The organism is Candidatus Glassbacteria bacterium (genome assembly GCA_019456185.1).
Lineage (GTDB): Bacteria > Gemmatimonadota > Glassbacteria > GWA2-58-10 > GWA2-58-10 > JAJRTS01.
The window spans coordinates 1-44,125 of record VRUH01000032.1; the positions used below are offsets into that span (position 1 = coordinate 1).

35 protein-coding genes and 1 pseudogene are annotated in these 44,125 nt (G+C 60.1%); 10 read left to right on the forward strand and 26 right to left on the reverse strand.

Annotation, left to right across the window (positions count from 1 at the left end; genetic code table 11):
• The 6 genes from mutS to FVQ81_11820 all read right to left on the reverse strand — a co-directional run.
• Positions 1 to 2,472, reverse strand: a 2,472-nt coding sequence (gene mutS / locus FVQ81_11795; protein ID MBW7997228.1) for a DNA mismatch repair protein MutS, incomplete at its 3' end; no start/stop codon positions are given.
• Between the two features lie 8 nt (positions 2,473 to 2,480).
• On the reverse strand, positions 2,481 to 3,635 hold the full coding sequence (locus FVQ81_11800) for a hypothetical protein (protein ID MBW7997229.1): 1,155 nt from the start codon (positions 3,633 to 3,635) through the stop codon (positions 2,481 to 2,483).
• The gene (gene holA, locus FVQ81_11805; GenBank protein ID MBW7997230.1) at positions 3,632 to 4,666 is read right to left on the reverse strand and encodes a DNA polymerase III subunit delta; all 1,035 of its coding nucleotides are present in this window, start codon (positions 4,664 to 4,666) and stop codon (positions 3,632 to 3,634) included. Before holA ends, FVQ81_11800 begins: the two co-directional genes overlap by 4 nt.
• Positions 4,667 to 4,869: 203 nt before the next feature.
• On the reverse strand, positions 4,870 to 5,424 hold the full coding sequence (locus FVQ81_11810; GenBank protein ID MBW7997231.1) for a hypothetical protein: 555 nt from the start codon (positions 5,422 to 5,424) through the stop codon (positions 4,870 to 4,872).
• Between the two features lie 141 nt (positions 5,425 to 5,565).
• Entirely contained in the window at positions 5,566 to 6,402 is an 837-nt protein-coding gene (locus FVQ81_11815) for a hypothetical protein (GenBank protein ID MBW7997232.1), read from the reverse strand.
• A 57-nt stretch (positions 6,403 to 6,459) separates the two neighbouring features.
• Complete coding sequence (locus tag FVQ81_11820) at positions 6,460 to 7,869, reverse strand: restriction endonuclease (GenBank protein MBW7997233.1); 1,410 nt, start codon at positions 7,867 to 7,869, stop codon at positions 6,460 to 6,462.
• 580 nt (positions 7,870 to 8,449) lie between these two features.
• Here FVQ81_11820 and FVQ81_11825 point away from each other — a divergent pair.
• The 8 genes from FVQ81_11825 (at position 8,450) to FVQ81_11860 (ending at position 16,874) form a co-directional block, all read left to right on the forward strand.
• Positions 8,450 to 9,700 (forward strand): transcription termination factor Rho, encoded by a 1,251-nt coding sequence (locus tag FVQ81_11825; GenBank protein MBW7997234.1) that lies wholly within the window; start codon positions 8,450 to 8,452, stop codon positions 9,698 to 9,700.
• A 194-nt stretch (positions 9,701 to 9,894) separates the two neighbouring features.
• On the forward strand, positions 9,895 to 10,365 hold the full coding sequence (gene ruvX / locus FVQ81_11830) for a Holliday junction resolvase RuvX (protein MBW7997235.1): 471 nt from the start codon (positions 9,895 to 9,897) through the stop codon (positions 10,363 to 10,365).
• Between the two features lie 27 nt (positions 10,366 to 10,392).
• Complete coding sequence (mltG, locus tag FVQ81_11835; protein ID MBW7997236.1) at positions 10,393 to 11,418, forward strand: endolytic transglycosylase MltG; 1,026 nt, start codon at positions 10,393 to 10,395, stop codon at positions 11,416 to 11,418.
• A gap of 189 nt (positions 11,419 to 11,607) precedes the next feature.
• Positions 11,608 to 13,050: a glucose-6-phosphate isomerase gene (locus FVQ81_11840; GenBank protein MBW7997237.1), complete on the forward strand. Its 1,443-nt coding sequence runs from the start codon at positions 11,608 to 11,610 to the stop codon at positions 13,048 to 13,050.
• Positions 13,051 to 13,082: 32 nt separating this feature from the next.
• On the forward strand, positions 13,083 to 13,481 hold the full coding sequence (gene hisI / locus FVQ81_11845; GenBank protein MBW7997238.1) for a phosphoribosyl-AMP cyclohydrolase: 399 nt from the start codon (positions 13,083 to 13,085) through the stop codon (positions 13,479 to 13,481).
• Entirely contained in the window at positions 13,462 to 14,592 is a 1,131-nt protein-coding gene (locus FVQ81_11850) for a prephenate dehydrogenase (GenBank protein MBW7997239.1), read from the forward strand. Before hisI ends, FVQ81_11850 begins: the two co-directional genes overlap by 20 nt.
• Before the next feature lies 1 nt (position 14,593).
• Complete coding sequence (gene aroA / locus FVQ81_11855) at positions 14,594 to 15,943, forward strand: 3-phosphoshikimate 1-carboxyvinyltransferase (protein MBW7997240.1); 1,350 nt, start codon at positions 14,594 to 14,596, stop codon at positions 15,941 to 15,943.
• A 31-nt stretch (positions 15,944 to 15,974) separates the two neighbouring features.
• Positions 15,975 to 16,874, forward strand: coding sequence for a shikimate dehydrogenase (locus FVQ81_11860; protein ID MBW7997241.1), 900 nt, complete (start codon positions 15,975 to 15,977; stop codon positions 16,872 to 16,874).
• A gap of 62 nt (positions 16,875 to 16,936) precedes the next feature.
• Here the strand turns inward: FVQ81_11860 and FVQ81_11865 are convergent.
• The 6 genes and pseudogenes from FVQ81_11865 to FVQ81_11890 form a co-directional block, all read right to left on the reverse strand.
• Positions 16,937 to 17,026 (reverse strand): annotated as a pseudogene (locus FVQ81_11865) (peptidylprolyl isomerase).
• Positions 17,027 to 17,171: 145 nt separating this feature from the next.
• Positions 17,172 to 17,894, reverse strand: coding sequence for a hypothetical protein (locus FVQ81_11870; GenBank protein ID MBW7997242.1), 723 nt, complete (start codon positions 17,892 to 17,894; stop codon positions 17,172 to 17,174).
• A 162-nt stretch (positions 17,895 to 18,056) separates the two neighbouring features.
• On the reverse strand, positions 18,057 to 18,572 hold the full coding sequence (locus FVQ81_11875; GenBank protein ID MBW7997243.1) for a cupin domain-containing protein: 516 nt from the start codon (positions 18,570 to 18,572) through the stop codon (positions 18,057 to 18,059).
• A gap of 4 nt (positions 18,573 to 18,576) precedes the next feature.
• Entirely contained in the window at positions 18,577 to 19,755 is a 1,179-nt protein-coding gene (locus FVQ81_11880) for an MFS transporter (GenBank protein ID MBW7997244.1), read from the reverse strand.
• Positions 19,756 to 19,906: 151 nt separating this feature from the next.
• Positions 19,907 to 20,992: a glycosyltransferase family 9 protein gene (locus FVQ81_11885; protein MBW7997245.1), complete on the reverse strand. Its 1,086-nt coding sequence runs from the start codon at positions 20,990 to 20,992 to the stop codon at positions 19,907 to 19,909.
• A 34-nt stretch (positions 20,993 to 21,026) separates the two neighbouring features.
• Positions 21,027 to 22,673 (reverse strand): bifunctional response regulator/alkaline phosphatase family protein, encoded by a 1,647-nt coding sequence (locus FVQ81_11890; protein MBW7997246.1) that lies wholly within the window; start codon positions 22,671 to 22,673, stop codon positions 21,027 to 21,029.
• Between the two features lie 49 nt (positions 22,674 to 22,722).
• Between FVQ81_11890 and FVQ81_11895 the strand changes: the two genes are divergently transcribed.
• Positions 22,723 to 23,796: a glycosyltransferase family 9 protein gene (locus tag FVQ81_11895; GenBank protein MBW7997247.1), complete on the forward strand. Its 1,074-nt coding sequence runs from the start codon at positions 22,723 to 22,725 to the stop codon at positions 23,794 to 23,796.
• 15 nt (positions 23,797 to 23,811) lie between these two features.
• Here the strand turns inward: FVQ81_11895 and FVQ81_11900 are convergent, their stop codons facing one another.
• The 14 genes from FVQ81_11900 to FVQ81_11965 form a co-directional block, all read right to left on the reverse strand.
• A complete protein-coding gene (locus tag FVQ81_11900; protein ID MBW7997248.1) occupies positions 23,812 to 24,570 on the reverse strand; it encodes a hypothetical protein in 759 nt (252 codons plus the stop codon).
• Positions 24,571 to 24,597: 27 nt separating this feature from the next.
• On the reverse strand, positions 24,598 to 25,557 hold the full coding sequence (locus FVQ81_11905) for an alpha/beta hydrolase (GenBank protein ID MBW7997249.1): 960 nt from the start codon (positions 25,555 to 25,557) through the stop codon (positions 24,598 to 24,600).
• A 151-nt stretch (positions 25,558 to 25,708) separates the two neighbouring features.
• Positions 25,709 to 26,779 (reverse strand): mannose-6-phosphate isomerase, encoded by a 1,071-nt coding sequence (locus FVQ81_11910; GenBank protein MBW7997250.1) that lies wholly within the window; start codon positions 26,777 to 26,779, stop codon positions 25,709 to 25,711.
• A gap of 57 nt (positions 26,780 to 26,836) precedes the next feature.
• Positions 26,837 to 27,460 (reverse strand): YihA family ribosome biogenesis GTP-binding protein, encoded by a 624-nt coding sequence (locus FVQ81_11915; protein ID MBW7997251.1) that lies wholly within the window; start codon positions 27,458 to 27,460, stop codon positions 26,837 to 26,839.
• 55 nt (positions 27,461 to 27,515) lie between these two features.
• Complete coding sequence (lon, locus tag FVQ81_11920; protein MBW7997252.1) at positions 27,516 to 29,957, reverse strand: endopeptidase La; 2,442 nt, start codon at positions 29,955 to 29,957, stop codon at positions 27,516 to 27,518.
• 139 nt (positions 29,958 to 30,096) lie between these two features.
• The gene (locus FVQ81_11925; GenBank protein ID MBW7997253.1) at positions 30,097 to 31,005 is read right to left on the reverse strand and encodes an MCE family protein; all 909 of its coding nucleotides are present in this window, start codon (positions 31,003 to 31,005) and stop codon (positions 30,097 to 30,099) included.
• A gap of 31 nt (positions 31,006 to 31,036) precedes the next feature.
• The gene (locus tag FVQ81_11930; GenBank protein MBW7997254.1) at positions 31,037 to 31,843 is read right to left on the reverse strand and encodes an ABC transporter ATP-binding protein; all 807 of its coding nucleotides are present in this window, start codon (positions 31,841 to 31,843) and stop codon (positions 31,037 to 31,039) included.
• A gap of 9 nt (positions 31,844 to 31,852) precedes the next feature.
• On the reverse strand, positions 31,853 to 32,680 hold the full coding sequence (locus FVQ81_11935; GenBank protein MBW7997255.1) for an ABC transporter permease: 828 nt from the start codon (positions 32,678 to 32,680) through the stop codon (positions 31,853 to 31,855).
• Between the two features lie 60 nt (positions 32,681 to 32,740).
• Positions 32,741 to 33,073: an STAS domain-containing protein gene (locus tag FVQ81_11940; GenBank protein ID MBW7997256.1), complete on the reverse strand. Its 333-nt coding sequence runs from the start codon at positions 33,071 to 33,073 to the stop codon at positions 32,741 to 32,743.
• A complete protein-coding gene (locus tag FVQ81_11945; protein ID MBW7997257.1) occupies positions 33,057 to 33,524 on the reverse strand; it encodes an ATP-binding protein in 468 nt (155 codons plus the stop codon). Before FVQ81_11945 ends, FVQ81_11940 begins: the two co-directional genes overlap by 17 nt.
• A gap of 3 nt (positions 33,525 to 33,527) precedes the next feature.
• On the reverse strand, positions 33,528 to 34,859 hold the full coding sequence (locus FVQ81_11950; protein ID MBW7997258.1) for a SpoIIE family protein phosphatase: 1,332 nt from the start codon (positions 34,857 to 34,859) through the stop codon (positions 33,528 to 33,530).
• Positions 34,860 to 34,983: 124 nt separating this feature from the next.
• Positions 34,984 to 36,357, reverse strand: a complete 1,374-nt coding sequence (locus FVQ81_11955) for a sigma-54-dependent Fis family transcriptional regulator (protein ID MBW7997259.1) — start codon at positions 36,355 to 36,357, stop codon at positions 34,984 to 34,986.
• The gene (locus FVQ81_11960) at positions 36,354 to 36,767 is read right to left on the reverse strand and encodes a helix-hairpin-helix domain-containing protein (GenBank protein ID MBW7997260.1); all 414 of its coding nucleotides are present in this window, start codon (positions 36,765 to 36,767) and stop codon (positions 36,354 to 36,356) included. Before FVQ81_11960 ends, FVQ81_11955 begins: the two co-directional genes overlap by 4 nt.
• Positions 36,768 to 36,844: 77 nt before the next feature.
• Positions 36,845 to 43,162, reverse strand: coding sequence for a hypothetical protein (locus FVQ81_11965; protein MBW7997261.1), 6,318 nt, complete (start codon positions 43,160 to 43,162; stop codon positions 36,845 to 36,847).
• Positions 43,163 to 43,743: 581 nt separating this feature from the next.
• On the opposite strand from FVQ81_11965, the gene FVQ81_11970 reads away from it, so the two are divergent.
• A partial coding sequence (locus FVQ81_11970; GenBank protein MBW7997262.1) for an LptF/LptG family permease occupies positions 43,744 to 44,125 on the forward strand: 382 nt, incomplete at its 3' end.

The following is a 44,125-nucleotide window of genomic DNA, read 5'->3' on the forward strand; positions in this document are numbered from 1 at the left end:
GGGGAGGTTCTCGGCGGTGAACTCTCCGCTCTCCAGGTTGGCCAGCACCTCGCGGGCGCGGGTGATCACCTCGCGGGGAATCCCGGCCAGACGGGCCACCTGGATCCCGTAGCTGCGGTCACTGCTGCCCCGCTCGATTTTGTGCAGGAAAATGATCCGCTCGCCGTGCTCCTTGACCAGCACGTTGTAGTTACGCACGCGCGGCAGCAGCATTTCCAGTTCGGTGAGTTCGTGGTAATGGGTGGCGAACACGGTCTTGGCCCGGCAGCGCTCGTGCTCGTGAAGGAACTCGGTGACCGCCCAGGCGATCGAGAGCCCGTCGAACGTGCTGGTGCCCCGCCCGATCTCATCGAGCAGAACCAGGCTGCGCGGCGTTGCGTTGTTGAGGATATTGGCGGTCTCGTTCATCTCCACCATGAACGTGCTCTGGCCTCTAGCCAGGTTGTCGCTGGCGCCCACGCGGGTGAATATCCGGTCGGTCAGGCAGATTTCCGCTTCGGCAGCCGGAACGAAACCGCCCATGTGGGCCATCAGGACAATCAGTCCCACCTGGCGAAGGACCGTGCTCTTGCCGGCCATATTGGGGCCGGTGAGCACTACGATCTGCTCGTCCTCGTTGTCCAGTACGATATCGTTGGGCACGAAACTTTTCTCCAGCACCATCCGCTCCACCACCGGGTGACGGCCGTCGCGGATACCGATCCGGTGGCCGTCGGTCATCACCGGGCGCACATAGTTGTGCTCCACCGCTGTCTCGGCCAGGTCGGCCAGAGCGTCCAGCTCTCCCAGTGCCGCGGCCGCCTCGATCAGCGGCGCGCCGAAACCGGCCAGGTGCTCGCGGAGGGCGCAGAACAGCTCGTACTCCAGCGACTCGATTTTTTCCTCGGCCCCCAGCACCTTGTCTTCGTACTCTTTCAGCTCTCCGGTGATATAGCGCTCGCCGGTGCTGATAGTCTGCTTGCGGGTGTAGTCCTCGGGCACCAGGTGAAGGTTGCTTTTGGTGACCTCGATAAAATAACCGAACACTTTGTTGAACTTGACTTTCAGGTTGCCGATCCCGCTGCGTCCGCGCTCCGAGGTCTCGTAGCGTGCGATCCAGTCCTTGCCCTGGGCGACCAGGCCGCGAAGCTCATCGAGTTCGGCGTTGTACCCCCCGGCGATCACCCCGCCCACGGAGAGCTGGGCCGGCGGCTCGTCCGCCAGGGCCTCGCCGATCAACTTCACCAGGTCCGGGAACTCGGCGATACCCTCGCCCAGTCGCACCAGCACCTCGCTGTCCGAGCCGGCCAGCAGTGCCTTGATCGTGGGAATCGCGGCCAGGGAGCGGCCCAGCGCGGCCACGTCACGGGGGTTGGCCCGCTGGCTGGAAGTGCGCGAGGTCAGCCGCTGGATATCAGAGACATCTTCGAGCTGCTCGCGCACGGCCCGGCGAAGTTTGCCGTCCTCGGTCAGAGCCTGGACAATGTCGTGCCGCCCGGCGATCCGCTCCAGGTCCAGCAGGGGTTCCAGGAGCCACCGCCTCATGGTGCGCGCGCCCATGGCGGTGCGGGTGGAGTCCAGTACCTCTAGCAGGGTGCCCGTGCTGCCGCCGCTGAAATTATAGATCAGTTCCAGGTTGTCGGCGGTGGTCCGGTCGATCACCATCACGCTCTCGGCAACATAAGGTGTGAGCTTGCGCATGTGGGCAACTCCGGCCGGCTGCATGCGGGCCACGTAGTCCAAGATCGCACCGGCGGGAGTGAGCGACTGGTGCCTGTCGTCGATCCCGAAGCCGTTGAAACTGGCGACCTCGAAATGTTTAAGCAGGCTCTTGCGGCAGCTGACGCGGTCGAACCGCCAGTCGTCGAGGAAAGTGAGGTGGTAAGTTTTATCGGGCGACGGCCCCAGGGCGTCGTAGAGCGGAAGGTCGCCGGGCCGGCGGGGTTTCTCGGCCAGCCCGCCCGCTCCGGCCAGCAGGATTTCACGGGGGCTGATCCTGCACAGTTCGTCTTCCAGGTAATCCAGGCTGGTGCCGCCGAGATAAAACTCGCCGGTGGAGAGATCGAGCCAGGAAAGCGCCACTTGTTCCTTACCAGCCGGGTGGATCGCGGCGAGATAGTTATTCTGGCGCGATTCGAGCAGGTTCTCGCTGAGCACTGTTCCGGGGGTAAGCACCTCGGTGACCGCACGCTTGACAATCGTTTTCGCCTTCTTGGGGTCTTCCACCTGCTCGCAGACAGCCACCTTGTAACCGGCGCGGACCAGCTTGGCGATATAGCCGTCCACCGCCTTGACCGGCACTCCGGCCAGCGGGACCCGTCCTGCGGCTCCGTTGTTGCGGCTGGTAAGGGTCAGGCCCAGCACCTGCGCGCCGATCCTGGCGTCCTCGCAGAACATCTCGTAGAAATCCCCCATGCGGAACAGGAGGATTTCATCCTCGTGTTCGGCCTTGATCCGGTGATACTGTTCCATCAGGGGCGTTTCGCCGGACATCGTCTTCCTCAGTTCCCGGGTTTTATTACGTGGTAATCCAGCCTGTTTTTCTTCAGCAGAGCGGTGATCCGTTTCATTTCGCTTTCGGAAGGGATCCCCTCGATCCTGACCCGGTAGAGCTTATCGCCGGCGGGCGGCTCGATTACCGGGCTCAGGCCCAGACGGCGCACCCGGGCGGCGTGGTCAGCGGCGCGTTGACGGCTGCTGAACGCACCGAGCTGGACTGTCCAGCCTGAACCGGCCGCTGAGGCCGGGAGGTAGCGGCTTTCGAACACGGTGCCGGAACTGGCGTTGCGCCAGCGGGTGCGCCAGTCTTCGGCGTTCCTGCCACCTGCCGAGCCGTAGAACTCGTGCAGGCGATGGAGCGCGGCCAGGCCCAGACGGTTGCCGGGGGCGGTGTAGGCGGCCAGGTAGGCCTCGGCGGCCTTGCGGATTTTGCCCTGACCTTCCAGCGTCATGCCCTGCCAGAACCTGGCCTCGCCGGTCAGGGGAGTTTCTTCGCCGTCCAGAGCCGATTCAAGCAGGGCCAGCGCCTGTTTGGCGCGTCCACGCGCTCCCTCGGCGCGGGCCGATTTGATCAGCACCCGCTGGCGGTCGGAACGGTCAGCCAGATTGCGCAGGGTGAACTCCCACCATTCCACCGCGTGTTCGGCTCGTCCGGCTGCGAACAGCAGATCGCCCATCCGTTCCCCGGCCAGGGCTTTGTTCGCACCGCCACCTTCCCCGCGGGCCAGATGTTCCAGCAGGGGAGCGGCGGAGTCGGCGGGAGCGGCCAGCACGGCGGTCATCAGGCTGGCCAGTTCAGAACCGGAGCCCAGTTCGGCGCTCACAATCCGGCGGGCGTCATCGGTGTGCCCGGCCTGCAGGAGACGGCGGGCCACATCCAGCGGCTGCTGGGCGTGGAGACCCACGGGAAGCATAAGCGCTCCCAAAAACAGCAGGAGTTTTAATCGAAAAGACTTTCTCGCAGCTTGCTGCGAGAAATGCAGTTGTAGAGACAGGAGGCAAGCGGAAATCCCCCCTGGCCCCCCTTTGCAAAAGGGGGGAATGCGAAGTGCATCCCGACGTCTCCCTTTGAAAAAGGGAGATTTAGGGAGATTTGATTCAGATACCTCGCGGCCTGCCGCAGGGCAGTTCACAAAAATGTTGTTTGCACCGGTCATGGGTTATCCCCGGTCAGGCTGAATGCCAGCGATTCCAGGATCAGGCGGTTGGGAAGGCTGCTGCTTTTGAGGCGGAGATCGGTTTCCAGCAGGAGGCTGAACACCCGTTCCAACTGCTCGTCGTTAAAGCGCCGGGCCTGGTTGAACAGATCCCGGACGGCCTCATCGCGCCACCAGCTCAGCCCCAACTCCTTTTTGACCTGGGCATCCGGTACTCCCTGGGCGATCAGCGCCCTGATCCTGGCGACCCGGCCGAAATGCGCGCTGGCCGCGGCCAGCGCACCCACCGCAGATTCGCCCCGGCTGGCGAGCTGGCCGGTGATATAAGCGCCCAGCAGCGGCTTGCCGGCGGCCAGCGAGTCCACCCAGTCGAACACGCTGGCGCCCTTGTCCACCCCGGTCATCGCGCGGACATCCTCCGGTGAGATTTCCTCGCGCTCGCCGATAAAGAAGGTCAGTTTGTCCAGTTCCCCGGCGATCCGCGCCAGGTCGTCGCCCAGGCGCGCGTACAGATCCAGCGCCGCCTGTCTGCCGATTTTTTTTCCAGCCAGCCCGGCTGTCGAGACAATCCAGCTCAGCAGTTCGTTTTCACGAAGAGGCCAGAAACAGGCGCTGGCCGCGGCGTCCTCGAGCTTGGCGGCCCACTTGGGAGTGCCGCGGCGCTTGTCGATCTTGATCCGGCTCGACGAGGCCAGGATCAGCACCGTGCTGTCGCTGGGTTTTTCCGCGTAATCGGCCAGCAGTTCGCGGACTTTCAGTTGCGCTTTGTCCAGTTCCTGGACCAGCACCACCCTGCGCGCGGCCATCATCGGCGGGGTAGCGACCGAGGTCAGCACCCGCTCGATGTTCATATCCGGCCCGTGGAACCGTTCGTAGTTGAAATCGGCCGAAGCGGAATCCACCGCATGAGCGGTCAGGGTTTCCACAGCCCGGCGGGTGAGATAGCTCTCATCGCCGTGGAGAAAGTATACCGGCTGGAACTCGCCCGAGGAGCATTCGCGGTTGATCCGGTTGATATCGGTGCGTGGCATTGTTTCTTCCGGAGAAATATTATCCTTCGCCGGAGATTGGACACCCGGCGGAAGGAAACAATCCAGTATCTAAATATAATCCGGTGGACTGTGCGCTCAAGGAGAAAACTGACCGTGGAGAAAAAAAACGGGCCGGCATCGGCTGCCGGCCCGTCAAATCCTGAAAAAACCTGATCGATCTCGAAACGGCTCTGGAGCCCAAGTTATTCTCCCGTGGCCGTAACGCCGCTTTCTACGATCACCGGGTGGTTACTGACGCCGTAGCTGAACAACGGCTCGTCATCGTAGTGGTAGGAAGCCAGGTAAGCTTTTTGCACCGGGCGTTTGAGTTTGCCGGCTTCAGGCGCCGGGTGAAGCTGGATTTCGTCGGCATTAACGACATCGACCGTAGAATCCACGGCCGGAGTCCATGAGACATCGACCCGGTCGCCGCCGGTAAAGAACAGAGAACCAGCCAGGGCGATCAACACCACCGCGGCCGCGGCCAGCACTATTCTGCGACCGGAACTGCGCAGGGGGACAACTTTCGCCGCCTGCGCGCCGCTGTTCACCTCGGCCATCACTCTCTCGAACATATCGGCCGGCGGCTCGATTTCAACCGACCGCTTAAGGGAAGAAACGCCGGAGCGGTATGCCTGAAGCATGCCGGAGCAACCGGCGCATTTTTCGAGATGGGCTTCGATTTCGGCGAAAGCATCGCCGCTGAGTTCGCCATCGAGATAGGCGGAAAATTGGATTTTGAAACTGCTACAATTCATCTTGCTGAATCCTCACAAATTATTGATTAAGAGCACTTCCTCCAGGCTGCTGTTGGCAACTGCCGCGCAGTAACACCAGTAAATACATTTCAATTGAAAAAAAGTTCCCGAAAAACGACAAAATTACTTGTTCAATTCAGGTCAGGCCGTTTCCTCGTCGCCATCCGCGTTTTTTTCTTCTACGCCGGTAGGCTCGCCGTCATTCGCTTTTTTTTCTTCAACGCCGTTAAGCTCGCCGTCATCCGCTTTTTTTTCTTCAACGCCGGTAGGCTCGCCGTCATCTGCTTTTTTTTCTTCAACGCCGGTAGGCTCGCCGTCATCTGCTTTTTTTTCTTCAACGCCGGTAAGCTCGCCGTCATCCGCGTTTTTCTCTTCAACGCCGGTAGGCTCGCCGTCATCCGCTTTTTTTTCTTCAACGCCGTTAAGCTCATCGTCATCCGCTTGTTTTTCTTCAACGCCGGTAGGCTCATCGTCATCCGCGTTTTCCTCTTTAAGGCCGGTAAGCTCGCCGTCATCTGCAACCGCTTCGCCGTCATCCGCCACAGCCTCCGGCGGGACATCCCCGGCCGCGGGCTGTTCCGGCAACTTTTCGGTTACGTCCTCCTGCGGTTCCTCCGGCTGTTGCGGCTGAGTGTCCGGGTGGTTTTCCGGCGGGAGATCGTCTTCCTCGCGGGTGAACTCCAGTTCGATTTCCTCGCCGCAGCGGCAGGTGATTTTCAGGCTGGTCAGCTCGCCGTCTTCGCTGTAGAACCGCTCCAGCTGAACGTCCTGCTCATCCTGTGAATCGTCGGAGGTGGTGTCTCCCGAGTAATCCGGTTCGGGAAGGTGAGCCTCGTCTTCCATCGCCACGGGCTGCTCATCCAGCGGAACGTTTTTGTAAACTTTGTCGCCGAACTTGCGGATACCGTACTCGACCCTCTCCACGGTCGAACCGGAGGCCTCGAGGTCCCTGGCCTTGATTATCTTTTTCTCCGCCATGCGTACTCCCTGTACTTTGTCCTAGCCGCCTGTTGGCGAATAAGTTTCAATATAATATCATCTGACCACCAGATAAACAAAAGCGAGAAACGCCGAAACGCTGAGCGCGGCGAACAGCAGCAGCCCCCCGGTATCGAGATTCAGGTACGCGTGCCGGTGGGTAAGCTGGAGTCCGGGTGGAGCGGCCAGTTCGGCTTCAACCGGCTGCGGCACAGCTGGGGGTTGCCGGGTTTGCGCTGTCGTTTCGGCTTGATCGGCTGCAGGAAGCCCGGCGCCGCAGACCGGGCAGTCACGCAATTCTTCGGCCGCCGCTGCTGAGTCCTCGGTCTCATGCCCAACTTCGCCGCCGTCGCCGGCCAGGCGTTCTGCTGACTGGGCCTGGGCTCTGAGTCCCAGCACATGGCCCACGTCGATTATCCATTTTTCCTCGCACGGACACTCCATCAGCCCGTCGGCGTCGGCCGGCACCTTGATCAGTTTATCGCAGCGGGGACAGATTATTTCGGCCAGGTTTTCGCTGTAGCGCTTATCCAGCCCTCCTTTGAGCGTCAGCAGTTCGTTGTCGACATTTATGATCCACGAACAGTCATCGTAGGGACACTCCACCAGGCCATGCATATTGGTGTCGAGCCGGACCGGCCGCCCGCACTCGTAACAGTCAATCGTGAAACTGGTGAAATCCTCCGGACCTTTCTGCTTTTTCTGTTCTTCCTCGAGCTCTTCCCGTGAGTAGGTTTTTCCGCAGTCCGGGTTCATGCATATCATCAGGCCGGTAATTTCCTCGCTCGGTTCGAGTTTCGCGCCACAGGTAAAGCAGTTCACCGATTCGCCCGCGGCCGCGGCATGGATCTCGTCTTCGGCCTGGCTGATCATTTCCATCAGCTCGTCGGTATCCTTGGTGAGGATATTTTTCCTGCGAGCGTAGTCCAGGGCCGCAGGCGTGAAACTGGTGGTGGCCATGCAGATACCCTTTGGTATTTCTTTGCCCGCCATGCGGCTGTCCAGCTCCTCCAGGTCTTTTTCGTCGACTTGACGGTTCATCGGCCACTCGTGAAACTGCACCAGGACGGGAATTCCGTGCCGGTCGCGCAGTTCGGCCCGGCCGATCAGCCGGTCGTCGTCGATATCCGGCAGGGTTATGATATCATAGCCGCGGGGCAGGAACAGCGAGTGCAGGATATTCTCGATCTTCACGCTGATCCGCCTGCGCGTGTCGGGATCGGCCTTGACCACCTTGAAATTGACCCAGGTCCAGTATGCGCCGCCCGCCAGCATGGCGGCGGCGAACAGCGCCACGCTCAGCAGGGGGTTATCCCGGATCTGAGACCAGAGCAATGCGTGCAGCACCGCCAGCAGGCCGACCAGCGCCAGCAGGAGCAGTTCCTGTTTTTTTAAAATCGAGCTGTCAGCTAAAGTCATTGCCCGGTTTCCCCGGTTTTTCGCGTGGCTGAACAGCAGAGTATGCATTTGACTTGCAAGAACGATACCGTTTCATTATACAAGATAACCCCTCTGCTGGGCAACTGTACAGATCCAGGGGCAATTATTTCCCAATCAATTATCGCATGGTAAAATACTTGACATTGATTATCAGGCTTCTTATCTTTAAATGTAGTCAGTGTCCTCACTATCAGAGCACACCGCACCGCGATTACCTCATCGACTCCCGAGTTTATTTTTTATTCGGCACGATAGTTGCCGCTGGAATGGTTTAGCAGGCTGATGCTCTTAGCGAATCCCCTTTAGGCAGCAGATGATTCAAACCGATAAATAACTGGGTTGGGTTCGATTAACGATATTCTTGCTTCAGGCACTTCCTTCCGGAGCAGTTTCGTTTTCTAATTAGGTATACCAAGATAAAGTTTTCAGCTAAATCCGGCCCTGCCGTCCATGTAATACGTTCAGGGTTCGATGGGAAGGGATTAGCCGGGGGAAACGCTGGCGGGCGGGAGAGGCGGAAGTATATCAGGATAATTCAGCTCGGGAAAAATTTAAGTTTGTAGTCTCACTTTCAGATCAAGGAGATACAGAAGTGGTGGAGGATGTTATTGAAATCAAGGAAATGAAGGCCAAATCGATAACCGATTTGCACGAAATGGCCGAGGAGATGGGACTGGACAATTACGCCGGTCTCCGTAAGCAGGACCTGATCTTTATGATCGAGCAGAACCTGCTGGAGAAAAACGTGGTGCTCAAGGGTGAGGGCGTGCTGGAAATCCTGCCGGAGGGTTACGGTTTCCTGCGTTCCCAGGATTGGAATTATTTCTACGGTCCCGACGACATCTATGTCTCACCCAGCCAGATCAAACGGTTCGACCTTCGCACGGGCGATACGATCCACGGCCGCGTACGCCCGCCCAAGGAGGGGGAGCGCTACCTGGCCCTGCTCAAGGTGGAGGAAGTCAATTTCGACGATCCGGAGCAGGCCAAGCACAAAGTGCTCTTCGACAACCTGACCCCGCTGTTCCCCGACGAACACCTGAAGCTCGAAAACAAGGCCCGCGACATTTCGATGAGGATCATCGACCTGGTGGCGCCGATCGGCAAGGGGCAGCGCGGACTGATTGTCTCCCCGCCGCGCACGGGTAAGACCGTGCTGCTGCAGAAAATTGCCAATTCTATCACCGAAAACCACCCCGAGGTGCACCAGATCATCCTGCTGATCGACGAGCGGCCCGAGGAAGTGACCGACATGGAGCGCTCGACCAAGAACACCGAGGTGATCAGCAGTACGTTCGACGAGCCGGCCGACAGGCATGTCCAGGTAGCCGACATGGTGATCGAAAAAGCCCGCCGCCTGGTGGAGCACAAGAAGGACGTGGTGATCCTGCTCGACTCGATCACCCGCCTGGCCCGCGCCCATAACGTGGTCGTGCCCCACAGCGGCAAGATTCTCTCCGGCGGCGTGGACGCCCATGCGCTCGATAAGCCCAAGCGCTTTTTCGGCGCGGCGCGCAATATCGAGGAGGGCGGCAGCCTGACAATTATCGCTACGGCGCTGATCGAAACAGGCAGCCGGATGGACGACGTGATTTTCGAGGAGTTCAAGGGCACGGGCAACATGGAGCTGGTGCTCGACCGCACCCTGGCCAACCGCCGCACGTTCCCGGCGATCGAGCTCAACAAGAGCGGCACCCGCCGCGAGGACCTGCTGATACCCCAGGACGTGCTCAACAGGGTCTGGATCCTGCGCAAGTACCTCAACGACATGTCCAGCACCGAGTCGATGGACTTCCTGATCTCCAAGATCATGGACACCAAGACCAACCGCGACTTTATCGACTCGATGAACGCCTGAGCGCGGGCTGAGGCTGAAACCGGAATCAATTGAGTGCAGATTGCATTTTATTAGGTTTTATTCCAGGGTCGGAGTTTTTCCTTTCCGGCCCTGTTTTTTTTTCTTAGCTTGTATACCGCTGCCCGCGGCATGTGGAAACTGTTATCCGGGGCCGGGGTAATTAAACCGGAAAGCTATGGGGGAGCGCCAGCGCGATGGGCCGGATCATGGGTGTCGACTACGGAGAACGCAGGCTCGGCCTGGCTGTCAGCGATCCGAGCGGGCGGCTGGCCGCCAACGCCCTGCCCACTCTGGACCGCCGTAAGCTGAAAGGCGGCCCGGAGGAGGCGGTCGCCCGGCTGGCCGAGGAGTGGGAAGTGGAGGAAATCGTCGTGGGCCTGCCGGTCAACATGGACGGCTCCCAGGGCCCGGCGGCCCGGAAAGTGGAGGAGTTCGCCGCACGGCTGGCCGGGCTTAGCGGACTGCCGGTAAGCACCTGGGACGAGCGGCTGACCACGGTCGTGGCCCAGCGGGTGCAGGCCGATTTGAACCTTCCCCGCGCCAAACGCCGCGAGAAAGGCCGTCTCGACCGGACGGCGGCCCTGCTGCTGCTGCAGAATTATCTCGATTTCCGCAACCGGCATCAGCGGGATAGCCGGGCTGGCGGGCAGGGAAGCGCGGTTTAATCGCAACAGAAGTCAGAGAAAGACTTTATGCTTAAATCATCCGGAAAATCCAGCCTGTCGTTGCCGCTGTGGGTTGTGTTCCTGCTGTTTTTTGCCACCAACGGCGCCCTGCTGACGGCTTTCTACCTCACCCTCTCGCCGGTCCGCGACTCCGACGTCAAAGTCCACGTGCCCAGCGGGGCCACGCTGAGCGGAATCGCCGGGATTCTCGAGGACAACCGCGTGATCCGCAGTCCGCTGGCGTTTCAGCTGCTGACCCGCATCCGCGGTCTCGAAAGCGGCCTGCGGGCCGGGGATTACGTGATCCCGCCGGGCAAAAGCCTGTGGGAAACCATTTCGCTGATGACCACCGGCCGCGGCGACATGGCCCGCTTCACGATCCCCGAGGGACTGACCGACAAGCAGGTTGTCGAACGGCTCAGCGGTGCGCTGAAGGGTATCGACAGGGACAGGATGCTGGCGCTGGTGGAGGGCGATTCGCTGGCCCGGGCGATGGGGCTGGAGGTCCCGCGGCTGCTCGGCTACCTGTTCCCCGACACGTATTTCGTTCCGCCGTCAATCGGCGAGGAGGAGTTGGTGCGGCTGATGGTCGAGCGCTTCCGGAGCGTGTTCGATGAATTGACCTCCCAGGGCGGGACAGCCAACGGGATGAGCAGCCACGAAACCGTGATCCTGGCTTCGATAATCGAAAAAGAGGCGGTGCTCGAGCGCGAGCGGCCGATTATCAGCTCGGTCTTCCTCAACCGCCTGGAACGCAAACGTCCCCTCGAATCATGCGCCACGGTGCTGTTCGTGCTGGGCAAGCACAAGAGCCGCCTGCTCTACCGCGACCTGGAAGTGAAATCTCCTTATAACACTTACCTTCACCGCGGCCTGCCGCCGGGTCCGATCTGCAACCCGGGGCGCGGAAGTCTCAAGGCCGCGCTCCAGCCAGCCGACACGAACTATCTGTATTTCGTGGCCCGCGGCGACGGGAGACACGCGTTTACCCGCTCCCTGGTCGATCACAACCGGGCCAAGCGGCGGTTCCAGAGTTCCGGCCCCGGCGGATGATCCTTTCTTCGGCGGCCGGGGTCTTCCAATCGCCCGCATGGCGCGTCCTTGACAGTCTACACGGCGTTTGAGTAAGTTTAAGTTCGCCGTTCACCCCCGCTTGATGGGGCACTACAATTTTGCATCTTCCCGCGGCGGCTTGCCGGTGCCCCGCGCTTACTTCTGATAATCTGGTTACGGAGGAATCCCATGTCCAGGTGGCGTTCCAGAAAATGGCAGCGCCGGATGAGCTTGAAACTCGACTTCAACTACATGATGAGCGAGTTTCTCGGAGAGGCCAACGGGATCAGTGAGGACGACCTGAGAGGAATGCGCGAGGTGGCTGTGAAGCTGCATAACGAGCTCTCCGAGGGCCGTGCCGCCGGCAGGATCGGATTCTACGACCTGCCCTATGACGAAGATACCGTGGAGTCTGTCGAAAAGTTCGCCCGCAAGGCGATCAGACGCTATGAAAACGTGGTCCTGCTCGGTATCGGCGGTTCGAGCCTGGGGCCCCGGGCGCTGCATTCTGCCCTGGCCGGCGGCCAGTGGGCCAATCTGGCCGACCACAAGGGCCGCGGTAAAATCCCGCGCTTCTTTTTCGCCGACAATATCGACCCGGAAACGTTCGGACGGATTCTTGAGTTCGCCGAGCTGAAAAAAACCCTGTTCCTGGTGGTGACCAAGAGCGGAACGACAGCCGAAACCATGAGCCAGTTCCTGATCGTCCACGACATGCTGGAGCGCAAGCTCGGCAGGGGCAGGGTGGCCGATCACCTGGTTGCGGTCACCGACGCCCAGAATGGCCGCCTGCGCAACGTAGCCGACCGCGAGGGCCTGACCGATTTTATCATCCCGGACAACGTGGGCGGACGGTTCAGTATTTTCACGCCTGTCGGCCTGCTGCCCGCCGCGCTGATGGGGATCGATATCCGTCAGCTGCTGGCCGGGGCCGCGGCGATGGACGAGCGCACGAAAAAGGCGGACCTGCATGCCAACCCGGCCTATGTGGCCGCTGTGCTGCTGTTCCTGGCCGAAAGGACCCACGGGCGCAATATCGACGTCATGTTCAGCTACAGCGACGCCCTGTTCGATGTGGCCGACTGGTTCCGTCAACTCTGGGCCGAAAGCCTGGGCAAGAAACACTCGCTGGGCGGCAAGGAAGTCTACTGCGGCCTGACCCCTGTCAGGGCGCTGGGAGTCACCGACCAGCATTCCCAGACCCAGCTTTACATGGAAGGCCCGTTCGACAAGGTGACGATCTTCCTGGCCGTGGACCAATTCGACAAGAGTATGCCGATTCCCACGCTCTACGAGGACCTGCCGGACCTCCATTACCTCGGCGGACACTCGCTGGAGGAGCTGTTCCAGGCCGAGCGCGCCGCCACCGAGTACGCCATGCTCCAGGCCGGCCGGCCGAGCATGACGATCACCGTGCCGCAAGTCAACGCTTTCACCCTGGGGCAGCTGTTCTATATGCTCGAGGTCCAGACTGCGTTCGCCGGCGGGCTGTACAATATCGACCCCTTCGACCAGCCGGGAGTCGAGCTGGGCAAGAAACTGACCTATGGGATGATGGGCCGGCAGGGCTACGAATCTCTCAGGACCGAGTACGAAAACAGGCAGGCCAAGCAAGATAAATACGTTGTCTGAGCCTGCGGCATTGACTGAACGGAGATTGTTGGATGAGCGATTACGGGCAATTGCTGGACAGGGTGAAATTCGATGACAAGGGGCTGCTGAGTGCTGTCGCCCAGGACGCCGAAACCGGTGAAGTGCTGATGCTGGCGTTCATGAACCGCGAGGCGCTTGAGCAGACACTCCAGCGACGAGTGGCTTGTTACTGGAGCCGCTCGCGGGGCAAACTGTGGGTCAAGGGCGAAACCAGCGGCCACATACAGCATATCGATGAAATCACGATCGACTGCGACATGGACGTGGTAGTGCTGAAGGTTCGCCAGCAGGGCGGTGCCTGCCACACCGGATACCGCAGCTGTTTCTACCGCCGGGTGGAGGAGGACGGGTCGTTGACGGTGACCGGCGAGAAGGTGTTCGACGAGGACGATGTCTACGGCAAAAAATGATAAAGACGCCGGGCCGTTCTATGGCACGATGGCGGTATTCGGCGTCGGACTGATCGGCGGGTCGCTGGCGCTGGCGTCCAAGCGCGGACGGCTGGTGGAGCGCGTGCTGGGGATCAGCCGGGCCTCCACGGTCGAGAAGGCGCTCGAACTGGGCGTGATCGATCAGGGTTTCGAGCGCGAGCGCGCCGCCGAGGCCCTGGAGCAGGCCGACCTCGTGGTGCTGGCCGGGCCGGTACAGGTCATTATTTCCCAGCTCGGCACAATCGGACCCTTGCTCAAAGCCGGCGCGACGGTCACGGACGTGGGCAGCACCAAGCGCGCAATAGTCAAGGCGGCCCTGGAGAACTTGCCGGAGACGGCGCATTTCGTGGGCGGTCACCCCATGGCCGGAGCAGAAACCACCGGCGTTGAGAGCGCCGACCCGTTCCTGTTCCAGAACGCGGTCTATGTGATCTGCCCGGGCCGTGAAACCGACCGGGAGCAGGCGGACAGGTTCTCCAGTCTGGCCCAGGCCATCGGCGCGCGCGTGCTGATCACTACCCCCGAAAACCATGACCGGATCGCCGCCACCATCAGCCACCTTCCGCAACTGGTGGCTGTGGGGATGATGAACCTGGCCGCGCAGTTCAACGACGAGGACGACGACACGCTCAAACTGGCCGCCGGCGGTTTCCGTGACCTGACCCGGATCGCTTCCAGTCCGTTCGACATGTGGCGCGATATTCTGGCAACCAACTCCGATGAACTCCGGGACAGGATCGACTCGCTGATCCGGAGGCTGGAAGCGCTGAAGGATGTAGTGGGTACGGAGGAGATGGCCCGCAGCTTCGAACGCGCAGCCCGCAGCCGGGCGCTGATCCACAAGGACCTGAAGGGCTTCCTCACGCCGCTGTTCGAGGCGATTGTCACCGCGCCCGACGAAGTCGGGGTGATTCTGCGGATCGCCAACGGACTGGCCGGAGAGCAAATCAATATCAAGGATATCGAGGTGCTCAAGGTGCGCGAGGGCGAGGGCGGCACGATCAAGCTCGGCTTCTCCACTGTCGAGGACCGCGCCGGCGCGATCCGGATTCTCAAAGCACTGGGCTTCCCGGCACGTTCCCGCGATTGAAATGACATGTGAGACAAATCCCCGGCGGCTCGCCGCGAAGCAGTTCATTGCTCTCCCGGAATACCAGGTGAATCAACGGATTACAACTGCCGCAAAATTTTCCGGCACTGTCCGCGTGCCCGGCGACAAGTCGATCAGCCACCGGGCGCTGATGTTCGCTGCGATGGCCGAGGGTGAAAGCACCCTGACCGGCCTGGCAACAGGCAGGGACGTTGCCAGCACGGCTTCCTGCCTTCGAGCCCTGGGCGCGGAAATCGACGAGCTGACACCCGGAGCGGTCACGGTGGCCGGCGTGCGGGCAGGGCGGTTCGCTAAGCCGGCCGGAGAGCTGGACGCGGGCAACTCGGGAACCACGATCCGGCTGCTCTCGGGCATCCTGGCCGGACAGCGGTTCGGTTCAGTTATCACCGGTGACAACTACCTTCGCCGCCGCCCGATGAAACGGGTGATCGACCCGCTGGAGCTGATGGGCGCGCGGTTCGAGAGCGATGACGGCCGGCCCCCGCTGGCTATCACCGGCGGCGCCCTGCGCGGAATCGAATACCAGTTGCCCGTGCCCAGCGCCCAGGTGAAATCGTGCGTGCTGCTGGCCGGACTTTTTGCCGCCGGGACAACATCTGTGCTTGAGAGAGTGGCGAGCAGGGACCATAGCGAGCGGATGCTGCCTGTTTTCGGCGTGGATGTCAGCCGCGACGGTTTGCGGACGTCTGTCGGCGGCGGCTCCGAACTGCGGCCAGCCGATTTGACAATCCCCGGAGACCCGTCGTCGGCCGCGTTTTTCGCCGCCGCCGCCGCCCTGGTACCCGGCGGTAAAGTGCTGCTGGAGAATATCTGCCTCAATCCCACCCGTGCCGCCTTTTTCGACGTGATCGAGAGCATGGGTGCGGCTGTGGAGCGGCTGAACCAGCGCAGCGAGTGCGGGGAGCCGGTGGCCGATGTCCGGGTGGGCCACGGCGAGTTGACGTCATTCCAGGTGGGCGGCGAGCTGATCCCCAGCCTGATCGACGAGATCCCGGTGCTGGCGGTACTGGCGGCTAACGCCCGCGGTGTCAGCCAGATCCGGGACGCGGGTGAACTCAGGGTTAAAGAAACCGACAGGCTGAAAGCGGTCGCCGCCAACCTTGCCGCGATGGGAGCGAAAGTGGAGGAGCAGCCTGACGGACTGGTGATCGAGGGGCCTTCTGACCTGCGCGGCTGCACGCTGGAGAGTTTCGGTGACCATCGGATTGCGATGTCCTTCAGCGTGGCGGGCCTGGTCGCTTCCGGCGACACGGTAATTGAAGACCCGGCCTGCGCGGATATCAGTTATCCCGGATTCTACCGGGAATTGGAAACTCTGGCCGGGAAATAAAGAAATCGCACTGAACCACGGGAGGAGCCGAATGAATCGCGGGCCGATCAGCGGCGTGACACGCGTGCTGGGAGTTATTGGCGATCCGGTGGAACACAGCCTCAGCCCCCTGCTGCACAATTTCGTGCTGGATAAGCTCAACCTGGATTACCGTTATCTGCCGTTTCACGTGCGCGCCGACCAGGCCGGTTCGGTGGGCGAGGCGATGCGTACGCTGGGCCTGGCCGGGCTCAACGTCACGATTCCCCACAAGGAAACATTGTACGGGCAGGTAGAGGTGCTCAGCGATGAGGCCGATGCGGTGGGTGCGGTCAATACGGTGGGCTGGGATGACACCGGCCGCCTGGCGGGGCACAATACCGATGTGGCCGGGTTTGAAAAATCGCTGGAGATCAGGGGGCTGCTCAGCAGGCTTGAAGGCGCCAACACTGTGGTCCTTGGCGCCGGCGGCGCTGCGCGGGCAGTGCTCTACGCCATGGCCCGCAACGGAGTCTCGCGCGTCTCGATAGTCAACCGGACGCAAAGCAGGGCCGAGGACCTGGCCGGCTGGTTTTCCTACCGTTTCCCCTCGATTACCCTCGAGGTTGTCCCGGTCGGCGAGACGCGCGATCTGGCGAACACCCTGGCCGATACGTCGGTCACGGTCAACGTGACGCCCCGGGGAATGGCGCCCAGGGTCGGGGAATCGCCCTTGCCGGACGGTGTCCTGCCGCCGGAGGGCAGCGTGGTCTACGATACGATTTACACACCCGCCAGGACCAGACTGCTGGAATGCGCCGAACAGGCTGGCTGCGAAACTGTCAACGGGCTGGACATGCTGATTATCCAGGGGATGGAATCGCTGGAGTGGTGGCTCGGCCGCAAAGTGGGCTGGCAGGGGATGCTGGATGAGCTGCGGAGGTTACTCAACGAGTCGCTGAATCAGCAATAATACCGCATGAAAAAGGGGTGACGAATCCGCCGCTCCTGCTGAAACGACTTCCGGTAGTCTTCTTATCCGATCTCCACCAGTTCGATATCGAAAGTCAGCGCCTTGCCGGCCGGCGGATGGTTGGCGTCCAGGGTAACTTCCTTCTCGTCCACCCCGTCCTCGAGTTTTCCGGTGTAATGCACCTTTACCGTATCCCCGGTTTGGCCTTGGCCATTATCTTTCCCTCAGGTTCAATCAAGCAGTATTATCTTGACTTGCCCCTGTTTTTTACCGCTTTACGCCGGATAAGACGAGGCTTCATTCGACTCCCCAGCCGAATCCCGCCGAAAACCTGATCTGCGGACCCTGCAGCTTGATCCCCGGTTCATCGAAAAGCTCGATCCCCGAGCTTTCCCAGTCGCCCTGCCAGGGGGAGAACTGATAACCGATAGATGTGCCGAGCACCAGGCCGTACCCGGTGCCGTCATCGGAGCGGCGCATGATCCAGAGGTAGTCCATGGCCAGCATCAGGCTCAGCGAGGCCTGTACCGATGACATCTTCACTTTCCCCCGCCCCTCGCCCAGCGGGCTTGACGGGTCCTGCGGGGTCAGGGCCTCGATATCGAGATTTACCGAGCCGCCGTTGATCCCGAACTGGGGCTGGATATTAAGTCCATGAATACGGTAGGCCAGGTAGCCGATATTCAATCCCCCGTAAGTTCCGGAAACGGCCGACTGGTATACGCCTACCCGGCGCTTGTTGTCCAGCAGGTAGTTCAGCTCTCCGCCCACGCTCCAGCGGTCTCTGATAAACGAATAAAAACCAACCCCGATCCCGTTATAACTGGTCTCGAATTCGATCATCCCGCGCTCGATCAGACGGTTGTTGTACCTGTCCATATCGAGCTTAACGTTTACGTAACTCAGAAATACCCGGCCATTGTCCAGTTGCGCGCTTTCGGCGCGCGGCGTAACCGAAATCAGAAGCATTGCTGTAACCCACACGGCCGTAAATACCTGCCGAACGATATTCCAGCTCATTACAGGGTCTCCTCTGCTGGGGGTAACGCGCCGCTGAGGGCGGCGGGCTTTTCTCGGATGACCTCCTGCCGGTATACTGTACACCACAGACTGAATATCGTTCTCACCAAGATGGTGACTTGATACGCCGGCCAGGGTGATCGTAAATCAGCGGGAGGCGGGTTATGCCTCATCAGGAGTGAGCCGTTCGATCAGACCGGCATGCTCCGGGTAGCTGGCGAGCAAGTGCCCGCGGCTGCCGCGGACAAAATCCTCGAACTCGAACCCCGGCGACACGGTGGTCCCCATCAGCGCGAACCTGCCGCCGTCGATCAGCAGGCAGCCCTGCCAGGTCCCGCCGGGTACAACCACCTGCGGCCGCTGCCCGGCGGCCAGGTCAGTGCCCAGGTCCATTATTTTGGCTTTGTTGTCCGGATAGAGCTGGAGCATCCGCACAGGGTCGCCGAAGTAAAAATGGAAGATCTCGTCGCTGGACAGGCGGTGGATAGCCGACACGGTTTCCGGGGTGAGCAGGTAGTATATCGACGTGGCCAGCGAGCGGACCGAGGAGAACGGCTTGCCCAGTGTTTCCGCGCCTGCCACGTGCCTGCTGCGCCACACCTCGCGGTACCAGCCGCCCTCGATTTCCAGCGGTACCAGCCCCAGCAGCTCGATCACTTCTTCCGCAGTCTGGGACATCGGGTCATTTCCTCCAGAAAATCGCGAGAATAACCAGCAGCAGCACGCCGATCATCCCGGATACGAAAAATACACCCTGGGGTCCCGCCCGCAGGGCCACCGGCGCGAAAATTACCGGCGAGGCGAACTGGCCCACGAATGCGAACGAACCGAGATACGAACTGACCCTGCCCAGATAAGAGCGGGGAGTGACCTCGCCGATCCAGACCATGCATACCGGGGATATCACGCCCTGGCTTGCTCCGTAAACTGTGAATGCGGCGGCGATTATCCCGGCGGACAGCCACTGCGAAATCGGCAGGAACGCAACCGTCCATAAAGCCAGGGCGAACATGATCAGCGCGCGGTAGCTGAACGACGCTTTTATCCGGCCGTACATTACCGCCACCAGCGCGCTGGCCAGGCCCATGGAGGAGACGAACAGGCCGATCTGGAACGGATTGGTGATCGAGGCCTGCTCCATCAGCGGCGGACCGTAGACCACCAGCGCGTAAAGCAGTACGCTGGACAGGAATATCAGCCCGTATATCCCTAACAGGACCGGGGCGGCGCGGAAGATCTGCACCAGGGATACATTATTATTTTCAGGTCCGTCCGGTTGAGTCCGGTGGGTCTCGGGGATGATAAACAACACGAGCAGCGCCAGCGGAATTCCGGCCAGGTAGGCGGCGAACGGCCAGTGCCAGGAATACGCGCCCAGCGCCCCGCCGATCGCAGGCCAGATTGCCGCTCCCAACGCGTTGGCGCTCGATCGCCAGCCCATCACCCGGTTGCGCCGCCGGCCGCTGTACAGGTTGAGGATCATCACGGTGTTGGCGATAAAGATCACCGCCGCGCCGGCTCCCAACAGGGCCCGGCTGACAATCAGCGGCCACCAGGAGTCGATCACCAGACCCGCGCCGCCGGCGGCGGAGTAAAGCACCAGCCCGGCGACAAGCGGCCTGCGCACGCCCACCCGGTCGATCAGGTGGCCGATAAACGGGCTCAGCAGGGCGATAAACACCGAGTGGGTGGTGATAATCAGCCCGGCCCGCGAGGGGCCTACGCCAAGCTGGTCGCGCATCACGTTCAGCACCGGCGCGATAATCGTCCCGGCCATCACGGTCAGCGTCCCGGCGAACAGGATTACCGGCAGGATCAGGCGTTCCGGGGAATGGCCGCTGTCCTGAAATTTACGGTCCAAAACTACTGAGATTTTTCCTCCGCTTCAGCGCTGTAGAGATATCCCAGCTCGACAGCCTGCTCCATGCTCTGCCGGGTCCAGTTAAGTTCCAGGTAGCTTTCCAGCCATATCCCGTTCAGCCCGGCGGCGGCTTCGGTCGCCGGACAGCTATTTATCGAGATGGTTTCCCGGCCACATCGCCGGCCGGGGCGCGGCCCAGGTCGATCATCTCCCGGCAGGCCGAAAATACCATCTCCACGCTGACGCCTTTCATGCACTGGAAATGGCCCAGCGGGCAGGCCTGCGGTCCGTGGTCGCTGCAGGGGCGGCATTCGAGTCCTTTCAACTCCACCACCCGGCAGCGCTCGGAATCCGGGGCGAACCCGAGACCGGGCACCGTGCTGCCGAAAATCGCCACGGTGGGGATATCGAACGCCCAGGCGACATGCATCGGGGCGCTGTCTCCGGTGATCACCAGGTCGGCCTTGCGCACCAGGGCGCATAGTTCGCGAAGGTCGGTCATGCCCACCATGTCCAGCACCGACGAGCCGCAGGAATCCAGCACTTTTTGCGCCTGCTCGCGGTCGGTGGTGGTGCCGACCATGATCACCCGCGCGCCGAGCTGCGAGGTAAGCTCATCGATCAGCCTGCCGTAGCTCTCGGCCAGCCAGCGCTTGGTGCCCCACACCGAGCCGGGAGCAACCAGCACCACCGGACCGTCGCCGCGCGGGAGGTCGATTCCCAGGATGCCGAAGACGTGGTTGGCCTCTTCGCCGGTTACCGGGAGCATGGGTCTGGTGGGGACCAGCGATGGGTTGACGCCGAAGGGCGCCAGCAGGCCGATATTGCGCAGGGTCTCGTGGACCTCGCGGGGACGCTCCACCCGGCTGGTGTAAAGTCCCGGCAGGGCGCTCTGGGCGAATCCGATCCGCTCGGGGATACCGGCCAGGCGCAGCAGGAACGCTGTTCGCGCGCTGCGATGGACCGAGAATGCGAGGTCGAACCGCTCATTACGCAACTGCAGCGCAGTGCGCAGCAGCCCGCGGATACCCTTGTCCCGGCTGTGCTTGTCGTAGACTATCAGGCGGTCCAGGTAGGAAAGGCCGGCCAGCAGACGTACCCCGCTGGGCGTGGTGCAGAAAGCGATATACGCGCCGGGGAAACGGTTGTAGACTGCGCGCACCAACGGTGTGGTCAGGATAATGTCGCCAGGGAAGGCCGTGTTGTAGATCAGGATCTTAGCGTAACGCTTGCGCACTCTATGCTCAACCTTTGCCGGCTATCTCGCCCGCTCACTTGGGAATCATGGTCGCCACCGGCAGAATCATTTCCTCCGGGCTGACTCCGCCGTGAAGGAAACTGCCGTAGTAGCGGCTCTGGTACTCGCGCAGCTTTGTGGGATAGACAAAGTAGGTATCCTCGACCGCGAATAGGTAATGCACGTTCATGCCCAGGTAGGGCAACTGCGCCCGGCGGGCGTCGCGGACCAGGAACGAGAGCTGTCCCTTCTCGCTGCTGATATTATCGCCGAACTTGTAACGCAGGTTGGTGGAGGCGTCCCGCTTGGCGAACACGGTCACCGGCCGGGTGCAGTGGACGGAACCGTGGTCGGAGGTCAGCAGCACCGGCACGCCCTGACGGGCGGCCTCCTGGAGGACTCCCAGCAGGCTGGAGTGGCGGAACCAGCTCAGCACAAGGTCGCGGTAGGCCTGCTCGTTGGGCGCGATTTCCAGCAGGATTTCGCTCTCGGAGCGTCCGTGAGTCAGGATGTCGATAAAGTTGACCACCAGGGCGGTCAGCCCGCGCTGCAACAGTGAGGGGATCTTTTTCACCAGGCGCTGGCCCTCTTCTTTGGTGAACACTTTCTCGTAGCGCAGCTGCCCCTCGATTTTGATTCCCAGCCTGTCGAGCTGGGCGGTGAGCAGCTCTTTCTCGTACAGGTTCAGACTCCCCTCGTCGTCGCTGCCAACCTGCCAGTACTGGGGGAACATCTCGATAATCTGCCCCGGATACAGGCCGCTGAAGATGGCGTTGCGCGCATAGGGCGTGGCGGTCGGCAGGATCGAGAAATAGGTGCTCTGGCTGATATCGTAGAACTCCTCGACAAGCGGGGCCAACTGGTGCCACTGGTCCATCCGCATGCAGTCGACCACGATAAACAGCACGGACTCGTAGTCCTCGAGCAGGGGCGAGAGGAACTGGTCGACCACGTCCACGCTCAGCAGGGGACGTTCGCCGCTGGGCTTGTCCAGCCAGTTCAGGTAGTCGCCGATCACGTAGTTGGAGAAATCGGACCGCCACTGGCGCTTGAGCCCCTGGAGCAGTCCGGCCAGGCTTTCCTCGCCGGTTTCGGCCAGACGGCTCTCCCAGTCGATCATCTCTCCGTAGGTCTCGGCCCACTCTTCCCAGGTAAACAGTTCGCTGCGCTTATCCTCCAGCTCGCGGAATCGGCTGACAAACTCCTGGGCCGTGCGCTGGTGCCTGATCCGGCTGCCCTCCAGCAGGCGCTTGCAGACCATCAGCACCTGGTTGGGATTGACCGGCTTGACGATATAGTCTTCCACGCGGCGGCCGATCGCCTGGTCCATCAGGTCCTCTTCCTCGCTCTTGGTCACCATCACGATCGGCACGCTGGCGTCCACCTTGCGCAGCTCGCCCACGGTCTCGATCCCGCGTTTGCCGGGCATCTGCTCATCGAGCAGCACCAGGTCCACCGGCGAGATGCGCATCATCTCCACCGCGTCCTCGCCGTTGGTGGCCGTCTCGACCAGGTAGCCTTTCTGCTGCAGGAAAATGATCTGGCTCTTCAATAACTCGATTTCGTCGTCGACCCACAGTATCTTACGGGATATTTCGTTTGACATGGAATTCTTCCATCGGCTGGATTTTTTAGTGCGGCGCGGGATGTTCCCGGCCACCGCTTTGTTAATGTTTCTCATCTCCCCCTCAGGGGTAAATCTATGTTAGGTACAAAGGCCCGCTAAGTCAATGGAGCAGGACAGAAAAACAGGCTCCGGGGGCTTGCCCGCATCCGGAGTACAAAACCCGCTGGTGCTGGTGGTCCGGTTCAGCTCGATCGGCGATGTGCTGCTGACCACGCCGGTGCTGCGTGCGATCAAGACCCGCTGGCCGGGGGCGCACGTCGCGTTTCTGACCAAGGAACGGTTCGCAGCGATGATCGAGGGCAACCCGCACGTGGACGAGTTAATCCGCGTGTCCGACTCCGCCGATACGGCCGAGATGCGCGCCGTAGCCCGCAGGCTGATCGCGCGGCCGTGGCACCTGGTCGCCGACCTGCACGGCTCGATCCGCAGCCGGCTGGTCTGCCGCTCGGTGGGCGCAGCCCACACTGTGCGCTACTCCAACCACCGGCTCAAACGGAGCCTGCTGATCTACGGCCGGCTCGATCTCTACGGCCCCGAGCCGCCAAGTGTGCCTGAGCGCTACGCCGCCTGCCTCGAGAAATTCGGTGTGGAGCTGGATGACAAACCCTGCGAGCTGCACCTGGGCGATAATGACCGCGCGGAGGCCGCCGGGCTGATCGATCAGAAGTGGGACTCCGGGATGAAATACATCGCGGTGGCCCCCGGCGCGGCCTGGCCGATCAAGCGCTGGCCGGTTGAGCGGTTCGCGGAAGCCGCCCAAAAGATAAGCCGGCAAAAGGAGTGGAAAATCGTGCTCCTCGGCGGGCCGGGGGACAGTGGCACATGTGCCGAAGTAGCGGCAAGGTTGCCTGATCGGCAAAAAATCCTGGACCTGAGCGGGAAACTCTCCCTGCGCGGCGCGGCGGCGGCTGTTGAGCGCGCGGAGTTTTTGCTGACCAACGACACCGGGCTGATGCACGTGGCGACCGCGGTGGGCACGCCGCTGACAGCGGTTTTCGGCCCGACAGTGAAGCAGTTTGGTTATTTCCCCTACCGGCCGGCCAACGCGAAAGTGGTGGAGGCGGAGCTGTGGTGCCGGCCCTGCACGCACAACGGCCGGGCCAAATGCCCGCTGGGGCATTTTAAGTGCATGCGGGAGGTGGGGGTTGAGGGGGGAGTGGAGGGGGTGGTGGGGTGAAATGTAAATGAGGAATTATTTTTTGTCTGAAGCAACTAAAAAGAATGGAACTGTGAAGTCTTCAAATAATCCATATTTAAAATCTTTTATTTCGATCATAGAATATTCGCAGTGATGTATCTCCAAAGTTATCCTGAACAATCTGTCAAAACATTGATAGATATCCCCGAGTGTGTCCAATAATTCATCGTGAAATAATTCCATCGCTTTTTGACACTCTTCAAAACAGTCAAAATCCTTTGCTCCGTAGACTTTTGTAATATAAAATCCTCTTATGACGTCCATCATTTTTATCCTAGCCAACCCCCAATTACTACCTAAAAAGAATTTGTATTCATCTAGTTCAAAATCCGATAAAAACTTTTGTGTGTCATCCCAATCATGGTGTGCTGCGAGTTTATTTCTGATTTTTTTTAGAGTTGATCCTTTAGTATCTTTACTTAGAATTCTTGACAGTATTTCCCTGTCCTCAACGGAGAAATATTCTTCTACTCTATCCTTTAGGCTTATATCATTTCGACAAGCTTTTTTTATCGTTCTAATAAATTCAAACGCTTTTCCAGCCGCCATGATAAGTAAAGATAGATTTTGATCGTTGCTAAGTTGCTGATTTAACTCATCCTGTTGAGGATTCCCTAAGAAGCAAATTATCTTATGCAAAGTATTTAAATCATTCACAAAACAACCCAACTGAGTTAGTATGACCCTTTCATTCAATGGGATTTTTTGAAATTGTTTGGTTTCTATACAAATAGAAAATAATTGAAGATTCATATCCTTAATTTCTCCATGAAATTATGATCACTTCCCCAGCGTCCTTTTAAACCACTCGATCTCCATCTTCCTTATTTCCTCGCGGCTGGGTGAGACCACCGCGTCTTTCGGATTTGGCGGGTAGCCGTGGTCCGCGTTTTTCACCCGGATAAACTCGCTCTCCACGCCCGCTTTTTGCAGGGCCTCGTACAGATACTCCGACTGCTCGATAATCACGATCCCGTCGTGCTCGCCGTGGATAATCAGCATCGGCGGGTCAGCGGGGTCCAGGTAAGTTATCGGGTTGGCCTGGGCAACCAGCTCGGGCACCAGTGTCACCTGACGGCCCAGCCACAGGGACTCGGGCGAGTCGGGAGTCAGGTGCCGCATCCGGCCCGGGGCGTCCTCCATGCGCAGGAAATCGACGGGGCCGTAGTGGTCCACCACCGACTGGACGCTGCTGGAGTACTCGAGGTGCCCCTCGTGTCCCTCCAGCCACGGGTCGCCGCCGGAGGTGCCGAGCAGGGCCACCAGGTGCCCGCCGGCGGACTCGCCGACAATCCCGATCCGCGCCGGGTCGATCCCGTATTTTTCTGCGTTGGCCCGCACCCAGCGGATCGCCCGTTTGCAGTCGTAGACCCCGGCGGGAAACCGGGCCACGCCGGAGAGCCGGTAGTTGATACTCACGCCCACGAACCCCTCCCGGGCGAAGCCCAGCGCCCGGTTTGCCGACTTGCGGCCGTTGCGCCACGCGCCGCCGTGGATATGGACAATCGCGGGAGCAAGCGAGTCAGAGTCGTTACTGTAGGCGATATCCAGTTTCAGTTCGTAGCCGTCGGCGTTACCGAACACGATATCGCGCTCGAGCGTGATCCCGTCGATTTCCTCGAACGAGGCGGCGAACCCCCCAGCGGCGCATACCATCAGCGCAACAAGCAGATGAACGGCGGGGTGGAATCTGCGCAGGATAGTCATCGGATTGTCCTTTCTTTGATGGTACTGTAACATCTCCCGCCCCCGATTTGTCGAGCCCCCCCCTTTGCTAAGGGAGAATTGCTCTGTCCCTGTTTTGGGCCGCACGGCTGACGGAGTTTCGAGGTTTCACATCTCCCTTAACAAAGGGGGAAACAGGGGGTTGTTCTGTTACCAGAGCCAAAAGCTAACGGAAAATCAGTTTTTCGATCTCGTCCATTTTCTCGCCCCGGCGCAGCAGCGGCTCGATAAACCGTTTGTGGGTCGGGTCGATCCAGGCCATTACCACTTTGCAGGAGCGCTGCGGGGTGAGCGTGGCGCCGGACGGCTCGGCGGGCACCAGCACGGTGTCGCCCTTGATTGCGGCTACCTCCTCCTCGCCGTCCTCGCCGGTCACGTTCATCGCGCCCTCGACCACGGTCAGCACGGCGAAAGACCGCCCGCCGGTGTCGAGACGGAAGGTGCTCTCCAGTTCGAGGATGGCGGCGCTGAAATACCGGCAGCTTACCATGTGGGTGATCCGGTTGCCGCCTTCGTGGTAGCTGATCCCGGTAATCTTGTCCGGGCTGCGATAGTCGAAATCGATGACGTCCATGCCCTTGTCGATATGCAGCGGCCGCGGGACACCGTCGGCGCCGACCCGGCCCCAGTCGTTGAGACGGTAAGTCATGTCGGAGTTCTGCTCGATTTCGAGGATCACCGTGTTCTCGCAGATTGCATGGACAACGCCGGTGGGCATGAAAATGAAATCGCCGGAAGACACCTTAAAACGGCGCACCATCGTTTCCAGCCCCTGGCTTGTTTCCAGGGCGCGGCGGAAAGCCTCCGGCTCCACTGTGGGCTGAAGGCCCCTGATCAGTTCCGCGCCTGGATCGGCGTGGACCACGTACCAGCATTCTGTTTTGCCGTTTTCACCGTCGTGCTCGTGGGCGTAGTTGTCGGCCGGGTGGACCTGCACGGAGAGCAGCCGGCGGGCGTCGATAAACTTGGTCAGCAGCGGGAAAGTCTCGCCGGGGCCGGGCGCGCGGCCGGCGAGCTCCAGCGGGCGGTCATCGTAGATCTGCTTGAGTCTCACGCCCCGCAGCGGCCCGTTGAGCGGATGGGTGATATCGTCGCGATAAACCGACAGCTCCCAGCTTTCGCCGATCAGCCCGTCGGGGAGGTCCTTGTTCAGCAAGTCCTGCATCGCTCTGCCGCCCCAGATTTTATCCTTGAAGATCGGGGCGAGTTTCATCGGGTACAGTGGATTATCGCTCATTTTCCCTTTCCGGATCACGGATTGTATAAACCCTTGCGGGCGACGCGTGCGTCGCCCCTACGTCTGGTCTAAAACATCCCCACAGATTAAGGCAAACACGTTTTCCAGCAGTTCCTCCACGCCCTGGCCGGACTGCGAGGAGGTCGGCAGGATTTGTTCGCGGGCAACCGCTCCGCCCAGGGAGCGGACCAGCTTATCGACAGCTTGGTTCTGCCTGGCGCGTTTGAGCTTGTCGGCCTTGGTCAGCGCAATCATCAGCGGCAGCCCTTTTTCGGCCAGCGAGAGCAGCATCGCCCGGTCGATGTCGGTCAGGTCGCGACGGATATCGAGCAGGCAGACCACGCCGCGCAGGGCCTCGTTACCGGCCATGTAACGCTTCACCATCAGCTCCCAGCGCTGTTTGACCTCCACCGGCAGCTTGGCGAAACCGTAGCCCGGCAGGTCGACAATGTAGAACTGCCCGTTGATTTTAAACAGGTGGATCTTTCTGGTTTTGCCGGGAGTGGAACTGATGGGAGCCAGTTTGCGGCGGCCGAGCATACGGTTGATCAGGCTGGATTTGCCCACGTTACTGCGGCCGGTGAACGCAACCTGGGGCAGGTCAGCCGGCGGCACGGTGTCTCGCGGGCCGAAAGTTCCCGCCGGCTCGATGGAGGTGATTCTGGCGGTTTCTCCTGTCATTGCCTGCTTCCATCGAAACGGCGGGAGTTAACGGGTTAGCCCGGGAACGAGTGGCTCAGTGCCTGATCCCGTCCGGCTGCTGGCTGTCAGCGCCGGCGGAGGCGGTGAGTTTCCTGCCCGCGCCGGGCGACGGCAGAGCCGCGGTCAGAGCTATTTCCAGAACCTCGTCGACCGTGTCCACAAACTCTATCTCGATCTTGCTCTTGACTTCCCTGGGCAGTTCATCAAGGTCCTTGCGGTTGCGCAGCGGCCAGATCACTTTTTTGACGCCCGCCCGCAGGGCCGCGACTGTTTTCTCGTTAAGCCCGCCGACCGGCAGCACCCGGCCGCGCAGGGTTATCTCGCCGGTCATCGCCACGTTGCGTTTGACCGGGATGCCTGTCAGGGCGCTGACCACGGCCGTGGCGATCGCCACTCCGGCCGAGGGGCCGTCCTTGGGGGTTGCGCCCTCGGGCACGTGGATATGGAAATCGAGATTCTTATAGAAATCAGCCTCGAGGCCGAACTGCTCGTAGCGGCTGCGCACGAATGTCATCGCCGCCTCGGCCGACTCTTTCATCACATCGCCGAGCTTGCCGGTCAGCAGCAGACGGCCCTTGCCTTTGACCGGGGCCACCTCGATGTGCAGGATACTGCCGCCGGCTCCGGTCCAGGCCATCCCGTTGGCCAGGCCCACCCGCGATTTCTCCTCCAACTCGGTATCGAGAAAGCGGGGCGCGCCGAGGAACCTTTTCAGCGAACGCGAAGAGACTTTCACCGGCAGTTTCGGTTTGCCGCTGCCGGCAAGCTTACGGGCCACTTTGCGGAAGATCGCGCCGATCTCGCGCTCCAGGTTTCGTACTCCGGCCTCGCGGGTGTAGCTTTCGATCATCGTGGAGAGCGCGTTATCATTGAACTTCACCTTGCTCTTTCTAATCCCGTGCTGTTCGAGCTGCTTGGGCAGCAGGAAGCGCCGGGCGATTTCCATCTTCTCGTTGTGCAGGTAGCCGGGCAGGCGGATAATCTCCATCCGGTCGCGCAGCGGCTCGGGGATATTCTGCTCGTAGTTGGCCGTGGTGATGAACATCACTTTCGACAGGTCGTAATCAACCTCGAGGTAATGATCCACGAACTGGTTGTTCTGCTCCGGGTCGAGCACTTCGAGCATGGCGCTCGACGGGTCGCCGCGGAAATCGCTGGAGAGCTTGTCGATCTCGTCGATCAGCAGCACGGGATTGACCACTCCGGCCCGTTTCATCGCCTGGACAATCTTGCCCGGCATGGCGCCGATATAGGTCCGGCGGTGGCCGCGAATCTCGGCCTCGTCGCGCACTCCGCCGACAGAGATCCGCACCAGTTTACGTCCCAGCGCCCGCGCGACACTCTTGCCCAGCGAAGTCTTGCCCACCCCGGGAGGCCCGACGAAGCAGAGGATCGGTCCCTTGAGTTCGCCAACCAGCTTGCTGACCGCGATAAATTCTATAATGCGTTCTTTGGGTTTTTCGAGGCCGAAATGATCCTCGTCCAGAATCCTGGCTACTTTCTCCACGCCGAGCTTGTCGCCGGTGGATTCATTCCACGGCAGGCTGATCATCCAGTCGAGATAGTTGCGCACCACCGTGGCCTCGGGGCTCATCATGCTCATCCGCGCGAGTTTTGCAATTTCCTTTTCGACCTTGTTACGGACTTCCTCGGGGAGTCCTTTTTTCCGCACCTGTTCGCGGAGTTCCTCGATTTCGTCGTACTCGTCATCGTCCTGGCCCAGCTCGCGATGGATCGCCTTGAGCTGTTCCTGGAGGTAGAACTCACGCTGGTTCTTGTAGATCTGGCGCTTGACGTCGTCGTCGATCTTGCGCTCCAGCCGCAGGATTTCCATCTCGGCGTTGAGGTACTGGCACAGCAGCTCGAAATGGCGGATCAGCGAATCGGCGGCCAGCAGGCGCTGTTTTTCGGTCATGCCCACCAGCAGGTGGCCGGCGACAATGTAGCCCAGCCGGATAGTGGAATCCACGTTCTGGATCGAGACCATCAGCTCGTCGGGCAGACGGGGATTGAGCTTTACATACTCCTCGAACAGGGTCAGCGCCTTGCGGCTGAGCGCCTCGAGCTGTTTGGTCTCCGGCGCGTGGAACGGATGGATCTCGAACCTGGCGCGCAGGTAGTCCTTGCCGGGGATGAACCGCCGGATATCGACAGGTTCCAGGCCTTCGGTAAGGATTTTAAGGGTCCCGTCCGGCAGGCGCATGGTCTGCAGGATCTTGGCCATCACCCCGACACGGTAGAGATCGCCGCCGCCGGGGTTTTCCTGGTCGCCGTCCTTCTGGGCCGTCAGCACGATCAGCCGGTCGCCCAGCATGGCGGTTTCGATTCCGGCCACGGAACTGGGCCGTCCCACCATCAGCGGAGTGACCATGTAGGGAAACACGACCACATCGCGCAGCGGCAGCACCGGCAGCACGTCGGGTGTGTGTAATACTTCTCCGTCCTTGACGAATGTCAGCTTATGTTTTTCGACCATGGGTGAAGTTCGCCTCTGGATTGTTATCAAGTGAAAGGCCGCAAACATTGCGGCCAAAATATGTAACGTTGATGGAACAATTTCCCGTTCGCCGCCCCTGATCAGAATATACACCCGGCTGTCAACAACGTTCAAAATCCTACTTGAGCCCTCTCTCCTTACGCGGAAACGAGCGGATCAGCAGGAACGGATTGTCCTTGATCTGGTCGGTCATGATTTTCAGATTTTCGCTGGTATGCTCCATGTCCGAGAGGATACCGTTCAGGCTGGAAGCGTTGTTGTTGATTATCGACTCGACTCCGGAAACGGTGGTATCTATTCCGGCCAGAGTTATCGTGGCCTGCCGGATAGTTTCGCGGGTGTCGAGCATCACCTTGCGCACCAGCGAATCGCTGCCGGCCAGCATCATGTTGGCGCTATTAATCAGGGTGTCCAGGGCGATCACGGACTGCCGGGCGTCGTCGAGCAGGGCGCCCAGGTCGCTCGACGCGTTATAGATCGCGTCGTTGACCCCGGCGATTATCGAGTCGATCCGGGCCAGGTTCTGCGGGTTGAGCAGCAGGTTGACCCGGTGCAGGATAACTTTAAGCGTATCGCCCACGTTGCTCATCTGCTCCATCACCCCGTCTATGGTCGTCAGGTCCTTGCTCTGGATCATGTCGCCGGGTTTGAGCAGCGGCGCCGGAGCCGGCTGCGGGTCGAGTTCCAGGTGATGTTCGCTGGTGATCGAGACGAAACTGAGGTAAGCGACCGTGTTGCTCTTGATATTGAGTCCTTTCCGGACCGCGATAGTCAGCTCGATACTGGCATTGTCGGTTTCCAGGAAGTCCACCTGGACAATCTTGCCCACGGCCATGCCGCCCACCCGCACCTGCGAGCCGATTTCCAGCCCGCCGATATAGTCGAGCCGTACGCTGTAGATATCCATTTCCGACCAGAATTTCGATCCTGTGACAGATACGAGAAAACCGGCGAAGATTATCAGGGAGATGAAAATCCAGATACCGGCCTTGATCTCGGCGTTTCTGTAACGTGCTTTCCGGTTCATTTGGAGTTTCCGCAGTCTATTGTTAAGGGCCTCAGGATTCGCTGGTCAGTGCGCGGGCGTAACGCCCGATCTCGTCATCGTCGTACTGCTCCGGCCGCCGCTCGACAAACTGGCGGACACGGGGGTGTTCGTTTTTCCTGAAATCGCCCGGGGGGCCGGTGAAGATCACTCCGCCCTTGTAGAGCATCACCACCCGGTCGGCAATCTTGTACATCGACTCCATCTCGTGGGTCACGACCACGATAGTCATTTTAAGCGCTTTTTTGAGCTTGATTATCAACTCGTCGAGCCCGGCGGCGACAATGGGGTCGAGTCCGGCCGAGGGCTCGTCGCAGAACAGGATCTCCGGGTCCATCGAGATCGCCCTGGCGAACGCGGCGCGCTTTTTCATTCCGCCCGAAAGCTCGCTGGGCATGTAGTTGTCGAACCCCGTCAGCCCGACCATGTCCAGCTTGATCTTGGTCATGATCTGGATAGTGGATTCCTCGAGCTTGGTATGTTCGCGCAGCGGCAGGGCAACGTTGTCGCCGATGGTGAGCGAATTGAACAGGGCCGAACTCTGGAACACCACTCCCACCTTGCGCAGCAGGTTGGACATCTCGCCCTCGTTCAACAGGGTGATATCCTGACCCTTGATCAGGATCTGTCCGCCCTCCGGTTTGCGCAGGCCGATAATATGGCGCAGCAGCGTACTTTTGCCGCATCCCGATCCGCCGAGGATAACCGTTGTCTGGCCGCGGTGGACCTGCATGCTGACATCCTTGAGCACCTGGTGGCTGCCGAAGGACACCTGGAGATTTTTTACCTCGATCACATTTTCCGCGGCGGCGGCGCTCATTGCAATTCCTTACCAGAGAACGTAGAACAGCGCGGTGAAAAACGCATCTGCCAGGACAATCAGGAAAATACTCACCACCACGCTCATCGTCGTATTGCGGCCGACCCCCTCGGCGCCGCCCTTGACCTTGAAACCCATGTAGCAGCCGGTAAGTCCCACCAGCAGGGCGAATACAACGCTCTTGATCAGCCCGGCGATCAGGTCCTTGAACACCAGGGCAAAAATGGTCCGGGTTACGTAGCGGGTAAAGCTCAGGTCCAGGCTGAAGACGGCCATGAACACGCCGCCGCTGATACCGACCAGGTCGCTGATAATCGTCAGGCAGGGCAACATCACCACCAGGGCCAGCAGCTTGGGCACGACCAGGAACTTGACCGGGTTGAAGCCCATCGACTGGAGCGCCTCGATTTCCTCGCCCACTTTCATCGTGCCGATCTCGGCGGCGATCCCGCTTCCCGAACGGCCGGCCACGATTATCGCGGTCATCAGCGGGCCGAGCTCGCGGGTCTGGGCCACGGCCACCAGGTCGGCGGTGAAGATGGTGGCCCCGAACTGCTCGAGCTGGTATGCGCTCTGCATGGCCAGGATCAGGCCGATCGAGAAGGAGATCAACATTACAATCGGGATTGCATTGACCCCGACCTTCACCATCTCCTGGAAAGTGTTGCCCACCCGCAGGCCCCTACCCATCACCGGCGCGGCGAATGTCCAGTAGATACTGTCGAGCACGAGACGGTAGAGGAAAAACAACTGCTCGATCATCCCCGAGCCGCGACGGCCCAGCGATCCGAAAAAAGAAGTGAGCAGTCCCTGTTTGTCAGATGCGGCGTTTCCCATCTGCCTTTATTTTTCCACAAGCAATAGTTAAGAGTTGTGCGTCATGGTTTTGAACTTTTATCAGGACTCCGCCAGGGCTTTTTCGGTGTTCTCGTACACGTCGAACACCTTGTCCAGCCGGGCCAGCTCGAATACCTCGCGTACTCCCTCCTTGAGCGAGGCGATCCGGAATGAGCCGTCGTAGCGGGCGGTGAGCTGCAGGCCCTCCACCAGGGTTGCCACGCCGCTGGAATCCATGTAATCGACTCCATCGAGATCGATAACGAGCGGGTCGGCTTTTTTTTTGGCCAGCTTGGCGATTGCCTTGCGCAGATCGGGGCTGGTGTAGAGATCGACATCCCCGCTGACGGAAATTACAACTTCCTTGCCCTTGGATTTAGTGTTTAGCTGCAACTTTTTTCCCTCCTTTGGGCGAGAGGTGCTTCACCAGTTTGAGCACGGTGCCGAACCTGTTGCTGGATTTATACTGTACGCGGTCCATGACAGAATGAATCAGCATCACTCCCAGGCCTCCCGGCCTGACCGGGCCCTGCTCCTCCAGTTCCTTCTGCCTCGCCTCCAGGCATTCGCGGAGTTTTTCCACATCGATCTCATCCCCGAAGTCCCTGATCAGGATTTCGATCCGGTCCTTGAACATGCGGATACGGATTACGATATCCCCTTCCAAGCAGCCGCCGTAGCAGTGGCGGATAATGTTCGTGCAGCCCTCATCGACCGCCAGCATGATCGAATTGGCTTCGCGCTCGCTGAAGCCCACCATCTCGCAGGCCTGCCCAATAGTGCGCCGCACGAGCTGCATCATCTTGGGATGACCGGGTATCCGGATGTCGAGGCATTCCTTCATTGACTACCGCCACCTGATTGCCATGATCGTAATATCGTCGAACTGGCTTTCGTCTCCGGCGTGGTTAGTCACCGCTTCCACGAGTTGAGTGACAAGGTCGTGGGGCGTTTGCCAATTGCCACGCACATACTTTTCGATATTTTCCAGCTTAAATTTTTCGCCTTTGGAATTTTTCGCATCCAGCATGCCGTCGGAAAACAGCAGCAGCGTATCACCGCGGCGAAGGGAATGTTCCGCCTCGCTGAACACGGCGTCGCGCTTGATGCCGAGTGGAATACCCTCGCTGCCGTCGAGTTTGGTCAGGCGGTCGCCCTTGCGCTGATAGAGGATGGGCGGGATATGGCCGCCGTTGACGTAGCGCAGTTCGCCGTGATGAACGTCGAGGATCAGGTAGATCATCGTCACGAACATCCCCTGCTGGCTGCGTTCGGAGAGCATCTGGTTCAGGATCGTCATTGTCGGCTGGGGGTCCTCGGCCTGGTGGGCCTCGAACCGGAAGTCGCTGATCAGCCGGGCCATGTAGATCGCGGCGGGCACGCCCTTGCCGCTCACATCGCCGATCGTGATCCCGTACATGCCCGGACGCAGTTCGATACAATCGTAGAAATCGCCGCCGACCATGCTGGCGGGCAGGTTGATCGCCGAGATTTCGAACTGTTCGTTATCCAGCGAAAAGCTGCGCGGCAGAAACCCCTGCTGGATTGTGCTGGCCATCTCGAGTTGCTGCTGGATCCGCTGGTTATTCAGCAGCTGGGTGTGCATCTGCGCGTTCTGGACCGCCACCGCCACGCCCCGGCAGAAAGTCTCGAACATTTTCAGGTCTTTTTCGGTGAACGGCTTGCCGTCCTGGCGGTTGACCACCTCCGCGACACCCAGCAGATTGTCGCGGGAAATCAGCGGGCAGGCCAGGATCGAGCGGGTAACAAAGCCCGTGGACTTGTCGGTGCCGTCGTAGAAGCGATCGTCTTTTGTAACGTCAGGCACCACGACCGATTCGCGGTGCTCGGCGACCCAGCCGGCGATACCCTGCCCCAGCTTGAGCGTGAAGGATTGCTCCAGCAGGCTGCCGACCTCGCCCAAGGCCACCCTGCACTTCAGGACACCCTTCTCCTTGTTGAGCAGCATGAGCGAGCTCGCCTCGGAAAGCATCACGCCCTGGCTGATTTCGAGTACGCGACGGATAAGCTCGTTGATATCGAACGTTGAGGCGAGGATAACGCTCATATCGATCAGGCTGGAAAAGAAAGTAGCCTGCGTATTCAGGTTGTGTATCTCGTGCTTCAGCACGTCGATAGTTCTCTGCATTTCCTGCTGGTCCATTTCCGCCCCCTTCATAGCCCAATTTTCCACAATTGTACCCCAGCTTTATTGATAAATCAAGGTTTAAGCATCAGTTAAAACTGATTGCAACGGTGCGTAAAATAGTAAAAATTGATTTTTAGATAGACAGGCGAACGGGTTAAAGCAGTCCAAATTTGGCGGCACGGTAGATAAAAGTATCGCGGGAGAGGGACAACAGCCTGGCGGCCCTGCTTTGGTTGCCGCCGGCGCGTTCGAGGGCCTGGCGAAGGATCGATTTTTCGTGCTCGGCCCAGTCCAGGCCGTCGGCGGGGATGATAAACGTGCCGGCGGGCTGCGGATCCTGTTCGCTGACTGCGAGCGGGCTGAGCTGGATGTCGGCTGCGCTCAGCGATCCCCCCTCGGCAAAGAGCATCGCGCGCTCGATCACGTTGCGCAGTTCCCGGACATTGCCCGGCCACTGGTGGGCGAGCAGCTTGATTTCCGCCTCGAAAGTCAGCTCGGTGATCGACTTGTTGAACTGCTGGTTGAAATCGTGGATGAACTTTTCGGCGATCAGCAGCACGTCGCGTCCCAGGCTCCTGAGGGGAGGCAGGATGCAGTTGACCACGTTGATCCTGAAAAAGAGGTCCTGACGGAACTCGCCCTGGCTGACCAGTTGGTCTATGTTGCGGTTGGTGGCGGCAATCAGGCGGGTATCGACTTCGCGTTCGGTCACATCGCCCAGCCGGCGCAGGCGTTTGCTTTCGATGAAACTCAACAGTTTGGCCTGCAATTCCAGCGGCAGTTCGGCGATTTCGTCCAGAAGCAGCGTTCCGCCGACGGCTTCTTCGATAATGCCTCTTTTATCGGCGCTCGCCCCGGTGAAAGCTCCCTTGCGGTAACCAAACAGTTCGCTCTCGAGCAGGTTCGCCGGAACAGCGGCGCAGTTGAGTTCGACAAACGGGCCGCTGGCCAGCGGGCTGTTGTAGTGGATTATCCGGGCTGCCAGGTTTTTACCCGTACCGCTTTCTCCGCGAAGCAGGACGCAGGTAGTGGCCGCCGCCGCCGCCACCTTGAGCAGAATCTCCCGCGTGGAGACCATCTCGTGATGGCTGCCCATCAGCGTTTCCGGGCTGTAACGGCCCTTGTGGCGACGGTTGAGCATCTCCATCCGCCGGCGCAGACTGGTGAGTTCGAGTACAGTATCCACGGCCAGGCGGAGTTTCTCGAAACTGAACGGTTTGGTGATATAGTCGCTGGCGCCTTTTTTCAAAGCCTCGACCGCGGTTTCGATACTCCCGTGGGCGGTCATCATCACCACCGGCACCGAGGCGTTCAGCTTGCGGACCTCTTCCAGCAGCGATATCCCGTCCATCTGCGGCATCATCAGGTCCACCAGCAGGATGTCGGGCATGCCCTGGGATTTCAACTCGTCCAGCGCATCCAGCGGGGAGGTATGGCAGCGCAGTGAGTAGCGGTCGGAGCTGAAAATTTCGCTCAGCAGGTCGATCGACGTCTGGTCGTCCTCGACTATGAACAGTGTGGGTTTCATCGCCCGGTTCCGTGGATGGTGCCGTCTGTCTGGTTAAAAGTAACTCTGTCCGCCAGTCCGGCGGCTGTCGCCGGACCGATTCCGCGCACCCGGCGGGTCAGCTGGTCGAGATTCGCGTAAGCGCCCCTCCGCCGTCTCTCCTCGAGTATGCGGCGGGCCAGCTCGGGGCCGATCCCGGTCAGGCGCTGAAGTTCTTCGGTCCCGGCAGTGTTGACATCCACCGGGGCCTCCAGCGCCGCGCGGATACTGTCTGCCGCCCGGACAACCGCCGAGTCGGCCGTGATGGGCGCAAACGGAAGCGGATTGTCCATCTGCCGGCCGGCGAGATAGTACCTTATCCCCCAGCCGGCCGCCGCCAGCACGCACAGCAGCAGGGAGGCTCTGATCTGGTTGGTGGTGAAATAGCGCACCGCAATCTCCGCCGGAGGAGAAACCCGGCCGCAAAGTACATGTTAAGTGTAACCCGAACCCTGTCCGCAGCGCAATATCAGAAATCGAGTCGGATGCTCATTTTCATCGTGATCGTAATCCTGGTGGTGCCGCTCTTGCGGTCCTTGTGCGAGCTGTAGCTGGCCGACAGGTTGCCGATCACCTGGCTGAAATCATAACCCAGCGTGGGCGTGATCGTAATATCCTCGGTGTCACGGTTGATCAGGATTTCGGTGACCTCGCCGGTATTCTTGTCAATTACTTCGGTGAAATTTCGTGAGACTCTGCGCCGCAGGTCAATCGAGGTGCGCACATTGCTCTTGAGCTTGAAGCGCCTGAGGATCGGGAAATTAATCCCGTTGGGCGCGCTGAAACTGTAGGTAAGGTTGAAATTGTCGTCGTTGCTGACCGTTATCTGGCGACGGTCCTGTTCGGCAAGGATGTCGGTTTTGATGGACGCGGTTCTCTGGTAGCGCGTCCTCACGCTGCCTGTCTTGCCCAGGTTAGCGGTGACCCTGTATTTGGGGTTCCACTGCTCCTCGCGGGATTCCGAATCGATCCCCAACGGGTTTTTGGGCCTTATTTTGACGCTGTTGCCGCGGAAACTCTTGCGCAACTGGTAGCCGCTGGCCAGGCTGACCTGGTTGAACACGCCCCTGATAAAATACGGCAGCCAGATGTTGGAATAGTCGAATGAAAGCTCGGGGCCGCTGCTTCGGGTAATCTGGTACCCGTTGAGCGTATGGCTGTTGCTTCCCTGTTCGGAGTAGTTGAAATTAAACCGGGTGCCGAACAGGTGCATGCCGGCCCCGTAGGTGTGGTTGAAGTTCCAGGTCAGCGAGGTGAACAGGGCCGTGTCGACCACTGTCGAGTCGCCCTCGGAAAATGTCCGCAGACGCTCGTCGATAGTCAGGTCCTCCAGCCCGATCTGGTACATGAAGCCGGGGTTGCGCGGCATCCGCTCCCAGCGGTCGGTTCGCTGGAAGCTGGACTGGAAAATCAGCGGGTCGAAACTGTCCAGGACGTGATTGACCGGCCTGAACAGGTACTTGCCGATAAAGCTCCCCGGCTCCTGGCCCTTGCCCTGCTGCCCCCGTCCCCGGCGACGGTAAGCCGCTCCCGAACTGCCTTCCTGCCCGCCGTTCTTCTGCTCCACTTTCCTGTCCGGGTCCCGGAACTTGATTCCGGCCAGGGACTGACGGAACTGCGGGATTGAGAAGCGGAGGCTAAACTGCTGCTGCTGACGGGTATCGAATTTCCGGTAGTCGGTGTCCTCCGGGAAACTCCTGACATACTGCGGACTGTGGTCGTTATTGTATCCGGCAGTGTAGCGATACTGGGGCACGAGCCAGGGCAGCGACTTGGGAGAAAGCTGCAACCGGACGTTCTGCCTCCGTTCAATTTCGTTGCCGTAGCCGAAGCCGAGGACCTTGCTGGCGCGGGCGGTTTCCTTGAGGTTGCGCGTGACCTCAAGGTCGTAGCTGACCTGGGCCGTCTGGAACGGCCTGTAGTTGACATCCACGTTGTTATTCATGGTGAACAGCGAATCCAGCCGGAAATTACGCGACACCTGATCATAGCGCTGGTTTTCGCGGTAGCTCATAGAACTGCCGAGCTCGATATCGTCCGGCATATAACGGAACCTGGCGTTGGCCAGGCCCTTGGTCAGCGTGTTGTACTTGAGGAAATAGGGAAGCGGAATTTTTTCAAGCACGCCGAACACCCTGGCCGGAAAAACGGGCACATCGGCCTCGCGCGGGAGAGTGGTCCGGTAACGCAGACGGCCGCTGGAGTTGACGCTGGAACTCAGGCTGCGGGGCGCGATATTGCGCGTACTGGTATAGCTCATCGTCCCGTTGAGGTTGTTGAGCAGCATCCTGCTCAACAGTGTTTCGCCCCGGCTCTTGCTGTAGCTGGCGCTGAAACTTTTGGAACTCACCTCCGTCTTGTTCTGCTCCATGCTTTCGGGAAGCTTTATCGTCACGTCCTCGCTGCCGGGATGGAACCGCGGCAGGCTGCGCCTGAAAGTTTTGCGCACGTTGACCGGAATCCGGACGCCCCAGGATGCCGGCATGAGCCGGTCGATGTTGATCGAGCCGCCGAGAGTGTAGTTGAACTGGCTGTTGGTGGGGAGACTCTCGTTCAGGTTGCGGAACTTGTTGTCCCTGGCCCCGACACTGAAATTGAACCGGCCCAGATCGGAGAGCAGGGCTTCCACCTGGAGTCTGGAATTGATACCCAGCTCGCGGATCACGTTGGTCAGCAGGACATCGTCCACCCAGACAGTACCCGAGAGCGGAATATCGCTCGACTCGTTGGCCACGCCCAGGGACATGATCGAGATCTTGGTCAGCGACGGGTTGCCCTTGATCCGGAACGGCCCGCGCTTGACGTCGAGATCGAACTGCTGGATCTGCGCCAGGCTCAACGCCGACTGCAGGCTGTCTTTGAGTGTCAGCCACCCGTCGAACGGCACCGTGACCCCGGTCCAGCCGGTATCGACCGGCATCGAATATTCGTAGTAGTTCTCCCTGTCGGTGCCGAGGCGGATAAAAAATGTCGGCTTGGGCGCGTACGGTCCCTGGCGGCCGTTGACGAAAAAGGTCATCGAGGCGTAATCGAGGTAGCTCTGCTGGTTGTTTTCGGCCTTGAGCGACCAGCCCTCGTAGCCGCGCTGGAGGTCGTTGAAATTAAGCGCCACCGCGGCTTCCTGCGCCGTAAAATCCTCCTCGCGGCCGCTGCGGTTGAACTTGTTCAGCGTGGCGCTGATCGCGGGCGGCGGGTAGTACTCGTTGTTCAGGATGGTGTTGACACTCACCAGCTCCAAGCTGCCGTGGTAGCCGGCGGCGCTGAGCCTGCTGCGCTGCTCCTCCGGCAGGGAGGACTCGCCCTCGGGCCACAGGGTGTCCGAGTAGGTGGTGTCGACAAACGTTTCGGACAGCCGCGGGACCACTCCCTCGTCGCTGCGCTTGAACCGGTTGCCCACGAAACTGATGTTGGCGAAATTGACCGTGTCCGGCTGGTCGAAATCGTAGAACGTCAGCCGCACATGGAGGATTTTGCTCAGCGAGGGGCTGTTGACTTTTTCGTAGAAGTCCTCGAAGCGGGTGCCCTCGCGGGGCAGGGGAATCTCCAGCAGGTACCAGTCGTCCTCGCCCAGTTGGTTCACGTAAACGTCGCGGATGCGGCCACCGTTATCGTCATAGATATATTCAACGTGGTCCTTGACTACATCGCGTTCGTTCTGCGGGATGAATACTCCATCCGGCGGGATAATCTCCAGCTTCTCCAGGTCGAGCTTGACACGGAACACCCGTTCGGTCTGGTCCAGGGCGCCGTTGCTGTTCAGGTCCTCGGTGTCGAAATTCTCACCGATCTGGCCCTTGTTGTTGCCCTCGGTGCGGTTCAGCCCCAGGGCGTCGGGGATCAAAAATAGTTGATCGTAAGGCGGTCGATAGAAGTCGTCGTTGCCGTCGTCGCCATCCACATTCTGCCCGTCGGCCCCCGCCACCCCGTCCAGGCCGGTATCCTCGCCGATATCCAGGCGGCCGTCGAAGTTCCTGTCCTCGGTGTCCAGGCGGTTGACGCCCACCAGCTGGTCATTGCGGTCGAAGCGGACCTGGTCCTCGTTCACCTGGCCGAAATCGATTATCAGCTTGCCCTGGTCGCGCCCGGTGGCGATATAGACCTGGAGCACTTCCCGTTCATCCATGCCCAGGATACCGGTCCGGCTGACCACCTGGACGAACGAGCGCCAGCTCTGCCGCCGGTCGAACACGTTGTCGCCCCTGGGGTTGAACACCGCGCTCATAACGTCCACCGGCAACTGGCGGTGCCGCTCGGACCGGCCCTCGATTTCACCATAGACATCCTGCTCGTAAAATCCGTAATTAGTCTGGCTGACAAAATAGGGGTCGAACCAGAACAGCCCGCCGGCCCGCTCGGGTTCGAAGCCGGTATCCTTGGGCACGCTGCTCAGTTTCCAGCTCTGGTAGATCATGTTCAGCCGCGGGTTCTCGATCTTGGCGGTCTCGAAATCCTCGATCAGCACGCCGCCGCGGGTGTTGGGGTTGGGGCTGGAGATCGCCACGCCGCCGACGATATTGAAGCGGCTGGGGGTGCGGCTTTCCAGATTGGGCAGCCAGTTGAGCCACTCGGTCACTTTTTCGCTGTCGAACTCGAACTTGCCGCCGAATTCGCCCAGCAGGCTGGTCTTCGGCTCATCGCCCAGGCGGACGAACGTCCGGTCCACGCTCTCCACGCTCTGGTAGAACAGGGTGCTGGTCAGGTAGTTCCGCCGGTTGGGATCGAACCCGTACTCGTTGTGGAAACCGAACAGGCTGGTGCTCCCGGTCTGGAACAGCGGCACTTCCTCGAAATCCACCTTGACTTCGCTGTTGGGCGGGATATCCACCGACGGGTTGAGCGTGAGCTGGCCGAACTGGTAGTCGATCGAGTAGTCCGTGCCCTTGCGCAGCAGGCGGTCGTTGACATAGATCCGCTCGCTGTTCTCGATTATCTGCATCGCGCCGAGCTCGAAGGTGCGGGCCTGGGAACCCTCGGCGCGGCTGTAACGCAGCACCATCTGGTATTTCTGGTGCAAAAGGGTGTTGAGCCGGCTGGGGTCGTCCTCGGTATACATCCGCTGGTTGCGCTCGTTCAGCCCGAAAAGGTCTTGGTTTTCGTTATAGGGCCGGTTGAACGGCTCCAGGGACGGGAAGAAAATCAGGCCGCGCATGAAATCGACATAGATCCGGTCGATTCTGGTGTCGCCGTCGTTGTCCAGGCCGAAAATCTCGAGAAACGTCAGCTTGCCCTCAGCGCCGCTCTCATCGTAACGCGGCGGCGTTTCGTTAGTGAAAATATCGATGTCGAACGCGGTGGCGCTGATCGACCCGCCGCCGCCGAAGGTATAGACGTTGCGCAGCATGCGCGGCCAGACAGGGTTCTGGCTGGTCATGATCTCGCTCTTGATCATCATCATGTGCAGCGTGTCGTCGACGATCATGCCCACCGAGTCTCCGGCGGTTTCGAAGATCACGCCGATCTTTTCCTGGTCGTTGACCCAACTGAAACTGATCACGATCCCGCACTCTTCGAGAATGTAGTCCCTGTTGAGCTCCATCTCGTTGAAAAACCCGAACTCATCGTTGGGGTCGGGGTTGAGCGGATAGCCGGCCCGGTCGTCCATGTAGTCCTGCACGTTGATGTGGGCGATACCGGGACGGGCCTGGTAGAAACCCTGGTTGTTGTTGCGCGCATTGCCGTCGTCCTTGAACACCCGGATGTTTCTCGGCTTGTCGGAGGCGTTATGCAGCGGGGCGCCGCCGCGGTCGAGGAACTTGATGTGCTTGGTTTTAATCGCGCTGGTGTCCACGAGCAGGAAGTGGCGGTTGCGGCTGAAATTGACGTCCCAGAGGTGCAGGCTGTCGGTGGCCTCGGCCTGTCCGCTGACCGGGATGCGGATATTTTTCTGGCTGCTCTCGCCCTCTTCCTGGCTGGCGATAAAGGTGGTGGTCAGCGCACCGAGGCGGGTCTCGCCCTTGATCCCGAAGTTTCCGCGCGGGATACTCGCCGCCACCAGCATCGACGGGGGCAGGCTCAGGTTCACGTCACCCAGTTCTATGCTCTGCAGGATCTCGTCCTGCTCGCCCCGGTAGCGGACCTCGATCCGGTTGCGGTTCTCGAACTGGTTCTGGCTGTTGTAGTCCACGAAGATGTTGATTTTGGTCCCGATTGTCCCCTCGATATTGATCTGCTGGCGCTGTTCGAGCTTCAGGCGCGGAAACTTGCTCTGCTGGCGGAACAGGGACTGGTCCTCGGGGATCTGGAAGGTGGTGGTGCCGCTGACCTCGGTGACGCTGCTGCCGTGGATCCGCAGCGATCCCGTACCCTCGCCGATAATCGAGGCCAGGCTCTTGGGCATGAAGTCCGGCAGGTTGATCTCGGGCATCAGGCCCCTGTCCTGGGCAATCCTGGCGTCGGCTGCCCCGCTCACGTAATCGGAGCTGATCGCGTTGAACAGGCTGTCCTCGCGCTCGTCGGTGAGTCTCTTCAGATACTCCAGCACCGACCAGTATTCCGCCTCCAGCACCAGCTCGCCGCTCTGGGTCGGCAGGGTGATAGTCTCCACCACCACGCCGGATTCGATATCGTACTCAACCGAGCTTTTGACGGTTGTTTTGACAGTCAGCAAGGGCTTGTAGGGCTTGAACCCCAGGGAATTGAGCACTCCCCTGCCCGGTCCCAGCGGAATCTTGATCGCCAGCGAATCGGCCGCCCGGGCCATGCCGGAGGCCAGAGTGCACAGCATGCCGGCCAGCAGGAATGCCCGCAGGATGGTCGAGAAATTTTCTCTGTTGCCGGAACGGCGCAAGTCAACTCCGGTAAGCAGGGGAAACGGTAAAATCGAACCTGTAATTATGGAACTTCAAGCGGGGGGACACTACATTACTGTTGAGCAGCATGCTTTTACCGTTCGTTTGCCTCAGGCGGCATTTCGCGCGGCTGGTTTCACCCGGTGGCCGGCCGGGTGCGACCGGTCAACCTCACCCCCAATTTGATCCGAAATATCCGTTTAACCAACGATTGCGAATGACGGATAAAGTGCAACTCCTCCAGCGGTCTGGATCAGGCTAAAACACTTGATATAAAATAATAGGGGTCGTATCATTGCATTGGCCGCTGCCAGCCAACTGGTTTAAGGCCAATAGATTTCAATCAATAATAGTAACAATCGGGGCCGTGTTTGCAAAGCTTTTTCTCGCCCTTTGCACGAGCCATTTCACTCACGGCCTTTGATAGCTGTCGCCCCTGGCCGGCTTGCGGAGGGCAGCGATGAAGATTGCTGCCACAACCGGACGAACGGGTTTGCCCCGGCTGGATGGGGGGCCGGATCCGTTTTGTTGCTGATGGCCGGAGCGGGATGCGGCCGGACAACGGACACTGCCGGATAAGATGAAAACAATTCACTGCTACATACTACGGGAGCTGGCCGGCCCGCTTATCGTGTCGCTGATGCTGCTTACATTCATTCTTTTTATGCGGCACTTCGTGTTTTTGTTCCCTAAAATAGCCGGAAAAAATCTTGGCTGGCCGGTAGTGACGGAGATAGTCGTGCTCAGCCTGCCGTTTATTATCGCCCTGGTGCTGCCGATGGCGGTGCTGGTGGCGGTGATCATGTCGTTCGGCAGGTTCAGCGCGGACAACGAGGTTACCGCACTCAAGGCGCTCGGAATTCCCGCCCACCGCCTGATGCTCTCCCCGATGGCGGCCGCGTGCGTGCTGATGCTGGGGGCGATCTGGTTCAACGACCAGGTGGTGCCCGAAACCAACCACC

Coding starts and splice junctions, on each gene's coding strand:
- FVQ81_11875 (MBW7997243.1), bottom strand. CDS start 18,572: ATGTCCCAGACTGCGGAAGAAGTGATCGAGCTGCTGGGGCTGGTACCG.
- FVQ81_11800 (MBW7997229.1), bottom strand. CDS start 3,635: ATGACCGGTGCAAACAACATTTTTGTGAACTGCCCTGCGGCAGGCCGC.
- FVQ81_11850 (MBW7997239.1), top strand. CDS start 13,462: ATGTCTACGGCAAAAAATGATAAAGACGCCGGGCCGTTCTATGGCACG.
- FVQ81_11815 (MBW7997232.1), bottom strand. CDS start 6,402: ATGGCGGAGAAAAAGATAATCAAGGCCAGGGACCTCGAGGCCTCCGGT.
- FVQ81_11930 (MBW7997254.1), bottom strand. CDS start 31,843: ATGAGCGCCGCCGCCGCGGAAAATGTGATCGAGGTAAAAAATCTCCAG.
- aroA (MBW7997240.1), top strand. CDS start 14,594: ATGACATGTGAGACAAATCCCCGGCGGCTCGCCGCGAAGCAGTTCATT.
- FVQ81_11915 (MBW7997251.1), bottom strand. CDS start 27,460: ATGACAGGAGAAACCGCCAGAATCACCTCCATCGAGCCGGCGGGAACT.
- FVQ81_11950 (MBW7997258.1), bottom strand. CDS start 34,859: ATGAAGGGGGCGGAAATGGACCAGCAGGAAATGCAGAGAACTATCGAC.
- FVQ81_11900 (MBW7997248.1), bottom strand. CDS start 24,570: ATGAATCTTCAATTATTTTCTATTTGTATAGAAACCAAACAATTTCAA.
- hisI (MBW7997238.1), top strand. CDS start 13,083: ATGAGCGATTACGGGCAATTGCTGGACAGGGTGAAATTCGATGACAAG.
- FVQ81_11840 (MBW7997237.1), top strand. CDS start 11,608: ATGTCCAGGTGGCGTTCCAGAAAATGGCAGCGCCGGATGAGCTTGAAA.
- FVQ81_11890 (MBW7997246.1), bottom strand. CDS start 22,673: ATGAGAAACATTAACAAAGCGGTGGCCGGGAACATCCCGCGCCGCACT.
- FVQ81_11935 (MBW7997255.1), bottom strand. CDS start 32,680: ATGGGAAACGCCGCATCTGACAAACAGGGACTGCTCACTTCTTTTTTC.
- FVQ81_11860 (MBW7997241.1), top strand. CDS start 15,975: ATGAATCGCGGGCCGATCAGCGGCGTGACACGCGTGCTGGGAGTTATT.
- FVQ81_11810 (MBW7997231.1), bottom strand. CDS start 5,424: ATGAATTGTAGCAGTTTCAAAATCCAATTTTCCGCCTATCTCGATGGC.
- FVQ81_11925 (MBW7997253.1), bottom strand. CDS start 31,005: ATGAACCGGAAAGCACGTTACAGAAACGCCGAGATCAAGGCCGGTATC.
- FVQ81_11945 (MBW7997257.1), bottom strand. CDS start 33,524: ATGAAGGAATGCCTCGACATCCGGATACCCGGTCATCCCAAGATGATG.
- FVQ81_11895 (MBW7997247.1), top strand. CDS start 22,723: ATGGAGCAGGACAGAAAAACAGGCTCCGGGGGCTTGCCCGCATCCGGA.
- lon (MBW7997252.1), bottom strand. CDS start 29,957: ATGGTCGAAAAACATAAGCTGACATTCGTCAAGGACGGAGAAGTATTA.
- FVQ81_11910 (MBW7997250.1), bottom strand. CDS start 26,779: ATGAGCGATAATCCACTGTACCCGATGAAACTCGCCCCGATCTTCAAG.
- ruvX (MBW7997235.1), top strand. CDS start 9,895: ATGGGCCGGATCATGGGTGTCGACTACGGAGAACGCAGGCTCGGCCTG.
- FVQ81_11820 (MBW7997233.1), bottom strand. CDS start 7,869: ATGCATACTCTGCTGTTCAGCCACGCGAAAAACCGGGGAAACCGGGCA.
- mltG (MBW7997236.1), top strand. CDS start 10,393: ATGCTTAAATCATCCGGAAAATCCAGCCTGTCGTTGCCGCTGTGGGTT.
- FVQ81_11955 (MBW7997259.1), bottom strand. CDS start 36,357: ATGAAACCCACACTGTTCATAGTCGAGGACGACCAGACGTCGATCGAC.
- FVQ81_11905 (MBW7997249.1), bottom strand. CDS start 25,557: ATGTTACAGTACCATCAAAGAAAGGACAATCCGATGACTATCCTGCGC.
- holA (MBW7997230.1), bottom strand. CDS start 4,666: ATGCCACGCACCGATATCAACCGGATCAACCGCGAATGCTCCTCGGGC.
- FVQ81_11870 (MBW7997242.1), bottom strand. CDS start 17,894: ATGAGCTGGAATATCGTTCGGCAGGTATTTACGGCCGTGTGGGTTACA.